The organism is Mycobacterium sp. NGS62, assembly GCF_059812285.1.
This window is the reverse complement of sequence record NZ_JCALCK010000005.1, coordinates 165214-221610: the sequence shown is the minus strand read 5'-3', so window position 1 is coordinate 221610 and position 56397 is coordinate 165214. Positions and strand designations below refer to the sequence as shown.

Below are 56397 nucleotides of genomic sequence, written 5' to 3'. Positions count from 1 at the left end.
GGCGGCGTAGCCGTCCCGAAAGCCCACGGCCAGCGCACGATTGGCCCGCGCTACCGGTGAATCGGTGATCGCAAGCAACCGGTCGTAGGCCGCGCAGATCGTCGCCCAATCGGTGTCCTGCCAACTCGGCGCCGTCGCGTGCACCGCGGCGATCACCGCCTGCGGCAGATACGACCCACTCGATCCCTGCGCCAGCCGCAGCCGATCTAGGCCGCGGGTGATACGGCCGCGGTCCCACCGACCACGGTCTTGTTCGTCCAGCGGCACCAGCGCCCCGGCGGTGTCCACCCGGGTCGCCCGACGCGAATCATGCAGCAGCACAAGGGCTGCCAATGCGTGAGCTTCCCGCTCATCGGGCATCAGGCTGCACAGCTCGCCGGCGAGCCGAACACCCTCGTCGCACAGCTCGTCGCGGATCGCCGACGGCCCTGCCGTCGACCAGTAACCTTCGGTGAACACCGAGTAGACGCAGCCCAGCACGTGTGGGGTGCGTTCGGGCAGCAGCTCGGCGGGCGGCACCCGTAGCGGGATGTTGGCGTGCCGGATTTTGTTCTTGGCTCGGGTGATTCGCTGACCGACCGCGGCCTCGGTCTGCAGCAGCGCACGGCCGATCTCCGCCACGGTCAGCCCGGAGACCAGCCGCAGTGTCAGCGCCAGCTGCGAGGTTCGGTCGAGGGCGGGATGGGCGCAGGTGAACATCATCCGCAACTCGTCGTCGCGTACCGGGTGGACGTCCACCCGGTCGGTGCGCGCCCTGATCTCCTCGACCACCGCTGCCAATTCCTTTCCGGGACGCGAAGATTCGCGCCGCAGCCGATCGCGGGCGCGGTTGCGCGCCACCGTCAGCACCCATGCGCCGGGGTTATCTGGCAGGCCGTCGCGTCGCCACGCCCGCAGCGCCTCGGCGAACGCTTCCTGGACGGCGTCTTCGGCGACGGTCAGGTCACCCGACCAGCGGGCCAGCGCGGCCACCGCCGGGCCCCATTCCTGCCGGAAGACGCCGTCCAGGTCGGTCATGCGTTACAGGTGGGAGAGGCCGGCCAACTGACGCAACTGCACGGCCGAGGCGGGAATCATCTCGGCCAGTTTGACGGCCTCGTCACGGTCGGCGGCCGACAGCAGGTAGAACCCGGTGGCGATTTCCGCACCCTCGACGTACGGGCCATCCGTCAGTAACACCTGCCCGTCGCGCACCCGCACGGTCGTCGCCGTCGCAGGATCATGCAGCGCGGCGCCGCCGACGATGTGATCCCCCGCAGTAGCGGCGAATTCGCCGTGTCGCGCTGCCTCCTGCTGCCACTCCGGTGTGCCCGGCGCCGACACAGATGCCGCCGGTTCCAGCAGTAGCGCCAGCCACTGGGCGTCCGTGCGCGACCACTCGGGATCGAACGCGTGATAGAGGGGCCGGACCTCTATCGTCCCCACCTTGGCGACCGGGATGGCGCGGGCCAATGTCAATGCCTCGTCGAGGTTCTCCGCTTCAAACACGTAGTAGCCGCAGGCCACTTCGGCGGATTCGGCGAACGGGCCGTCGGTGACAACCGGAGCGTCCGGGCCGCCGGTAATCCGCACCGCGGCCGCAGCCGGCGTCAGCGCATCGCCACCGCGGAGTGCCGAGGCGGCGCCGGCTTGGAAGCTTTCGAATTCCGCCATCAACGCGGCACGCTCGTCGGGCGTACGGTCCCGCTCCTGGCTGGTCAACAGAGCCAAGTACTGCATTGTGATCACCTCCGGTAGTGAGCGAAACCCCGTGTTTCACTCTCTACCTGTTCGACGAACGAGGCGAGGCGAATCCGACAGCTAGGCCGCCGCCGGCTTGAGGTAGGTGACCAGGCTGACGTCCAGCGACTCGTCGGTGAAGTAGTACTCACAACCGCGGAGGTACTTCATGTAGCGCTGGTAGACCTCTTCGGACTGGATCTCGACGGCCTTGTCGTGGTGGGCCTCCAGCGCGTCGCCCCAGATCCGCAACGTCTTGATGTAAGACGGCCGCAGCGAAAGCGGCTCGGGCACAACGAAACCGGCCTTCTCGCCATGTTCCACCATCATGTTGGTGGTCGGCAGGCGGCCGCCCGGGAAGATCTCGGTGAGGATGAACTTGATGAACCGCGCGGTCTCGAAGGTCAGCTTCTTGCCGCGGGCATGCAAGTCGTACGGGTGGTAGCTGACGCTGCTCTGCACGGTCATCCGACCGTCGTCGGGCATGATGTTGAAACAGTTCTTGAAGAACCGGTCGTAATTCTCGTGGCCGAAGTGCTCGAACGCCTCGATGGACACGATCCGGTCGACGGGGTCGCTGAAGTCCTCCCAGCCGCGCAGCAGCACCTGGCGTGTGCGATTGGTGTCGATGCTGTCCAGCACCTGCTGAGCGCGGGCACGTTGGTTCTTGGACAGCGTCAGGCCGATGACGTTGACGTCGTAGCGCTCCACGGCGCGCTTCATCGTGGTGCCCCAACCACAGCCGATGTCGAGCAGCGTCATGCCCGGCTTGAGATCCAGTTGATCGAGGTTCAGGTCGACCTTCGCGATCTGGGCTTCCTCGAGCGTCATATCGTCACGCTCGAAGTAGGCGCTGCTGTACGTCCGAGTCGGGTCCTGGAACAGGCCGAAGAAGTCGTCGGACAAGTCGTAATGCGCCTGGATGTCTTCGGGACGCGTCCGGATGTCTGTCGAAGCGGCTGGCTTGTCAGGCATTGATGCTTGTCGCCTTTCTGGTGAACTAATTCCCGCGCAACTCATCGACTGGTGAGAGCACCATACCTGTCCTTTACCAGTGCGGGGTGCCGACTGGCTTACTTCTCCAGCGTGAACTGATTGACGTCGATGTAGCCGGTGCGGAATCCCTTCGCGCAGCCGGTCAAGTAGTGCATGTAGCGGTCGTAGACCTCTTCGGACTGGATCTCGATGGCCTTGTCCTTGTTGCCCTCCAGCGCCGCGGCCCAATGGTCGAGCGTCTTGGCGTAATGCGGCTGCAGCGACTGGCGACGGGTCAGCGTGAAGCCACCCTTCGACGACCGGTCCTCGACCATCTCGATCGACGGCAGCCGACCGCCCGGGAAGATCTCGGTCATGATGAATTTCAGGAAGCGGGCCAGCTCGAAGGTCAGCGGGATCCCGCGCTCCACCATCTGTGGCCCGGTCAGGCCGGTGATCGTGTGCAGCAGCATCACCCCATCGTCGGGCAGCGCGCCGTAGGCGATCTTGAAGAAGTCGTCATAGCGGTCGTGGCCGAAGTGCTCGAACGCGCCGATCGAGACGATCCGGTCGACCGGCTCCTCCCACTGCTCCCAGCCCTCTAACAGAATCCGCTTGGTGCGCGGGCTGTCCATCTCGTCCAGCGTCTTCTGCACGTGAGCGGCCTGGTTTTTCGACAACGTCAGGCCGACGACGTTCACGTCGTACTTCTCAATCGCGCGCCGCATGGTGGCGCCCCAGCCGCAGCCGACGTCGAGCAGCGTCATCCCGGGCTGCAAACCCAGCTTGCCCAGCGCCAGGTCGATCTTGGCGATCTGCGCTTCTTCCAGCGTCATATCGTCACGCTCGAAGTAGGCGCAGCTGTAGGTCTGGGTCGGGTCGAGGAAGAGCCGGAAGAAGTCGTCGGACAGATCGTAATGAGCTTGTACATCCTCAAAATGAGGCTTCAGCTTTTGCGCCATGGTGTGCGCCTTCCTGGTTTTACGACGTCTCCGCCTCGACTGAGCGGGACTCCCCACCCGCACCCCCATACCCCCCGGACATGCTAGTCGATCAGGGGTGGGGAACCGAATTGCGAAACCAGCCGATCGGGTATCAGGCTTCGGCGAATGTGGCCGTCAGCTCGGCGATTACCCGATCCCACAGCTGCTCGGGCAACTCGTGGCCCATGCCGTCGAACGTCACCCAGCGTGCGCCGCGGATTGCCCGCGCCACCGCACGCCCGCCAGAGGGCCGCATCAGCTTGTCGGCCCGACCATGCAATACCACGGTTGGCGCGGTGATCTGCCGGTCGTAGCCGACCAGACTGCCGCTGGCCAGCACTGCGCTGAAATGACGGGGAATACCCCACGGGTAAAAGCTGCGCTCGTAGCCCTCGATGGCCTCTTCGCGGATCCGCTGCTCGGGTGCCGGGTAGGCGGGGCTGCCGATGATCCGGGTGACCCGCACCGCGTTGTCGATGATGACGTCGCGCGGCGACCCTGGTGGCGGTCCGTTGAGCAGCGCCAGCAGCTGCCGCGGTCCGGGCGGCGGCAGGAATCGGCGGTTGTTGCTGGAAAAGATCACCGCCAGCGACCGCGTCCGCTCGGCAAACCGCGCCGCCACGATCTGGGCGATCATGCCGCCCATCGAGGCGCCGACGACATGCGCTTGCCGGATCCCCAGATGGTCGAGCACCGCCGCGGCGTCGTCGGCCATCTGTTCCAGCGCATAGGCCGATTTGCCGGGTAGCCCCAGCCAGAACCGAAGCATCCGCAAAACCAGCGGCCCACCGGAGCTTTGGCCCCGCTCGGTCTTGCTGGACAGGCCGACGTCGCGGTTGTCGTAGCGGATGACGCGCAGGCCCTCGGCGACCAGCTTTTCGCAGAACGCGGTGCGCCACAGCAGCAGCTGCGCGCCCAGACCCATGATCAGCAGCACCGGCGGGTCGCCGGGGTCGCCCATGTCCTCGTAGTAAAGATCGACATCACCCGATCGGGCAGTCCCGGAGCGGACCTGCACTACACCTCCACGTCGCTTTGATGCTCGCGGCTGACCTCCACCATGAAGTTGGCGAAGTAGCCGGTGAGCTGCGGATCAGACATCATCTGCCAACGCGGTGCCAGCAGCTTCATATACCGCTCCACGTAGAGGAACTGCTTGCCGATCAGCACCAGCTCGCGGGGCAGCTTGACGTCATAGGCATCGGCCAGCGTGGAGAGTTGCCGGCCGATGTCCGCGTAGGACATGTCGCCCAGCGACTGCATCGTCAGCGGGGTGGCGAACTTCTCCAAGTCCTTGGCCGCCTGAGCCTCGGGTTTCATGGTGCCGACCGCGCCCATCAACACCACGATCTTGCCCGCGGCGGCGTGGTCCTTTTTGACCAGCAGCGCATAAACCAGCTCGCGCAGCAGCCAGCGGGTGCGCGGGTCGATGCGGCCCATGATCCCGAAGTCGAAGAACACGATGCGGCCCTGATCATCGACATAGAGGTTGCCGGCGTGCAGGTCGCCGTGGAACAGGCCGTGCCGCAGACCGCCCTCGAACAGGCTGAACAGCAGCGCCTTGACCAGTTCGGTGCCGTCGAACCCGGCTTTACGGATCTCGGCGGCGTTGTCGATGCGGATGCCGTGCACCCGTTCCATCGTCAGCACCCGGTCGCTGGTGTAGTCCCAATACACCTGCGGCACTCGGATGTTGCGGCCCAGCGGCGAGGCATGCAGATGCGAGACCCACGCCTCCATCGACTGGGCCTCGAGGCGGAAGTTCAGCTCCTCGGCCAAGTTGTCGCTGAAATCGGCGACGACGTCCTGGGCGGAGAGCCGGCGGCCCAGCTTGGCCAGTTCGACAGCCTGGGCAAAACGCTTGAGGATCTGCAGGTCGGCAGCGACGCGGCGACGGATCCCCGGCCGTTGGATCTTGACGACGACCTCTTCGCCGCTTTTCAGCGTCGCGTAGTGCACCTGAGCGATGGAGGCCGATGCGAACGGCTGCTCGTCGAAACTGGCGAACAGCTGCGATGGATCGGCGCCAAGCTCGTCGATGAAGAGTTTCTGCACGTCGCCCTGATCGGCGGGCGGCACCTTGTCGAGTAGACCCCGAAATTCCCGGGAAAGCTGTTCGCCGAAGGCGCCCGGGCTGGACGCGATGATCTGCCCGAACTTGACGTAGGTGGGACCCAGGTCAGCGAAGGTCTGGGGCAGCTGCTTGATCACCTTCTGTTGCCAGGGGCCGCGGCCGGGCAGCTTGGTGACGATGCGGGCAGCAGTACGGGTGAGCTGCCAACCGGTCACGCCGACGCGGGCCGCTTCGACCGGCAACGGCACCCGGTCAAGCTTCGCTAGCTCGCGATGATTGCTGGAACTCATCCGTGCAGTCTATGGGCGGGCGAGCGCGAAGTTCTCCGTCAGCGTCTCGACGATCGGGCGCCACACCGGTTCGGGCAGGTCGTGGCCCATGCCGTCGACCACGACAAACCGCGCGCCGGGGATGGCCGCGGCGACCGCCTGCCCGTTACGCGGCCGCAGCATCGGATCCGCCGACCCGTGCACCACCACCGTCGGCGCGGTGATCGCCCTGCTGTAGGCCAGCAGGCTGCCGGTGCCCAGCACCGCGTCGACATGGCGCCGCATGCCGGCCGGATAGCTGCCCCGCTCGGCCAGCTGCTGGACCCGCTTGCGCAGGTCTGCATTCGACGGCAGGAAGTTCGGGCCGTTGAGCGCCGCGATGTTGCGCACCTCGAATGCCAGCCGCTGCTCCTCGGATGCGTTTTTACCCGGGGCGTCGAAGACCAGCTTGATCACCGCCCAGGCCGGCGGCGCCGAGAAGAACCGCTTGCCGGTGGTCGACATGATGATGCCCAGCGACGCCACCCGGTCCGGCTCGGTGGCCGCCAGAATCTGGGCGATCATGCCGCCCATTGACGCGCCGACGACGTGCGTGCGGCTGATTCCGAGATGGTCGAGCAGCGCGACGGCGTCGTCGGACATGTCGCGCAGCGTGTAGGGCACCGTGCTGGTCTTGCCGATCAAGTACCGCCAAGCACGCCGGTAGGCCGTGCCGTCGGCCCGATGCCCGTCCATCTTGGCCGACAACCCGGTATCGCGGTTGTCGAACCGCACGACGCGGTAGCCGACGTCGAGCAACTGCTCGCAAAAACCGTCGGGCCACATCGGCAGCTGGGCACCCAGACCCATGATCAGCAGCACCGGCGGATCGGCCGGGTCGCCCAGGTCCTCGTAGTAGATCTCGACGACGCCGTCCGGGGTTTCGCGGCGCGCGACGCCGCTACGGGTCAGCATGCGTGCGCCACGGCGTCACCCACGGACGTGGTTCCCACTTCTCCAGGCCGGCGATCAGCTCGTACATGGTGGCGCCGTCGATGCTTTCGCGGATGATGTCGGCGTGCCCGGCGTGCCGGGCCAGCTCGTTGATCACGTGCAGGATCACCCAGCGCACCGACCAGGCCTCGAGATCGTCGGGGAACCACGGAATATCCTCGGGAACCGGCACCGGGGCGTCGAGGTCGGCGTTGTCGACGAGCCGCAGTGATTCCGCGTTCTGCGCCTTGAAACCGCCCAGCAGCCCGGCCAGTGTCTCGTCGGGCCGCATCACGTGCTGATCGCCGAACTCCTTGGCGATCTCCTCGAACGGCCGAGGGTCTTTGGGCGGGGCGCCCGGCGCGGCAGCCACTCGTGCCATCCAGGTCCGCTGCAGACCGGTTGCGTGCTTGACCAGCCCACCGATCGACAGCGCGCTCACCGACGGGGTGGCGCGGGCCTGCTCGTCGGTGAGTCCATAGGACACCGCGAAGTAGGCGCTTTGGTGATAGGCCAGATACTCGCGCAGCGCGCTGCGCTCGTCAGCGACCGGTGCGGCCAGAGCGGGCATGGGTAGTCCCTATCACGTCGTGATGCCCAGGCGATCCGCGAGGACCAGAAACGCGACCGCGAAGTCGTTGCCGACGGTGTCTGTGCGCAACCGGTCCCAGTCCAGCTGCTCGCGAACGGCGCGGACAGCCGGCAGCAGCGACGCGAAATCGCAATGGTGTTCGGTCAGCGCGCACAGCTTCTGGGTCATGACCTGCGTCGGTGACAACACCGGCATCCGGAGTGCCAACACGTCGCGGCTGGCCGCCGAATCGAGCAGGTCCGCGTCGACCGGCACGCCGTTGATCCGGTGCAGCACATCGACCACCGCGCCGTCGAGGCAAGCCTTGAACAGCCAGTCTTCGGGGGTGCGGTCGATGGCGAACCCCGCTGTGGCCAGTGTCTGCGCGGCGGCGTCGGCATCGGCCTCGGCGACGGCGAAGTCGACGTCGTGCACGGGTTCCGGTGCGCCGTAGACCCACAGCGCGTAGCTGCCGGCGAGCGCGAACCGAGGCCCGTGCGCCTTGAGCGCCGACGCCGCGCGGCGCAGTGCCTCGCGCAACTGTTCATTGGATGCGAATGCGGTCATGTTGGGTAGGTACTACCCATGCGGATGGCCACCTTCAACATCCTGCACGGTCGCAGCGTCCACGACGGCGAAGTCGACGTGGACCGGCTCGCCGACTGTGTGCGACGACTCGACGCCGACATCCTGGCCCTGCAAGAAGTCGATTGCGACCAGCCCCGCTCGGCGATGGCCGATCTGACCGCGGTGGCCGCCGAGGCCATGGGTGCGGTCAGTCATCGGTTCGTCGCGGCGATCTCCGGCACGCCCGGCGCGACGTGGATGGCCGCCACCGGCGACGAACAGCCGGGCACCGCGGCCTACGGCATCGCGCTGCTGTCCCGGTTTCCGGCGCTGAGCTGGCAGGTGCTGCGGCTGCCGCGGATCCCGGTGAGGTTTCCGATGTATCTGCCGGCGCCGCGGCGGGTGCAGGTCGTCGACGAAGAACCCCGGGCCGCGGTGATCGCCCGGCTCGACACCGACCTGGGCGAGCTGACCGTGGCCAATACACACTTGTCGTTCGTGCCGGGCTGGAACCGGCTGCAGTTGCGGCGACTGATCCGCGATCTACGCGGCTTCGAGGGCCCGCGGGTGCTGATGGGTGACCTGAACATGAGCCCGGCCACGCCGCGTCGGACCCGGTTGCGTCCGCTCGCGTCGGTGCTGACGTTTCCCGTCGATGCCCCCGATCGCCAGCTCGACCACATCCTGACCGACGACAGCCAACTGGTTGCCGAGGCGTGCTCGACGCCCGCGTTGCCGATTTCGGATCATCGGCCGCTTGTTGTCGACGTCTCGCGCCACAACCGGCAATGATCGCGTCATGCTCACACTGTCCCTCGACATCGGGGGTACGAAGATCGCCGCCGGCCTCGTCGACGCCGATGGCGTGCTGGTCCACGCCGACAGCCGACCTACTCCGAATAGCCAACGCGCAGAAGATGTTTGGGCTCTAGCTCAAACGCTGATCCGCGAGGCGCTGGATGTCGCCGGCGGCACCGTCGGGGCGGTCGGCATCGGGTCGGCCGGTCCGATCGACCTGGCCGGCGGCACCGTGAGCCCGGTCAACATCGGCTGCTGGCGTGATTTTCCGCTGCGCGACCGGGTCGCCGCCGCGGTGCCGGGCGTCCCGGTGCACCTGGCCGGCGACGGGCTATGCATGGCAGTCGGCGAGCACTGGCGAGGTGCCGGACGCGGCGCACGCTTCCTGCTCGGCATGGTGGTCTCCACCGGGGTGGGTGGGGGGCTGGTACTCGACGGCGTCCCGTATCAGGGCCGCAGCGGCAACGCCGGACACGTCGGGCATGTGGTCGTCGACATCGGCGGTATGCCGTGCTCGTGCGGGGGCCGGGGCTGCGCCGAGACGATCGCGGCCGGTCCGTCGATGACGCGGTGGGCCCGCGCCAATGGCTGGGACGGGAGCGATGCGATGGCACTGGCCGAGGCGGCCGCCGCCGGTGAGCCGGTGGCGCAGCAGGCGTTCGGCCGCGCCGCGGGCGCGCTGGCCGCGATGATTGCCTCGGTGGCGGCGGTGTGCGACCTCGACCTCGTCGTGATCGGCGGGGGCGTCGCGAAGGCCGGGGAAGTGCTGTTCGCCCCGTTGGGCGCGGCGCTGGCTGACTACGCCGGCTTGGACTTCCTCGCTGGGCTGCGGGTGGTTCCCGCGGCGCTGGGTGGCGACGCCGGGCTGGTCGGGGCGGCCCGGCTCGTCACACCTGTCACTTGAGTCACTGGCCATCGGCTGTTTTGGCTGATAGCAGATGGCCACGCTATTGTGGTGGCCGATCCACCCAAGACCGTTGGTCACCGAGCAATCGGTTGAAGGTCCGGGAACTCCCGGCGGCCCACGCAGGAGGACGAGGCAACCGTACGTCGGCACGCGCCGGCGCCATGTTCACGCCCCGACCGCATCCTGCGTCGGGGCGTTCGTGATTTCCGGGTCGAGACGATCGCAAGCGCGGCGAAGCCGGGCGCAGCGGGTCGTCGCGCGACAGGTAAGACCACCCCAAGGAGGCATGCATGGCCCGGGCTGACAAGGCCGCCGCCGTCACCGATATCGCCGAGCGTTTCAAGGCATCTACGGCCACCGTGATCACTGAGTATCGCGGTTTGACAGTGGCCCACCTGGCCGAGCTGCGGCGATCGCTGGGCGACTCCGCCAGTTATCGGGTGGCCAAGAACACGCTGGTCAAGCAGGCCGCGTCGGAGGCCGGTGTCGAAGGACTCGACGAGTTGTTCGTCGGGCCGACGGCAATCGCGTTCGTCACCGGCGAGGCGGTCGACGCCGCCAAGGCCATCAAGACCTTCGCCAAAGACCACAAGGCGCTGGTCATCAAGGGCGGTTACATGGACGGTCACCCGCTGACCGTCGCCGAAGTCGAGCGGATCGCCGACCTCGAATCCCGCGAGGTGCTGCTGGCCAAACTGGCCGGCGCGATGAAGGCCAACATGGCCAAGGCCGCCGGGCTGTTCAACGCGCCGGCGTCGCAGGTGGCCCGGCTCGCTGCCGCCCTGCAGGAGAAGAAAGCCGCGGAGGCTCCCGCCGCCCAGGCGCCCGCCGCCGAAACCACTGAAACCACCGAATAAGCCCCGTACCCACACCAAGGAAGGACACCACTATGGCCAAGCTCTCAACCGATGAACTGCTCGACGCGTTCAAAGACCTGACGCTGCTGGAGCTCTCGGAGTTCGTGAAGAAGTTCGAGGAGACCTTCGAGGTCACCGCCGCTGCTCCGGTCGCCGTGGCGGCCGCGCCCGGCGGCGCGGCCCCGGCTGGTGGCGCCGAAGCCGCCGAGGAGCAGTCGGAGTTCGACGTCATCCTCGAGGCGGCCGGCGACAAGAAGATCGGCGTCATCAAGGTCGTGCGCGAGATCGTCTCGGGTCTAGGCCTCAAGGAGGCCAAGGACCTGGTCGACGGCGCGCCCAAGCCGCTGCTGGAGAAGGTCGCCAAGGAAGCCGCCGACGAGGCCAAGACCAAGCTCGAAGCTGCCGGCGCCACCGTCACCGTCAAGTAATTCGATTCGCAACAGCCCCCGGAGCGCCTACGCTCCGGGGGCTTCGCGTACTGCCGAGCGCTGCGACTGCTCGACCCGTTCGGGTAAATCACCCAGCGCGACAAGAAGATTTTTCGTCATCGCGGCCAGCACCGGCCCGACGGCCGCGCCGTCGCCGCCGTAGTAGCCGGCCAGCTCGAGCATCACGAACCCGTGGATGACCGCCCAGAACTGGGCGGCCACCGCCACCACGGCGGCGTCGTCGTCGGCCGAGCCGGCTGAACCCCCGGCGATCCGGCCGGCCTGCATCGAGCGGTGCACCGGTCCCACCACCCGCGCGAAGCTGGGATAGCGGTCGCTGATCTCGGCCACCGACAAGGCGACCACGTTGTGTGCCGGTGCATTGATCCCGTGCGCGCTGGTGCTACCGAACATCAGCCGATACATATGCGGGCGTTGGATCGCGTAATGCCGGTAGGCGATGCCGGTGGCCATCAGGTCAGCGACCGGATCGTCGGTCGACGGCACTGCCAGGGCATCGGCGAATTGCCGCAGACCCTCCTCGGCCACCGCGGCGATCAACGCCTGCATCCCGCCGAAATGGGTGTACACCGCCATGGTCGAAGTGCCTGCCCCGCCGGCGACCTTGCGCGTCTGCAACGCGTCGGGCCCGTGCTCGTCGAGCAGGCTGACCGCCGCATGCACCAACCCCGCACGCGCAGTCGGCTCGGTCTGGGAAGTCATCATTGCCATTTTGGCACAGCAGGCGTACGGTCCATAACACCGAAATAACATCGTTATAGGAGTTGGAGATGACCGCGACTGCCAGCACCCAGACTCGCAACCCGTACCTCGAGGGCTCCCTCGCGCCGGTGGCCAGCGAGGTCACCGCGACGGACCTGCCGGTGACCGGTCGCATTCCGGAACACCTCGACGGTCGCTATCTGCGCAATGGACCCAACCCGGTCGCCGACGTCGACCCCGCCACCTATCACTGGTTCAGCGGCGACGCGATGGTGCACGGCGTTGCGCTGCGCGATGGGCAGGCCTGCTGGTACCGCAACCGCTGGGTCCGCAACTCGCCGGTGTGCGCGGCTTTGGGCGAGCCCGAGCCCGCCGGGCTCAATCCGCGCGCCGGCATGCTGTCGGTCGGTCCCAACACCAACGTGCTGAGCCATGCCGGACAAACCCTGGCGCTTGTCGAGGGCGGCGGCGCCAACTACCGGCTCACCGATGACCTCGACACCGTGGGAACCTGTGACTTCGACGGCACCCTTTCCGGCGGCTACACCGCCCACCCGCACCGGGACCCGGCCACCGGCGAATTGCACGCGGTGTCCTACTCCTTTGCGCGCGGACACAGCGTGCAGTACTCGGTGATCGACACCCAGGGGCGGGCCCGCCGGACCGTGGACATCGCGGTGACCGGATCGCCGATGATGCACGACTTCTCGCTGACCGACAAATATGTGGTGATCTACGACCTGCCGGTGACCTTCGACCCGGTGCAGGTGCTGCCGACGACAGTCCCGCGCTGGCTGAATGCGCCGGCCCGGCTGGTGGCGCAAGCGGTGCTCGGACGTGTCCGGATGCCCAGCCCGATCACCGCGATGACCAACCGCAACCGCCAACCCATCCACCAGATGCCCTACAAGTGGAATGACCACTACCCTGCGCGCATCGGCGTCATGCCCCGCGACGGCGACAACAGTGACGTCAAGTGGTTCGACATCGAACCGTGCTACGTCTACCACCCGCTCAACGCCTATACGGAAACCCGCGAGGGCGCCGAGGTGCTGGTGCTCGATGTGGTGCGCTACGCGCGGATGTTCGACCGCGACCTGCGCGGCCCCGGCGACAGCCGGCCCACCCTGGACCGCTGGACCATCAACCTGACGACCGGTTCGGTAAGCACCGAACGCCGTGACGACCGGCCGCAGGAATTTCCTCGCATCAACGAGAGCCTGTTGGGTGGCAAGCACCGGTTTGGCTACACCGTCGGGCTCGAGGGCGGCTTCCTGGACGACGGGAAGACCGATATGTCCAGCGCGCTGTACAAGCACGACTACCTGACCGGGTCGGCGACCGTGGCCGCGCTCGACCCCGAGCTGCTGCTCGGCGAGATGTCGTTCGTGCCCAATCCAGTGGCCGCTGCCGCCGAGGACGACGGCATCCTGCTCGGGTATGGCTACCACCGCGGCCGCGACGAAGGCCAACTGGTCTTGGTCGATGCGCAAACCCTCGAGTCGGTGGCAACGGTTCATCTGCCGCAACGGGTGCCGATGGGTTTTCACGGCAACTGGGCGCCGCGGTATTAGACGTACGTGTCATTGCTGGCAGGCCGCCGCGACCGCGGACGATAGTCGTGTCGCTGGTCGCGTGCATGCGCTAAAGTGACTGAAACCACAGGCCACACCAGCAACGTCATCGAGAGGATTTCGCATGGGAATCGGCATCCAGGTCGAAGGACTGACCAAGTCCTTCGGATCCCAGCGAATCTGGGAAGACGTCACCATGGACATCCCGGAGGGCGAGGTCAGTGTGCTGCTGGGCCCCTCAGGTACCGGCAAATCAGTGTTCTTGAAGTCGTTGATCGGCCTGCTGCGCCCGGAGCGCGGTTCGATCATCGTCGACGGCACCGACGTCACCGAGTGCTCGGCCAAAGAGCTTTACGACATCCGCACCCTGTTCGGTGTGATGTTCCAGGACGGCGCACTGTTCGGCTCGATGAACCTCTACGACAACACCGCGTTCCCGCTGCGCGAGCACACCAAGAAGAAGGAAAGCGAGATCCGTGACATCGTCATGGAGAAGCTGACCCTGGTCGGTCTGGGCGGCGACGAGAAGAAGTTCCCCGGCGAGATTTCCGGCGGTATGCGCAAGCGCGCCGGCTTGGCCCGCTCGCTGGTGCTCGACCCGAAGATCATCCTGTGCGACGAGCCCGACTCGGGTCTGGACCCGGTCCGCACCGCCTACCTGAGCCAGCTGCTCATCGACATCAACGCCCAGATCGACGCCACGATTCTGATCGTCACGCACAACATCAACATCGCCCGCACGGTGCCCGACAACATGGGCATGCTGTTCCGTCGCAAGCTGGTGATGTTCGGTCCGCGCGAGGTGTTGCTGACCAGCGACGAGCCGGTCGTCCGCCAGTTCCTCAACGGCCGCCGGATCGGGCCGATCGGGATGTCGGAGGAAAAAGACGAGGCCACCATGGCCGAAGAGCAGGCGCACCTGGACGCCGGCCACCACGACGGCGGCGTCGAGGAGATCGAGGGCGTGCCGCCGCAGATCACCGTTACCCCGGGAATGCCCGAACGCAAAGCGGTCGCCCGGCGCCAGGCCCGGGTCCGGGAGAACCTGCACACTTTGCCCAAGGGCGCCCAGCAGGCGATCCTCGACTCCCTCGAGGGCACCAATGAGTACTCAGCCAGCGAGTTCGGCGACGCGGGTGACCGTGGCCGCCATCGCGACTACGACGCACCCACCGAGACGATCCGCACTCAGTAAGCGACAACGGCGCGCAATATGTGGAAGGAGTTCTGCTGACAACTTGGCGCGTCAACCCTTGACGGGAGGGCCTGAAGGGGCCAATCTGTTGGGCAGCATGTGTGCACGGGAAGGCGAAGACGGCGGCCAGCGCCAGATCGCCGGTACCCCCGGAGCGCGGTAGTTGAGGAATGCGCCGTCCTGCGCTATTGTTGGACGTTGCGCTGGCTGCCTCCTGCCCACCTCACCCGCCACTTGACACCGTGGTCCTAGCCTGAGCCCGTTCCGGCTCAGCGATCTAGCTGCGTGCGTGAGTTTCGGACAGTTCGTTCGCCAGCCGAACCGACACAGTTATCGCGGCGAACAGGTCCGGTGCCCGCCGGCTTTCGTTAGTCGCACGAGGTGCTGGAAGGATGCATCTTGGCAGTCTCGCGCCAGAGCAAGAAGAACCCCTCAGGTACTCAGATTTCATCAAATGGCTCCGTTCCCGGAGCGCCTAACCGAATTTCTTTCGCCAAGCTGCGTGAACCGCTCGAGGTTCCCGGTCTTCTCGACGTGCAGACCGATTCCTTCGAGTGGCTGATCGGCGCGCCCCACTGGCGCGAAGCGGCCGCTGCCCGCCCTGATGGCAGGACCACCGGTGGTCTGGAAGAGGTGCTCGAAGAGCTGTCGCCGATCGAGGACTTCTCCGGCTCGATGTCACTGTCCTTCTCCGACCCGCGGTTCGACGAGGTCAAGGCACCCGTCGACGAGTGCAAAGACAAGGACATGACGTACGCGGCCCCGCTGTTCGTCACGGCCGAGTTCATCAACAACAACACCGGCGAAATCAAGAGCCAGACGGTGTTCATGGGCGACTTCCCGATGATGACCGAGAAGGGCACGTTCATCATCAACGGCACCGAGCGGGTGGTGGTCAGCCAGCTGGTCCGCTCGCCCGGCGTGTACTTCGACGAGACCATCGACAAGTCGACCGAGAAGACGCTGCATTCGGTCAAGGTGATCCCGAGCCGCGGCGCGTGGCTGGAGTTCGACGTCGACAAGCGCGACACCGTCGGGGTGCGCATCGACCGCAAACGTCGTCAGCCGGTGACCGTGCTGCTCAAGGCGCTGGGCTGGACCAGCGAGCAGATCACCGAGCGGTTCGGCTTCTCCGAGATCATGATGTCGACGCTGGAGAAGGACAACACCGCGGGCACCGACGAGGCGCTGCTGGACATCTACCGCAAGCTGCGCCCGGGCGAGCCGCCGACCAAGGAATCGGCGCAGACCCTGCTGGAGAACCTGTTCTTCAAGGAGAAGCGCTACGACCTGGCCCGCGTCGGCCGCTACAAGGTCAACAAGAAGCTCGGCGTCAGCGGCGCATCGACGACCACCCTGACCGAAGAGGACGTCGTCGCCACCATCGAGTACCTGGTGCGCTTGCACGAGGGGCAGCCCACGATGACCGCGCCGGGCGGCGTCGAGGTGCCGGTGGAAACCGACGACATCGACCACTTCGGCAACCGGCGGCTGCGCACGGTCGGTGAGCTGATCCAGAACCAGATCCGGGTCGGCATGTCCCGGATGGAGCGGGTGGTCCGCGAACGGATGACCACTCAGGACGTCGAGGCGATCACGCCGCAAACCCTGATCAACATCCGCCCGGTGGTTGCTGCGATCAAGGAGTTCTTCGGCACCAGCCAGCTCTCCCAGTTCATGGACCAGAACAACCCGCTGTCGGGTCTGACCCACAAGCGTCGCCTCTCGGCGCTGGGCCCCGGCGGTCTGTCCCGTGAGCGTGCCGGCCTGGAGGTCCGCGACGTGCACTCCAGCCACTACGGCCGGATGTGCCCGATCGAGACGCCGGAGGGTCCGAACATCGGTCTGATCGGATCGTTGGCGACCTACGCGCGGGTGAACCCCTTCGGCTTCATCGAAACGCCGTACCGCAAGGTGGTCGACGGTGTAATTACCGACGAGATCCACTACCTGACCGCCGACGAGGAAGACCGCCACGTGGTGGCGCAGGCCAACTCGCCGATCGACGACGACGGCCGGTTCACCGAGGCCCGGGTCCTGGTGCGCCGCAAGGGCGGCGAGGTCGAGTACGTGTCCTCGGCCGAAGTGGACTACATGGACGTCTCGCCGCGCCAGATGGTGTCGGTCGCGACCGCGATGATCCCGTTCCTCGAGCACGACGACGCCAACCGCGCCCTGATGGGTGCCAACATGCAGCGCCAGGCGGTTCCGCTGGTGCGCAGCGAGGCGCCGCTGGTGGGCACCGGGATGGAGCTGCGCGCCGCGATCGACGCCGGCGACGTCGTCGTCGCCGACAAGAGCGGCGTCATCGAGGAGGTTTCGGCCGACTACATCACCGTGATGGCCGACGACGGCACCCGGCAGACCTACCGGATGCGCAAGTTCGCCCGGTCCAACCACGGCACCTGCGCCAACCAGCGTCCGATGGTCGACGCCGGCCAGCGGGTAGAGGCCGGCCAGGTGGTCGCCGACGGTCCGTGTACCGACAACGGCGAGATGGCGCTGGGCAAGAACCTGCTGGTGGCGATCATGCCGTGGGAGGGTCACAACTACGAGGACGCCATCATCCTGTCCAACCGCCTCGTCGAGGAGGATGTGCTGACCTCGATCCACATCGAGGAGCACGAAATCGACGCCCGCGACACCAAGCTGGGCGCCGAGGAGATCACCCGGGACATCCCGAACGTCTCCGATGAGGTGCTGGCCGACCTCGACGAGCGCGGCATCGTGCGCATCGGCGCCGAGGTTCGCGACGGCGACATCCTGGTCGGCAAGGTCACCCCGAAGGGGGAGACCGAGCTGACCCCGGAGGAGCGGCTGCTGCGGGCGATCTTCGGTGAGAAGGCCCGCGAAGTCCGCGACACCTCGCTGAAGGTGCCGCACGGCGAGTCCGGCAAGGTGATCGGCATCCGGGTGTTCTCCCGCGAGGACGACGACGAGCTGCCGGCCGGGGTCAACGAACTGGTCCGCGTCTACGTCGCCCAGAAGCGCAAGATCTCCGACGGTGACAAGCTGGCCGGCCGGCACGGCAACAAGGGCGTGATCGGCAAGATCCTGCCCGTCGAGGACATGCCGTTCCTGCCGGACGGCACCCCGGTGGACATCATCTTGAACACCCACGGTGTGCCGCGACGGATGAACATCGGCCAGATCTTGGAAACCCACCTGGGCTGGTGCGCGCACAGCGGCTGGAAGGTCGACGGCGCGCCGGACTGGGCGGAAAAGCTGCCTGAGGAACTGCTGGAGGCCGAGCCGAACAACATCGTGGCCACGCCGGTGTTCGACGGCGCCCAGGAAGCCGAGCTGCAAGGCCTGCTGTCCTCGACGCTGCCCAACCGGGACGGCGAGGTGCTGGTCAACGGCGACGGCAAGGCGGTGCTGTTCGACGGCCGCTCCGGTGAGCCCTTCCCGTACCCGGTGACCGTTGGCTTCATGTACATCATGAAGCTGCACCACCTGGTGGACGACAAGATCCACGCCCGCTCCACCGGCCCGTACTCGATGATCACTCAGCAGCCGCTGGGCGGTAAGGCGCAGTTCGGTGGCCAGCGGTTCGGTGAGATGGAGTGCTGGGCCATGCAGGCCTACGGCGCCGCGTACACGCTGCAGGAGCTGTTGACCATCAAGTCCGACGACACCGTCGGCCGGGTCAAGGTATACGAGGCGATCGTCAAGGGCGAGAACATCCCCGAGCCGGGCATCCCCGAGTCGTTCAAGGTGCTGCTCAAAGAGCTGCAGTCGTTGTGCCTCAACGTCGAGGTGCTCTCCAGCGACGGTGCCGCCATCGAGATGCGCGACGGTGACGACGAGGACCTGGAGCGCGCTGCGGCCAACCTGGGAATCAACCTGTCCCGCAACGAATCCGCCTCTGTTGAGGACCTTGCCTAATTTGTTTTCTAGTCCCGAAAGGGGAAAGGGAGTTACGTGTTAGACGTCAACTTCTTCGATGAACTCCGTATCGGCCTGGCCACCGCGGAGGACATCCGCAACTGGTCTTTCGGCGAGGTCAAAAAGCCGGAGACGATCAACTACCGCACGCTCAAGCCAGAGAAGGATGGCTTGTTCTGCGAGAAGATCTTCGGACCGACTCGCGACTGGGAGTGCTACTGCGGCAAGTACAAGCGCGTGCGCTTCAAGGGCATCATCTGTGAGCGCTGTGGCGTTGAGGTGACCCGGGCCAAGGTGCGTCGCGAGCGGATGGGCCACATCGAGCTGGCCGCGCCGGTGACCCACATCTGGTACTTCAAGGGTGTGCCGAGCCGGTTGGGCTACCTGCTGGACCTGGCGCCCAAAGATCTCGAGAAGATCATCTACTTCGCCGCCTACGTCATCACCGGCGTCGACGACGAGTTGCGGCACAACGAGTTGTCCACTCTCGAGGCCGAGATGGTTGTCGAGAAGAAGGCCATCGAGGACCAGCGCGACGCGGACCTGGAGGCCCGCGCCCAGAAGCTGGAAGCCGACCTGGCCGAGTTGGAGGCCGAAGGCGCGAAAGCCGATGCGCGGCGCAAGGTTCGCGACGGCGGTGAGCGCGAGATGCGTCAGCTGCGCGACCGCGCGCAGCGCGAGTTGGACCGGCTGGACGAGATCTGGACGACGTTCACCAAGCTGGCCACCAAGCAGCTGATCGTCGATGAGAACCTCTACCGCGAGCTGGTCGACCGCTACGGCGAGTACTTCACCGGCGCGATGGGCGCGGAGTCGATCCAGAAACTGATCGAGAACTTCGACATCGACGCCGAGGCCGAGTCGCTGCGCGACACCATCAAGAACGGCAAGGGGCAGAAGAAGCTTCGCGCCCTCAAGCGGCTCAAGGTGGTCGCGGCGTTCCAGCAGTCGGGCAACTCGCCGATGGGCATGGTGCTCGACGCGGTGCCGGTGATCCCGCCGGAGCTGCGCCCGATGGTGCAGCTCGACGGTGGGCGGTTCGCCACGTCCGACCTCAACGACCTCTACCGCCGGGTGATCAACCGCAACAACCGACTCAAGAGGCTGATCGATCTGGGTGCGCCCGAGATCATCGTCAACAACGAGAAGCGGATGCTGCAGGAGTCGGTGGACGCGCTGTTCGACAACGGCCGTCGCGGCCGGCCGGTCACCGGGCCGGGTAACCGCCCGCTGAAGTCGCTGTCGGATCTGCTCAAGGGTAAGCAGGGCCGGTTCCGGCAGAACCTGCTCGGTAAGCGGGTGGACTACTCGGGCCGTTCGGTCATCGTGGTCGGCCCGCAGCTCAAGCTGCACCAGTGCGGTCTGCCCAAGCTGATGGCGCTGGAGCTGTTCAAGCCGTTCGTGATGAAGCGGCTGGTCGACCTCAACCACGCGCAGAACATCAAGAGCGCCAAGCGGATGGTGGAGCGTCAGCGTCCGCAGGTGTGGGATGTGCTCGAAGAGGTCATCGCCGAGCACCCGGTACTGCTGAACCGCGCACCGACTCTGCACCGGTTGGGTATTCAGGCCTTCGAGCCGATGCTGGTGGAGGGCAAGGCCATTCAGCTGCACCCGCTGGTGTGTGAGGCCTTCAACGCCGACTTCGACGGCGACCAGATGGCGGTGCACCTGCCGTTGAGCGCCGAGGCGCAGGCCGAGGCCCGCATCCTGATGCTGTCGTCGAACAACATCCTGTCGCCGGCGTCGGGTCGTCCGCTGGCCATGCCGCGACTGGACATGGTGACCGGGCTGTACTACCTGACGACCGAAGTCGACGGCGACACCGGCGAATACGTGGCCGCTGCCAAAGACCGCGCAGAGACGGGCGTGTACGCATCGCCTGCTGAGGCGATCATGGCCGCCGACCGCGGCGTGTTGAGCGTGCGGGCCAAGATCAAGGTGCGGCTGGAGCAGCTGCGTCCGCCCGCCGAGGTCGAGGCCGAGTTGTTCGGCGCACATGGTTGGCAGCCGGGGGATTCCTGGATCGCCGAGACCACGCTGGGCCGGGTGATGTTCAACGAGCTGCTGCCCACGGGCTACCCGTTCGTGAACAAGCAGATGCACAAGAAGGTGCAGGCCGCGATCATCAACGATCTGGCCGAGCGTTACCCGATGATCGTCGTCGCCCAAACCGTCGACAAGCTCAAGGACGCCGGTTTCCACTGGGCCACCCGCTCCGGGGTGACGGTGTCGATGGCCGACGTGCTGGTACCACCGCGCAAGCAGGAGATCCTCGATTCCTACGAGGAACGGGCCGACAAGGTCGAAAAGCAGTATCAGCGTGGCGCTTTGAACCACGACGAGCGCAACGAGAACTTGGTCGAGATCTGGAAGGAAGCCACCGACGAGGTCGGTAACGCGCTGCGCGAGCACTACCCGGCCGACAACCCGATCATCACGATCGTCGACTCCGGTGCCACGGGTAACTTCACCCAGACCCGGACGCTGGCCGGCATGAAGGGTCTGGTGACCAACCCGAAGGGTGAGTTCATCCCGCGGCCGATCAAGTCGTCGTTCCGTGAGGGCCTGACGGTGTTGGAGTACTTCATCAACACCCACGGCGCGCGGAAGGGCTTGGCCGACACCGCGTTGCGTACCGCCGACTCGGGCTATCTGACTCGTCGTCTGGTCGACGTGAGCCAGGACGTCATCGTGCGCGAGGCGGACTGCGGCACCGAGCGCGGTATCACGGTCGAGATCGCCGAGCGTCAGCCCGACGGCGCGTTGATCCGCGACCCGTTCATCGAAACGTCGGCCTATGCCCGCACTTTGGGCACCGACGCGGTTGATGAGAAGGGCAAGGTCGTGGTTGCTCGCGGTCACGATCTGGGCGACCCCGAGATCGACGCGCTGCTGGCGGCCGGCATCACGCACGTGAAGGTGCGGTCGGTGCTGACCTGCGCGACCGGCACCGGCGTGTGCGCGACGTGTTACGGGCGCTCGATGGCGACCGGCAAGCTGGTCGACATCGGTGAGGCCGTCGGTATCGTCGCGGCCCAGTCCATCGGCGAGCCCGGCACCCAGCTGACTATGCGCACCTTCCACCAGGGTGGTGTCGGCGAGGACATCACCGGTGGTCTGCCCCGGGTCCAGGAGCTCTTCGAGGCCCGCATCCCGCGCGGTAAAGCGCCGATCGCCGACGTCACGGGGCGGGTCCGCCTCGAGGAGGGTGAGCGCTTCTACAAGATCACCATCGTCCCGGACGACGGTGGCGAGGAAGTGGTCTACGACAAGCTCTCCAAGCGTCAGCGGCTGCGGGTGTTCAAGCACGAGGACGGCACCGAGCGGCTGCTCGCCGACGGCGACCACGTCGAGGTCGGCCAGCAGTTGATGGAAGGCTCCGCCGACCCGCACGAGGTGCTGCGCGTGCAGGGCCCGCGCGAGGTGCAGATCCACCTGACCAAGGAGGTCCAGGAGGTCTACCGGGCACAGGGTGTGTCGATCCACGACAAGCACATCGAGGTGATCGTGCGGCAGATGCTGCGCCGGGTGACGATCATCGACTCGGGCTCAACGGAATTCCTGCCCGGCTCGCTGATCGACCGCGCGGAGTTCGAGGCCGAGAACCGTCGGGTGGTGGCCGAGGGCGGCGAGCCCGCCGCCGGTCGCCCGGTGCTGATGGGTATCACGAAGGCGTCGCTGGCCACCGATTCGTGGCTGTCCGCGGCGTCGTTCCAGGAGACCACTCGAGTGCTGACCGATGCGGCGATCAACTGCCGCAGCGACCGGCTCAACGGTCTGAAGGAGAACGTGATCATCGGCAAGCTGATCCCGGCCGGTACCGGGATCAACCGCTACCGCAACATCCAGGTGCAGCCGACCGAGGAGGCCCGGGCCGCCGCGTACACGATCCCGTCCTACGAGGATCAGTACTACAGCCCGGATTTCGGTGCCGCCACTGGGGCTGCGGTCCCGCTGGACGACTACGGCTACAGCGACTACCGGTAACTAGCACGAGAAAGCCCCGGGTCCCATGCCCCGGGGCTTTCTCTTTGCCCCTCGCCGCGTCGAGCGTCACGCCAGCGTGGCCGTCGCGTCCCAGTGCCGCGCTGGCGTGACGTTCGCGTCATGCCTTCGCACTAGACTGGCCGCGTGCTCATCGGTTCGCATGTCCACCAAGACGATCCCCTGGCCACGGCCCAGGCCGACGGCGCCGACGTGGTGCAGTTCTTCCTGGGCAACCCGCAGAGCTGGAAGAAGCCCAAGCCGCGCGACGACGCTGAGACGCTGAAGGCGTCGACGATGCCGCTGTACGTCCACGCGCCGTACCTCATCAATGTGGCCTCGGCCAACAACCGCATCCGCATCCCGTCGCGCAAGATTCTGCAGGACACCTGCGACGCGGCCGCGGCCATCGATGCGACGGCGGTGATCGTGCACGGCGGCCACGCCGATGACAACGATATGGACGCCGGCTTCGGGCGGTGGGTCAAAGCGCTGGACTACCTCGAGACCGACGTGCAGGTATATCTGGAGAACACCGCTGGCGGCGACCATGCGATGGCCCGTCATTTCGACACCATCGGCAGGTTGTGGGATCACATCGGCGACAAGGGAATTGGGTTCTGCCTGGACACCTGCCACGCCTGGGCCGCCGGCGAGGAGCTGATTGACGCGGTCGACCGGATAAAGGCGCTGACCGGCCGCATCGACCTGGTGCACTGCAACGACTCGAGGGACGCCGCGGGCTCCGGTGCCGACCGGCACGCCAACTTCGGCACCGGCCAGATCGATCCGGAGCTGCTGGTGGCCGTCGTCAAGGCCGCCAGCGCGCCGGTCATCTGCGAAACCGCCGACCAGGGCCGCAAGGACGACATCGCTTTTCTGCGCGACCACCTCAGCTAGCGGTGGCCGTCTCAGTCGAGGGTCATTACACCTCTTGAACAGTTGTCGACAAAATGTAACACTGGACTCATGCCCGATACCCATGTCGTCACCAACCAGGTCCCGCCGCTGGAGGACTACAACCCCGCGTCGTCACCCGTTCTGACCGAGGCGCTGATCCGCGAGGGCGGGCAGTGGGGCCTCGACGAGGTCACCGAAGTCGGCGCGATTTCCGGCAGCGCCGAAACCCAACGGTGGGGCGAGCTGGCCGACCGCAACCGGCCGATCCTGCATGCCCACGACCGCTACGGCCACCGCCTCGACGAGGTGGAGTACGACCCGGCCTACCACCAGCTGATGCGCACCGCTATTGCCCACGGCCTGCACGCCGCCCCGTGGGCGGATTCGCGGCCGGGCGCACACGTTGTGCGCGCCGCCAAGACCGGCGTGTGGACCGCCGAGCCCGGCCACATGTGCCCGATCTCCATGACCTATGCCGTCGTGCCGGCGCTGCGATGCAACCCTGAGCTCGCCGACATCTACGAACCGCTGCTGACCAGCCGCGAGTACGACCCGGACCTGACAGTGCCGACAACCAAAGCCGGTATCACCGCCGGCATGTCGATGACCGAAAAGCAGGGCGGCTCTGATGTGCGTGCCGGCACCACCCAGGCCACCCGCAATGCCGACGGCAGCTACAGTCTGACGGGTCACAAGTGGTTCACCTCGGCGCCGATGTGCGACATCTTCCTGGTGCTCGCACAGGCACCTGATGGCTTGTCGTGCTTCCTGCTGCCCCGGGTGCTGCCCGACGGCACCCGCAACCGCATGTTCCTGCAGCGTCTCAAGGACAAACTCGGCAACCATGCCAACGCCTCCAGCGAGGTCGAGTACGACGGCGCCACCGCCTGGTTGGTCGGGGAGGAAGGCCGCGGAGTGTCGACCATCATCGAGATGGTCAACCTGACTCGGCTGGACTGCGCGCTGGGCAGCGCCACCAGTATGCGCAGCGGACTGACCCGTGCTGTCCATCATGCCCAGCACCGCAAGGCGTTCGGCGCCTACCTGATCGATCAGCCGCTGATGCGTAATGTGCTGGCGGACTTGGCTGTCGAGGCTGAGGCGGCCACCATGGTGGCGATGCGGATGGCCGGCGCCACCGACAACGCGGTACGCGGTGACGAGACCGAGACGCTGCTGCGCCGCATCGGATTGGCCGCGACCAAGTATTGGGTGTGCAAGCGCGCCACCCCGCACGCCGCCGAGGCGATGGAGTGCCTGGGCGGCAACGGCTACATCGAGGACTTCGGTATGCCGCGGCTGTACCGCGAAGCGCCGCTGATGGGAATTTGGGAGGGCTCTGGCAACGTCAGCGCCCTGGACACGTTGCGCGCCATGGGAACCCGCTCGGAATGCGTCGACGTGCTCTTCGCCGAGTTGGCCAACACCGCCGGCCACGATCCACGGCTGGACGCCCACGTCGACCGGCTCAAGCCACAGTTGGCGGATCTCGAGACCATCCAATACCGGGCCCGTAAGGTCGCCGAGGACATCTGCCTGGCGCTGCAGGGCTCGCTGTTGGTGCGGCACGGTCATCCCGCTGTCGCTGAGGCATTTCTGGCCACCCGGCTCGGAGGACAGTGGGGCGGCGCCTACGGAACCATGCCCACTGGCCTGGATCTCGCGCCGATTCTCGAGCGTGCAATGGTCAAGGGATGACGCACGCGATCAGACCGGTCGACTTCGACAACTTGAAAACGATGACCTATGAGGTCACCGACCGGGTTGCCCGAATCACTTTCAACCGGCCCGAAAAGGGCAACGCGATCATCGCCGACACCCCGTTAGAGCTGTCAGCGCTGGTCGAGCGGGCGGACCTCGATCCCAACGTGCACGTGATCTTGGTGTCGGGTCGGGGCGAAGGGTTCTGCGCCGGCTTCGATCTGAGCGCCTACGCCGAAGGCTCGTCCTCAGCCGGTGGCGGCAGCACCTACAAGGGCACCGTGCTCGACGGCAAAACCCAGGCCGTCAACCACCTGCCGAACCAGCCCTGGGACCCGATGGTCGACTACCAGATGATGAGCCGGTTCGTGCGCGGGTTCTCCAGCCTGATGCACGCCGACAAGCCCACGGTGGTCAAGATCCACGGTTACTGCGTGGCCGGCGGCACCGACATCGCGCTGCACGCCGACCAGGTGATCGCCGCCTCCGACGCCAAAATCGGCTATCCGCCCACGCGGGTGTGGGGCGTGCCGGCCGCCGGACTGTGGGCGCACCGGCTCGGTGACCAGCGCGCCAAACGCCTTCTGCTGACCGGCGATTGCATCACCGGCGCCCAAGCCGCCGAATGGGGACTGGCGGTTGAGGCACCCGACCCGAAAGATCTCGACGAACGCACCGAACGACTCGTCGAACGCATCGCCGCAGTGCCGGTCAACCAGCTCATCATGGTCAAGCTCGCACTCAACACCGCGCTGTTGCAACAAGGTGTGGCGACCAGCCGGATGGTCAGCACGGTGTTCGACGGCGTGGCCCGGCACACGCCCGAAGGCCACGCGTTCGTCGCCGATGCGGTCGAGCACGGCTTCCGCGACGCGGTCCGGCACCGTGACGAGTCCTTCGGGGACTACGGCCGCAGAGCATCTGAGGTGTAGGCGATGCCCAGGACGCTGGCACGCATGACAGCTCGGTCGGTGGTGTTGTCCGTGCTGCTCGGCGCTCACCCGGCCTGGGCCAGCGCAGCCGAATTGATCAGGCTCACCAGCGATTTCGGTATCAAGGAAACCACGTTACGAGTGGCGCTGACCCGGATGGTCAGCGCCGGAGACCTGATCCGGTCGGCCGACGGCTACCGGCTCTCCGACCGGCTGTTGGCCCGCCAGCGCCGTCAGGACGAGGCGATCAGCCTGCGCGTGCGGCGCTGGCATGGCGACTGGACCATGGTGATCGTCACCAGCGTCGGCACCGACGCCCGCAGCCGCGCTGATCTACGAAACACTTTGCACGGCAAAAGATTCGGTGAGCTACGCGAAGGGGTATGGATGCGCCCCGATAACCTCGACTTCGAACTGAAGCCAGACATCCGGGACCGGGTACGGATCGTGAAGGCTCGCGACGACGCGCCCGGCGAGCTGGCCGGCCAGCTGTGGGACTTGCCGACGTGGGCACGGGCCGGCTATCGCATGCTCGACGAGATGTCATCTGCCACCGACGTTCCCGCCCGGTTCACGGTGGCCGCCGCGATCGTGCGCCATCTGCTGAGTGACCCTATGCTGCCGACTGAACTGTTACCCGCGGATTGGCCGGGCGAGGGGCTGCGGGCAGCCTACAACGACTTTGCCGCCGAACTGACCGCGCGGCGCGACGGTATCCGATTAGTGGAGGCGACATGAGTGATCCGGTGCGTGTCGAGCGCAGTGGGCCGGTTACCACGGTGATTTTGAATCGGCCGGAGGCCCGCAACGCCGTCAATGGCCCGACAGCCGCGGCCCTGTTCTCCGCATTCGAAGAGTTCGACCGGGATGACGCCGCATCGGTGGCGGTGCTGTGGGGCGACCACGGAACATTCTGCGCGGGAGCAGACTTGAAGGCGTTTGGCACTACTGACGCCAACGCCGTGCACCGGACCGGGCCGGGCCCGATGGGGCCCACCCGGATGGTGTTGTCCAAACCGGTGATCGCCGCGGTCAGCGGCTATGCGGTAGCAGGTGGGCTGGAGTTGGCGTTGTGGTGCGATCTGCGGGTCGCCGAGGAGGACGCCGTGTTCGGCGTGTTCTGCCGTCGTTGGGGAGTGCCGCTAATCGACGGCGGCACCATCCGACTGCCGCGTCTGATCGGGCACAGCCGGGCGATGGACATGATCCTGACCGGTCGCGGCGTCGACGCCGCGGAAGCCCAGGCGATCGGCCTGGCCAACCGCGTCGTGCCCAAGGGGCAGGCCCGCAGCGCCGCCGAGGAGTTGGCAGCGCAGCTGGCCGCACTGCCGCAGCAGTGCATGCGATCAGATCGGTTGTCGGCGCTGCACCAGTGGGGGATGGTCGAATCAGACGCGTTGGACTATGAATTCGCCAGCATCTCCCGCGTCAAGACTGAGGCGACGGCAGGAGCGGGCCGCTTCGCAGCCGGCGCCGGCCGGCATGGCGCGAGCAGCTAACCCTCGTTGACCTTGTTGCCCGAGCCGAGGTTCTCGACCGTCGGCTTGCCGTTTTTGTAGCTGATGGTGTTGTTGAAGCCGACGATGTTGAGTTGCTTGTCGATCTTGTCGAAGGTGATTTTGTTGTCCGCGCCGCCGATGCTGACCGTCGAGCACGTGCCTTTGACGGTCAACTTGTTGTTGGAGCCGCCAACGTTGAGCGATTTCCCGTCACCGCAATCGAGATCCGTTGTGGTGCCGAACGATCCGTAGTTGATAACGTTCCCGAGCTCGAACTGTGCACCGGTGCTTTCGGTCGTGCTCGTCGTCGACGGTGTCGCGTTCTTGTCATTCGACCCGCAGCCGGCCAGCCCGAATACTGCCAGTGCGGTGACGGCGAGCGCCCCGGCTACCGATGCCCGAGAGCGGCCGCCGCTGTACGCGTGCATTTCTCCTCGATTCGTCCGGGTAGTGGGTGAACGTCAATCAGCGTCCGCGGACTTTCACACTGCGGCGCGATTGATGCGGTTGGTCATGCCCAGTTCACGGCCGCGGTCCCAGATGACCGGGTCACCGTTGTGGAAGTACACCGTTTCGTCAGTGCCGTAGACGGTGATGTCGTTGAGAACCGTGTCGGCGACGATGGTGTTGCTCGTACCCATCACCGTCACCGCCCAGCAGGTACCCAGCGCGTTGACCGTGTTGAAGGTCCCGTTGACGATCAGCGTGGCATTGTTGCAGTCCACCGTCGTCTCGACGCCTTCTCCGGTGATGTGGGTGTCGCCGTTTTTGGCGTGTGCGGCCGGCGCTCCGACCGCCAGTATGAGCGGGATGGTGATCGCGCAGGCGACCAATGTTCGGCCCAGGCTTGTCGATTTCACCGCGGGGTCCTCTCGCCATGGCGCGTGATTGCTCGACTGAGCCTACGTGCATTGTCTTAGGTGGTGGCCGGCTTCCTCCATTTGCGGATGGGTTTGATGGTCCGGAGTTGTTCTCGGGCCTACCTCCGACGGCCCGCGTCGTCGCCGGACTAGAGTTCTTCGCTGACCCTGGTGCATTGCAAAGACGGGTCGACGTGAACCGAAGGGCGATCGCCGTGGCAGCTGAACCGGAACCACAGGTTGGTCGGTCGCGTGCCGCCGGCAAGGCTGCGGCCCGACCAACCAAACTCAGCCGCGAGATCATCATCAATGCCGCACTGACCTTCCTCGACCGGGAAGGCTGGGACGCATTGACCATCAACGCGCTGGCCACCCAGTTGGGCACCAAGGGCCCGTCGCTGTACAACCATGTGCACAGCCTGGAAGATCTGCGCCGCACAGTGCGGACGCGGGTGATCGACGACATCATCACCATGCTGAATCGAGTCGGTGAGGGCCGCGCCCCCGACGACGCGGTCCTGGTCATGGCGGGCGCTTACCGCAGCTATGCCCATCACCACCCCGGTCGGTATTCGGCGTTCACCCGGATGCCACTCGGTGGCGATGACCCCGAGTACGCCGCCGCCACCCGGAGCGCCGCCGCCCCGGTGATCGCGGTGTTGTCCTCGTACGGTCTCGACGGCGAACAGGCCTTCTATGCGGCATTGGAGTTCTGGTCGGCGTTGCACGGTTTCGTGTTGCTGGAAATGACCGGTGTCATGGACGACATCGACACCGACGTGGTGTTTTCCGACATGGTGCTGCGGTTGGCGTCCGGAATGGAGCGCCGCAGCAGGTAAGCGCCGCGGTAGGTAGGCCGGGCCAGGCGGGCCCCTAGACTCGTGGAGAATTTGCACCCGATCCACGGAGCTGTTGTCACCATGCCCGAGGAGTTCCAGCTTGAGTCCGCTACCCATCTCGCCGTCGTCCTGGCCTGGCTGGCGGGCGCCACCGCCGGCGCCTACCTGCTGGGCTGGGGGGTGTCTTGGCTGTTGCGCCGCATCGGCCGGCGCAGCGAGTTGATCCAGGACGTCGACACCCTGACCCGCCGATCGTTTCGCGCCCTACTCATGGTGATCGCCGCACACATCGCCGTGGATGCGACCATCGATGCGTCGGTGTCCTGGCGGGACAACGTCGATCACCTGCTGCGCATCGTGACGATCGCGACCACCACCTGGCTGTTCGCCAGCCTGGTTCAGGTCGCGGAGCGGCGCACCATCGCCCGCTTCGCCGGCGGTGACGCCGGTATCGCCGACGCGGACCGGCAGCGCCGACGAATCCGGACCCAGGCCATGACGCTGCGGCGACTGGCGATTGCCATCCTGATCGTGCTCGGGGCCGCCGCGGCGCTGATGACCTTCCCGTCGTTCACCCAGGTCGGCAAGACGCTGTTCGCCTCGGCCGGGGTGTTGTCGGTGGTGGCCGGTCTTGCCGCGCAGACCTCGCTGGGCGCGGTGTTCGCCGGGATGCAGATCTCGTTCTCGGACGCGATCCGGGTCGGCGACGTGGTGGTGCTGGAAGGCGAGTGGGGCCGCATCGAGGAGATCACCCTGACCTACGTGGTGGTCCAGATCTGGGATCAGCGCCGACTGGTGCTGCCCACCACGTACTTCACCACCAAACCCTTCGAGAACTGGACGCGTTACTCCACCGACCTGCTCGGCACGGTGGTCTTCGATGTGGACTTCACCGTCCCGGTGGACGAGATGCGTGCCGAGTTGCAACGCCTGCTCGCCGAGAACGAGCTGTGGGACGGCCGCTCGGGCTCGCTGGTGGTGCTCGACGCGGTCGGCGGCTTTCTGCGGGTGCGGGTCACGCTCAGCGCGTCGAACTCCGGTGACCTGTTCACCCTGCGATGCGCGGTGCGCGAAGGCCTGGTCGACTGGCTGCAACGCACCCACCCGGGCGCGCTGCCGCGCTGGCGGTTCGAAGGGTCGCCCTCGCGCAGCGACGCCGAACTGGTGGGGGCCGGCAACGCCCGCGGCGGGGCGTAATAGCGTCGCGGCGGAGCACAAAGGCGTGGGCCTGGGCGGGCCGCAGCCGGGGCTGCCGTCGCCGCTTTGACCTGCTCGACTAGCGGCGGGTATTGTGGATACTCGCGCCTGGCGGCGTAGGGCGCCTTGGGGACGTAAGGTGCGCACGCCGGGCCAATTCGCATGTCCATGACGCTACGGATTGAATCCGGGGCAGGCGCGTGCGACACACCCGGCCGCGGGGTACTGCGGCAGGGCATAACAGCAGGACAGAGACGGAAAAACAGAAAGCCGGTAGATGCCAACCATTCAGCAGCTGGTCCGCAAAGGACGCCGCGACAAGATCGGCAAGGTCAAGACCGCGGCCCTCAAGGGCAGCCCGCAGCGCCGTGGCGTGTGCACGCGCGTGTACACCACGACCCCGAAGAAGCCGAACTCGGCGCTTCGGAAGGTGGCGCGTGTCAAGCTGACCAGTCAGGTTGAGGTCACGGCCTACATCCCCGGCGAAGGCCACAATCTGCAGGAGCACTCGATGGTCCTGGTGCGCGGCGGCCGGGTGAAGGACCTGCCGGGCGTGCGCTACAAGATCATCCGCGGCTCGCTGGACACCCAGGGCGTCAAGAACCGCAAGCAGGCTCGCAGCCGTTACGGCGCCAAGAAGGAGAAGAGCTGATGCCGCGCAAGGGTCCCGCGCCGAAGCGTCCGCTGGTCAACGACCCGGTCTACGGGTCGCAGCTGGTTACCCAGCTGGTGAATAAAGTTCTCCTGCAAGGGAAGAAATCGCTGGCCGAACGCATTGTTTATGGTGCGCTCGAACAAGCCCGGGACAAGACTGGCACCGATCCGGTGATCACTCTCAAGCGGGCTCTGGACAACGTCAAACCGGCCCTGGAGGTCCGCAGCCGCCGAGTCGGTGGCGCCACCTATCAGGTGCCGGTCGAGGTGCGGCCGGAGCGGTCGACCACGCTGGCGCTGCGCTGGCTGGTCAGTTTTTCCCGGCAACGCCGGGAAAAGACCATGGTCGAGCGGTTGGCAAACGAGATCCTGGATGCCAGCAATGGCCTTGGGGCCTCCGTCAAGCGGCGTGAGGACACTCACAAGATGGCCGAGGCCAACCGCGCCTTCGCGCATTATCGCTGGTAGGGAGCCGCATCGGCGACCATCTGGCAGCGTCGCCGGAGGCGAGAACGACAGCTAACCAAGCAATCGAAAGAGTGGGAAGACTTCTGTGGCACAGAAGGACGTGCTGACTGACCTGAGCAAGGTCCGCAACATCGGCATCATGGCGCACATCGACGCCGGCAAGACGACGACCACCGAGCGGATCCTGTACTACACCGGCGTCAACTACAAGATCGGTGAAACGCACGACGGCGCCTCCACCACCGACTGGATGGAGCAGGAGCAGGAACGCGGCATCACCATCACCTCGGCGGCGGTGACCTGCTTCTGGAACGACAACCAGATCAACATCATCGACACCCCGGGCCACGTCGACTTCACCGTCGAGGTGGAGCGCAGCTTGCGGGTGCTCGACGGTGCGGTCGCGGTGTTCGACGGCAAAGAGGGCGTGGAGCCGCAGTCCGAGCAAGTGTGGCGCCAGGCCGACAAGTACGACGTGCCGCGGATCTGCTTCGTCAACAAGATGGACAAGATCGGCGCCGACTTTTACTTCACGGTGCGCACCATCGAGGAGCGTCTGGGCGCCAAGCCGCTGGTCATCCAGCTGCCGATCGGCGCCGAGCACGAGTTCGAAGGCATCGTCGACTTGGTCGAGATGAAGGCCAAGGTGTGGCGCGGCGAGACCAAGCTCGGCGAGACCTACGAGACCGTCGAGATCCCCGCCGAGCTGGCCGACAAGGTCGAGGAGTACCGCACTGCGCTGCTGGAGATCGTCGCCGAGACCGACGAAGAGCTGCTGGAAAAGTACCTGGGCGGCGAGGAACTGTCCGTGGCCGAGATCAAAGCAGCGATTCGCAAGCTGACGGTGGCCTCCGAGCTCTACCCCGTGCTGTGCGGCAGCGCGTTCAAGAACAAGGGCGTGCAGCCGATGCTCGACGCGGTCATCGACTACCTGCCGTCGCCGCTGGACGTCGAGTCGGTGCAAGGCCATGTGCCTGGCGATGAGAGCGAGATCATCACCCGCAAGCCCAGCACTGACGAGCCGTTCTCCGCGCTGGCATTCAAGATCGCGGTGCACCCGTTCTTCGGCAAGTTGACCTACGTGCGGGTGTACTCCGGGAAGGTGGAGTCGGGCTCACAGGTCATCAACGCCACCAAAGGCAAGAAGGAGCGGCTGGGCAAGCTGTTCCAGATGCACGCCAACAAGGAGAACCCGGTCGACACCGCGTCGGCCGGCCACATCTACGCGGTGATCGGGCTCAAGGACACCACCACCGGTGACACGTTGAGCGACGCCAACCAGCAGATCGTGCTGGAGTCGATGACGTTCCCCGACCCGGTCATCGAGGTGGCCATCGAGCCCAAGACCAAAAGCGACCAGGAAAAGCTGAGCCTCTCGATCCAGAAGCTGGCCGAAGAGGACCCGACGTTCAAGGTGCACCTGGACCAGGAGACCGGCCAGACCGTGATCGGCGGCATGGGCGAGCTGCACCTGGACATCCTGGTCGACCGGATGCGTCGCGAGTTCAAGGTCGAGGCCAACGTCGGCAAGCCGCAGGTGGCCTACAAAGAGACCATCCGCCGCAAAGTGGAGAGCGTCGAGTTCACCCACAAGAAGCAGACCGGCGGCTCGGGTCAGTTCGCGAAGGTCATCATCACGCTGGAGCCGCTCGTCGACGGCGAAGAGGGCGCGACCTACGAGTTCGAAAACAAGGTCACCGGTGGTCGCATCCCGCGGGAGTACATCCCGTCGGTGGACGCCGGCGCGCAGGACGCCATGCAGTACGGTGTGCTGGCCGGCTACCCGCTGGTCAACCTCAAGGTGACCCTGCTCGACGGCCAGTACCACGACGTGGACTCGTCGGAGATGGCGTTCAAGATCGCCGGCTCCCAGGCGCTGAAAAAGGCGGCCGGACAGGCGCAGCCGGTGATCCTGGAACCGATCATGGCCGTCGAGGTCACCACCCCTGAGGACTACATGGGCGACGTGATCGGCGACCTGAACTCCCGCCGTGGTCAGATCCAGGCCATGGACGAACGCAGCGGTGCCCGCGTGGTCAAGGCGCATGTGCCGCTGTCGGAGATGTTCGGCTACGTCGGCGACCTGCGGTCGAAGACACAGGGTCGGGCAAACTACTCGATGGTGTTCGACTCGTACGCCGAAGTACCGGCGAACGTGTCGAAGGAGATCATTGCGAAGGCGACGGGCGAGTAAACAACCAGCATTGGCGCGGAGTAACCTTGCCCGGTCACTACCGCGGCACAAGTGAAGAAACCAACACTGCTTTAACGAGCACCAACAAGTCCAGGAGGACACAGAAGTGGCGAAGGCGAAGTTCGAGCGGACGAAGCCGCACGTCAACATCGGGACCATCGGTCACGTTGACCACGGCAAGACCACGCTGACCGCGGCTATCACCAAGGTCCTGCATGACAAGTACCCGGAGTTGAACGAGTCGCGGGCATTCGACCAGATCGACAACGCGCCCGAGGAACGTCAGCGCGGTATCACGATCAACATCTCCCACGTGGAGTACCAGACCGAGAAGCGTCACTACGCGCACGTCGACGCCCCGGGTCACGCCGACTACATCAAGAACATGATCACCGGCGCCGCCCAGATGGACGGCGCGATCCTGGTGGTCGCCGCCACCGACGGTCCGATGCCGCAGACCCGCGAGCACGTGCTGCTTGCGCGTCAGGTCGGGGTGCCCTACATCCTGGTCGCGTTGAACAAGGCCGACATGGTCGACGACGAGGAGCTGCTCGAGCTCGTCGAGCTGGAGGTCCGCGAGCTGCTGGCCGCCCAGGAGTTCGACGAGGACGCCCCGGTGGTCAAGGTATCGGCGCTGAAGGCGCTCGAGGGCGACGAGAAGTGGGTCGAAGGCATCGTCGAGTTGATGAACGCGGTCGACGAGTCGATTCCGGATCCGGTCCGCGACACCGACAAGCCGTTCCTGATGCCCGTCGAGGACGTCTTCACGATCACCGGCCGGGGCACCGTCGTCACCGGCCGTGTCGAGCGCGGCGTGATCAACGTCAACGAAGAGGTCGAGATCGTCGGCATCAAGCCGACCAGCACCAAGACCACGGTCACCGGTGTCGAGATGTTCCGCAAGCTGCTCGACCAGGGCCAGGCCGGCGACAACGTCGGTCTGCTGCTGCGCGGTATCAAGCGCGAGGATGTCGAGCGTGGCCAGGTTGTCACCAAGCCCGGCACCACCACGCCGCACACCGACTTCGAGGGCCAGGTCTACATCCTGTCCAAGGACGAGGGCGGCCGGCACACGCCGTTCTTCAACAACTACCGTCCGCAGTTCTACTTTCGCACCACCGACGTGACCGGTGTGGTGACGCTGCCGGAGGGCACCGAGATGGTGATGCCCGGTGACAACACCGACATCTCGGTGAAGCTGATCCAGCCCGTCGCCATGGACGAGGGTCTGCGCTTCGCGATCCGCGAGGGTGGCCGTACCGTCGGCGCCGGCCGGGTCACCAAGATCGTCAAGTAGTTTCGACCAAAAGCACAAGCGGCGCTCATCCGAAAGGGTGGGCGCCGCTTTGCGCTGCGCGTTATTCTCACGAACGTGTTGTGGCGCTACCTGAAATCGCAGGTGTTCGTGCTGCTGTGCGGCGGCTTGGTCGGACCGATCTTTCTGGCCGTCTATTTCGCCACCGGGCAAGACAATTTATTGAAATGGATGTTCTACGTTGGCCTGTTCGTAACGGCTGGCGACGTGCTGGTTGCGCTGGCACTGACAAACTACGGGGCGAAATCGGCGGCCATGACCGCCGCGCTCGAGCAAAGCGGAGTCCTGGCGCTGGCGCAGATCACCGGGATCACCGAGACTGGTACCCGGATCAACGACCAACCACTGGTCAAGTTGCAGTTGCGCATCGCCGGTTCGGGTTTCACGCCATTCGACAGTGCCGACCGGGTCATCGCGAGCGTGACCCGGCTGGGCAACATCACCGCACGCAAGCTCGTCGCCTTAGTCGACCCCGCGACCCAGAGATACCAAATCGACTGGGAGCGCAGCGCTTTGGTCAATGGCCTGGTGCCAGCGCAATTCACTGTGGCAGAAGACAACAAGACATATGATTTGAGCGGGCAGGCCGGGCCGCTGATGGAGATCCTGCAGATCCTCAAAGCCAATAACATCCCGGTGAATCGGATGGTCGACGTGCGGTCCAATCCTGTGCTGCGGCAGCAGATTCAGGCGGTGGTGCGGCGGGCGGCAAGCCGGACCGCAGAAGACGCAGCCGTTGACGGCCCGTCGGCCGCGGGATCGCCGGCTGCGGTGATCGCACCGGTGCAGTCCATCGGGGAGCGGTTGCAGGAACTCGAGACGCTGCATGCTTCCGGCGCGCTAACCGATGCGGAGTACGCCAGCAAGCGCGCCGAGATCATCGCCGAGATCTGACCCTCGGCTGTTCCGGCTGGGCCTGTCTAGAACACGTTTCAGTTCCGCTGCTAGCCTGTCCGGCAGTTGGTGAAAGGGGTGTCCGTGACTACAGCAGCGGGGTCTTTGCAGGGACGCGTCGCGTTCGTTACCGGCGCTGCCCGGGGACAGGGCCGCGCCCACGCGGTCCGATTGGCGCGCGAGGGCGCCGACGTCATCGCCCTGGACATCTGTGCGCCGGTATCCGAGAGCATCACCTACCCCGCAGCCACCCCTGAGGATCTCGCCGAGACAGTCCGTGCGGTGGAGGCCGAGGGGCGGAAGGTGCTGGCGCGTGAGGTGGACATCCGTGACAGCGCGGCGCTGCAGCAGTTGGTGGCCGACGGCGTCGAGCAGTTCGGCCGGCTCGACATTGTGGTGGCCAACGCGGGTGTGCTGAGCTGGGGCCGGGTTTGGGAAATCACCGAGGAGGAATGGGACACCATCATTGGTGTCAACCTCTCTGGTACCTGGCGTACCGTCCGCGCGGTGGTGCCGGCAATGATCGAGGCCGGTAATGGCGGGTCCATCGTGGTGGTCAGCTCGTCAGCAGGGCTGAAGGCCACCCCCGGCAATGCCCACTATTCGGCGTCCAAGCATGGCCTGGTCGGGCTGGCCAACGCCCTGGCGATCGAACTGGGCGAGTTCGGCATCCGCGTCAACACCATCCATCCGTATTCGGTCGACACCCCGATGATCGAGCCGGACATGATGATGAAAATCTTCGCCGAGCACGGGCACTATGTGCACAGCTTCCCCCCGATGCCGGTGCAGCCCAAGGGGTTTATGACCGCAGACGAGGTCTCCGACGTCGTGGCCTGGCTGGCGGGCGACGGCTCCGGGACATTGTCGGGAGCGCAAATTCCGGTCGACAAGGGCGCCTTGAAGTACTAACGCAGGGTGGCCCACCATTCGGCGCCGCGATCGTGTATGAACTCCACGTGACTAGTAGCGAGGGGGGCAAGGGCCCCGCAAACGGAATCGTGGTCGTCGGCGGGGGGCTCGCTGCGGCTCGGCTGGCTGAACAGCTTCGCCGGGCGGAGTACACCGGCCCGCTCACCATCGTCAGTGACGAAGCGCATCTGCCCTATGACCGGCCGCCGCTGTCAAAGGAGGTATTGCGCAGCGAGGTCGACGACGTGACGCTCAAACCGCGGGAGTTCTACGACGAACGCGATATCACCCTGCGTCTCGGGTCGGGGGCCACCAGTCTGGACACCGCGGCACAAACCGTGACGCTGGACGACGGAACGGTGCTGGGCTACGACGAGCTCGTGATCGCGACCGGTCTGGTGCCGCGGCGCATTCCGGCGTTTCCCGATCTGGAAGGCATCCGGGTGTTGCGTTCATTCGACGAGTGCCTGGCGTTGCGCAGCCACGCGTCTGCCGCACACCGTGCCGTCGTCGTCGGTGCCGGATTCATCGGCTGTGAGGTCGCGGCAAGCCTGCGCGGTCTGGGGGTCGAGGTGGTGCTGGTGGAGCCGCAGCCGGCGCCGCTGGCGTCGGTGCTAGGCCAGCAGATCGGTGAGTTGGTGGCACGGCTGCACCGTGCGGAGGGTGTCGACGTGCGTACGGGCGTCGGGGTCGCCGAGGTTCGCGGTAGTGGCCACGTCGAAACGGTCGAGCTGACCGACGGCGCTGAGGTGGCGGCCGACCTGGTGGTGGTCGGCATCGGCTCCCGGCCGGCCACCGAGTGGCTGGAGGGCAGCGGCATCGAGGTCGACAACGGCGTGCTCTGCGACATGGCCGGGCGCACCAGCGTGCCCAACGTGTGGGCGCTCGGCGACGTCGCCTCGTGGCGCAGCCCTGCGGGACACCAAGTGCGAGTGGAACATTGGAGCAATGTCGCTGAGCAGGCGAGAGTCGTGGTGCCCTCGATGCTTGGCCGAGATGTCCCGTCGAACGTCGTGGTCCCCTACTTCTGGAGCGATCAATACGACGTCAAGATCCAGTGCCTGGGCGAGCCGCACGCCACCGACACCGTGCACCTCGTCGAGGACGACGGCCGCAAGTTCCTGGCCTATTACGAGCGCGACGGTGCGGTGGTCGGCGTCGTCGGTGGTGGCATGCCCGGCAAGGTGATGAAGACCAGAGCCAAAGTCGCTGCGAGTGCGCCGATCTCGGAAGTCCTGGGCTGATCACCCCTTGCGCGAGCGTGCGTGTCCCCGGCCGACACGCCGAACTAATCTCCGGGTTTACGCACTCTCGCGGCAGGGCCTGGAAGGTCTATTGCCAGGTGACCGGCGGACCGTGCGGCGAGCAGTCGGCCAGTATCCGATCTTCGCCACTGGGCCAGCTGCGGGCGCGCAACAGAAACTCCACCGAGCTGTCCGGTGTTCGCCGCTGTGGCTCCAGCGTGAGGTGGACAAACGGCGACTCGGCTCCGGCCTGGGCGGCCACCGCATCGATGCCGGCGTCGACGGATGCTTGCTCGTCGCGGGAGAGATACTGCCTCGTGATGGAGTGCCACAGCACCGTCGTCGTGCCCGGCGTCACGGTGAGACCGGCGACGGCCTCGCCGGCCCGGCAGCTCGTCAACGGAGCGGCGACGCGCCGAGCGACGCTGATCGCTCCGCGCAGCCGCTGCAGCCGGATGGGCATATCGGGCCACACGTAGCTCAGCAACGTCAACTCGCCGTCGCGGCCGGTGGCGTCGACCGGCGCCAGGTCATAGCCGCGGCGTTCGACGATCTGCAACCTGCCCGGCGGAGGAGGTTGACCTCGCCACGCGTCGTCGATGGTCACCGGCGAGTCGCCCGGTCCCCATTGCCCGCCCGGGTAGCGATACCGGTAGTAGTCGGCCCGCAGGTTCAGCCCGGCGCTGCAGCCGATCTCGAAAAGCCGTACTGGCAAACCGAATTGGCGAGTCAGGATCAGCAGCGCCCCGATCAGCGCGGCCGAGCGGCCCACCTCGTTGGTCTGCGGCGGCTGATCGAGCGCGGCGCGCAGCACGTCGGCATGGTCGGCGGCGACCCGCACGATATCGGGCCAGGCCGCGTCGGCATCCCAGTGGCCGCCGGTGCTCGGATACCAGCGCCGCAGCACCCGTGCGCGACCGTCGAGCACCAATCGATGCAGGCCGCCGAGCAGTCGTAACGGCAGGGCCAGCCGTCCGGGATCGTGTTCGTGGCCGGAAAGGATGTCGGCAAAAATTCCCGCGGCGTTGACGTCGCCACCCACCCGACTGAGCAGTTCGCCGTACATCGGCGAGCCCAGTTCGGCACAGGCGTGGCCCTGCACCCGTAGCGACCGCAACAGCGGGGTGTCGCTGTTCACGGCTTCAGCCGGTCCAGTCCGGCGCGGACGACGTCGAATGCGCCGGCCAGCGCCTGGGGTAACGACACTGACTCGTCATCCAGCCATTGCTCATAGGCGCTCAGCGCCACCCCGAGCATCATCCATGCAATGGTCTGCGGCAACAGGTCAGACGGCTTGGCGCCGGACCTGCGCGCCACGAAGTCTGCAATGACTTCTCGCCAGCCGGCATACATCGTCATCGAATACGCTTGCAGCTCAGCAGTTTGCAGGATCACCCGCATACGCTGACGGTGCCGGACGGTCTCCGAGTCGTCGAAAGTGTTGAACGCCAACAAGGCTGTGCGCAGCGCTTCGCCCAGCGGCACCTCAGCATCGACGTGGTCGAGCAGTTCGCGCAGGTGCTGAAGGTGGGCATCGAAATCACCCCAGGGGATGGCGTTCTTCGAGGCGTAGTAGCGGAACAGTGTGCGCCGGGCGATGCCCGCCGCCTGCGCGACATCGTCGACGCTCACCTCGTCGAACCCGCGGGCCGCGAACAACCCGAGGGCCACGTCGGTGATGTGGTGCGGGGTCGTCGAGCGGCGCCGGCCCACCCGCGATTGAGGCACCATGACATCACCTTCCTGGGGGCCCTCTTCCGTTCTGGCACTCGATGCCATATTCTGGCCAAGATTGTGACCGGGCTGACACCCACTTGTCGAGCCCCTGACAACGAAAGGCCACACCATGGAGCCGAACCAGACCGACGTCGACACCGAGCTCGTTACCGAGACCCTGGTGGAAGAGGTGTCCATCGACGGGATGTGCGGGGTCTACTGAGCGTGCCCGCGGGCGAATTCAGCCCGGACACCGGCTGGCGGTTGCACCCACAAGTCGCCGTGCGGCCCGAGCCGTTCGGTGCGCTGTTGTATCACTTCGGCACTCGCAAACTGTCGTTTTTGAAAAACCGCACAATCCTGGACGTCGTGCAGTCGCTGGACGACCATGCCGACGTGCGAACCGCTTGCCGTGCCGCAGGGATCGACGACGCGCAGCAGCGTCCCTATGTGAACGCACTGAGTGTGTTGGCGGCCTCGAACATGCTGGTGCCCAGGGATTCAAAGGAAGTGAGTCAATGACAGCGGTCGTACCCCGGCTCGTGGAGCAGTTCGAGCGCGGCCTGGACGCTCCGGTCTGCCTGACCTGGGAGCTGACCTACGCCTGCAATCTGGCGTGCGTGCACTGCCTGTCCTCGTCGGGTAAGCGCGATCCCCGTGAATTGTCCACGCGGGATTGCCAAAACATCATCGACGAGCTGGAACGCATGCAGGTGTTCTACGTCAACATCGGCGGCGGTGAGCCGACGGTGCGACCGGACTTCTGGGACCTGGTCGACTACGCCACCGAACACCACGTGGGTGTGAAGTTCTCGACCAATGGGGTGCGGATCACCCCCGAGGTCGCGGCGCGACTGGCGGCCAGCGACTACGTCGATGTGCAGATCTCCCTGGACGGCGCGACCGCGGAGGTCAATGACGCCGTCCGCGGTGCCGGGTCCTACGCCATGGCGGTACGGGCTCTGGAGAATCTAGCCGCTGCGGGCTTCTCCGACGCCAAGATCTCAGTGGTCGTGACTCGCCACAACGTCGGTCAGCTCGACGAATTCGCAGCGCTGGCAAGCCGTTACGGCGCCACCCTGCGGATCACCCGGTTGCGGCCGTCTGGCCGGGGCGCCGACGTCTGGGACGACCTACACCCAACGGCCGACCAACAGGTCCAGCTCTACGACTGGCTAGTCGCCAACGGCGACCGGGTGCTCACCGGCGACTCGTTCTTCCACCTGTCGGCGCTGGGCGAACCCGGGGCGCTGGCCGGGCTGAACATGTGCGGGGCCGGTCGGGTGGTCTGCCTGATCGATCCGGTGGGCGACGTGTACGCCTGCCCATTCGCCATCCACGATCGCTTCCTGGCCGGAAATGTGTTGTCCGACGGTGGTTTCGACAACGTCTGGAAGAACGCTCCGCTGTTTCGCGAATTGCGCGAACCGCAGTCGGCCGGGGCCTGCGGCAGCTGTGGCCATTACGACAGCTGCCGGGGCGGTTGCATGGCAGCCAAGTTCTTCACCGGTCTGCCGCTGGACGGGCCGGACCCAGAATGTGTGCAGGGCTACGGCGCGCCGGCGCTGGCCCGCGAGCGCGACAAGCCGCGTCCGGCCGGTGACCACTCCCGCCGCAGTCGGCCGGTGCCGTTGACGCTGTCGACGCGCCCACCGCAGCGACTCTGCAACGAAAGCCCGGTCTAGCCGTGGCCCGCGATGCCTGGTTCGAGACCGTTGCGATCGCTCAGCAGCGGGCCAAGCGGCGGCTGCCCAAGTCGGTGTACGCCGCGCTGATCGCCGCCAGCGAGAAGGGCATCACGGTATCGGACAATGTCGAGGCGTTCGGCGAACTGGGCTTCGCGCCGCACGTCGTCGGTGCGATCGCCAACCGAGACTTGTCGACTACCGTTATGGGACAAGATATCTCGCTACCGGTGATCATCTCGCCCACGGGTGTGCAGGCAGTGCACCCCGACGGTGAGGTGGCCGTCGCACGAGCGGCCGCGGCGCGGGGCACCGCGATGGGACTCTCCTCCTTCGCCAGTAAGCCCATCGAGGAAGTCATCGCGGCCAACGACAAGCTGTTCTTCCAGCTCTATTGGCTCGGCGACCGCACCGCGATCGCCGAGCGGGTCGAACGGGCCCGCGAGGCCGGCGCCGCCGGGCTGATCGTCACCACCGACTGGACCTTCTCGCACGGCCGGGACTGGGGCAGCCCCAAGATCCCCGAGCAGATGAACTTTCGCACCGCGGCCCGCATGATGCCGGAAGGCCTGACGCGGCCGGGCTGGCTGCTGCAATGGGCGAAAACGATGCGGCCGCCGAGCTTGCAGGTACCCAACCAGGCCCGGCGGGGCGAACCTGGGCCGCCGTTCTTCGCCGCCTACGGCGAATGGATGGCCACCCCGCCGCCGACCTGGGACGACATCGCCTGGCTGCGCGAGCTCTGGGGCGGGCCGTTCATGCTCAAGGGCGTGATCCGGGTGGACGACGCCAAAAGAGCTGTGGATGCTGGAGTTTCAGCGATTTCGGTGTCCAACCATGGTGGCAATAACTTGGACGGCACACCGGCGGCAATTCGCGCGCTACCCGCTGTCGTCGACGCGGTCGGGGACCAGATCGAGGTATTGCTGGACGGTGGTATCCGCCGCGGCAGCGACGTCGTGAAGGCGGTGGCGTTGGGGGCGCGTGCGGTGATGATCGGGCGCGCATATCTGTGGGGCCTGGCGGCCGGCGGACAAGGCGGAGTCGAGAATGTGCTCGACATCCTCCGTAGTGGCATCGACTGTGCGCTGACCGGGCTGGGCCAGGCTTCGGTGCATGACCTCAGCCCCGACGACGTCGTGGTGCCTCCCGGGTTTGCTCGCGCACTCGGCGTGCCCACCGGCGACCGCGGCTAGCCGGCCCGCGGCGAAACCAGCGGGAGTTCTGATACTCGCGTGGCAGGCGTGGCAGAGGTGGACGAGGGTGACAAAACCACCAGGATGGTGGAAAAAATTTCATCTGGACAACCAACAACCAATGCACGGCAGGTGAATTCGTCCTACCATCGGCGGGTGGCCGTCCTCGGCGAACTCAGCAGCTCGACGTCGGGCCAGCTACGCGGCGTGTCGTCGGCGGTACTGATCCCGGTGGGATCCACCGAGCAGCATGGCCCGCACCTCCCGCTGGACACCGACACGCGGATCGCGACTGCGGTCGCCACTGCGGTCGCCGCACGTCTGGCCGAACTGCCGGAGCACGACGACCTGGCCCAGCAGTGGCTGGTCGCGCCGGCCATCGGCTACGGCGACAGCGGCGAGCACCAAAGCTTTCCGGGAACCATTTCCATCGGCACCGACGCCCTGGCGGTGCTGCTGGTTGAGTTCGGCAGGTCGGCGACCTGCTGGGCCCAGCGCCTGCTGTTCGTCAACGGTCACGGCGGCAATGTCGTCGCCCTGGACCGCGCGGTCCGCCTGCTGCGATCCGAAGGACGCGACGCGGCGTGGACTGCGTGCACGGCGCGGGATGCTGACGCCCACGCCGGCCACACCGAAACTTCCGTGTTGCTGCACATTTCACCCGCTGATGTGTTGACCGACCAGTGGTGTTCGGGTAATGGTGCCCCGCTGTCCGACCTGCTGCCAACGATGCGCCGCGGGGGAGTCGCGGCAGTCAGCGAGGTGGGCGTGCTGGGGGACCCGACGACGGCGACCGCGACCGAGGGGCAGCGAATCTTCACCGAGATGGTCGACGGCTGCGCGCGCGCAGTGCTGCGCTGGGCGCCGCGCGCCGACGGGATGCTGACATGACCCAGACCCGGCTGCCGGACGGGTTTGCTGTCCAGGTCGACCGACGCGTGCGGGTGCTCGGTCGCGGGTCGGCTCTGCTGGGCGGCTCACCCACCCGTTTGCTGCGGCTGGCGCCGGCCGCGCAGGACATGCTGGCCGACGGCCGACTGAAGGTGCACGACGCACTCAGCGCCGAGTTGGCACGCACCCTGCTGGACGCGACGGTGGCGCATCCCCGGCCGGCTGGCGGCCCGTCACACCGGGACGTCACGGTGGTAATTCCGGTGCACGACAACGCATGTGGGCTACGCCGGTTGCTGGCCTCGTTGCGCGGACTTCGAGTGATCATCGTCGACGACGGTTCGTCGGAGCCGATCGAGCGCGACGACTTCGCGGGTGCGCACTGTGACGTCGAGGTGCTGCACCACCACCGTAACAAGGGGCCCGCGGCAGCCCGCAACACCGGACTGGGCGCGTGCAAAACCGACTACGTCGCGTTTCTGGACTCCGACGTGGTTCCGCGCCGCGGCTGGCTGGAAGCTCTGCTCGGTCATTTCTGCGACCCCACCGTCGCCTTGGTGGCGCCCCGCATCATCGGTCTGACACAAAGCGACCACCTGGTGGCCCGCTACGAGGCGGTGCGTTCGTCGCTGGACCTCGGGCAGCACGAGGCCCCCGTCATTCCCTACACGAACGTTGCCTACGTCCCGAGCGCGGCCATCATCTGCCGCACTGCCATGCTGCGCGACGTCGGCGGGTTCGACGACACGCTGCAGGCCGGTGAAGATGTCGACCTGTGCTGGCGGCTCGTCGAAGCCGGTGCCCGGTTGCGCTACGAGCCCATCGCTTTGGTAGCGCACGATCACCGCACCGAACTGCGAGATTGGATTGCGCGCAAAGCGTTTTACGGTGGGTCGGCGGCGCCGCTGTCGGCGCGCCACCCTGACAAGACGGCGCCGCTGGTGATCTCCGGCTGGGCGCTGGCAGCCTGGATTCTGATGGCGGTCGGCTCCGGGTTGGGATATCTGGCGTCGCTGCTGCTGGCCGCAGCGACGGGTCGTCGTATCGCCAAGTCCATGGAGGGGCCCGACACCCAGGTCTTGGATGTCGTGGCGGTGGCAGCCCGGGGCCTCTGGTCGGCGGCGCTGCAATTGGCGTCGGCGATCTGCCGGCACTATTGGCCGGTGGCGCTGCTGGCGGCGATGCTGTCCCGACACTGTCGGCGCGCCGTGGTGATCGCCGCTGTCGTCGACGGGGTAGTGGACTGGCTGCGTCGCCGGGGAGCCACCGACGACGAAGCCAGACCCATCGGGCTGGTGACATACCTGCTGCTGAAGCGCCTCGACGATCTGGCATACGGACTCGGATTGTGGTGCGGCGTGGTACGGGAACGCAATATCCGACCACTCAAGCCGCAGATCCGGATCTGACCACCAGTTGAGCGCAGCCGCCCTGCACAGTGATGTGCTGATCATCGGCGCGGGAAGCGCTGGATCAGTTGTGGCTGAGCGGCTTTCCGCCGACCCGCAGTGTGCGGTGACGGTGCTGGAAGCCGGCCTCGGTCTCACCGATCCGCAGCTGCTGGCACAGACCGCCAACGGCCTGCAGCTGCCGATCGGGGCGGCCAGCCCGTTGGTTTTGCGTTATCAGACCCAACTGACCGAGCAGCCGCCCCGGCACATGCTGATCATGCGCGGCGCGACCATTGGTGGTTCGGGCGCGGTCAACGGCGGCTATTTCTGCCGCGGACTGGCCCGTGACTTCGACGGCTACCAGCTGCCCGGGTGGGCGTGGTCAGACGTGCTCGACCATTTTCGGGCCATCGAAACGGACCTGGATTTCGGTGGACCCGTACACGGCGACCATGGGCCGATCCCAGTGCGCCGAACGACCGAAAACATCGGCAGCACTGCGGCTTTCATGTCTGCAGCGCAGCAGGCCGGCTTTGACTGGATTCCCGACTTGAACGACGCCGGTCACGAGATGCCGACCGGCGTGGGTGCTGTCCCTCTCAACATCGTCGACGGCATTCGCAACGGTTCGGGCAGAACGTATTTGGCGCCCGCACTGCAGCGGCCCAACCTGACCCTGCTGGCGCAGACCCGCGTGATGCGATTGCGCTTCGCAGGTGTGCGCGCAGTGGGCGTCGACGCGAGTGGCCCAGGTGGGGCGATGACGTTGACCGCCGATCGAATTGTGCTGTGCGCCGGTGCGATCGAGTCCGCGCATCTGCTCATGCTGTCCGGTGTCGGCGACGAAGACATGTTGCGTGGTGCCGGTATCGACATAGTGGCACCGCTACCTGTCGGAATGGCCTGCAGCGACCACCCGGAATGGGTACTGCCGACGAACTGGCCGATCGCCACCCGTCGGCCGGTAGTAGAAGTTGTGCTGAGCACGTCGGACAACCTCGAAATACGCCCGTACACAGGCGGGTTCGTCGCGATGGTCGGTGACGGCACCGCGGGCCATCCGGACTGGCCGCACATCGGCATCGCTCTCATGCAGCCGCGCTCCCGCGGGCGGATCACGCTGGTGTCCGGTGATCCCGCGGTGCCGCCGCGAATCGAGCACCGCTACGACACGGAGCCCGATGACATCGCCACCCTACAGCGAGGCGCCGAGCTGGCTCGCGAATTGGCCAGGGCGGCAACGTCGGTCGGGCCGCCCGCCTGGTCGACGTCGCAACACCTGTGCGGCAGCGCCCCGATGGGCGCCGACGCTGATTCGCGCGCGGTCGTCGACCCCCAGTGCCGGGTACGCGGTATCGAGGGATTATGGGTGATCGACGGGTCGGTACTACCGACGGTCACCAGCCGCGGCCCGCATGCCAGCATCGTCATGCTCGGTCACCGGGCCGCAGAGTTCGTCAGGTGAGTCGGACCGGCGGGACACGATTCGCCGGACCCAACGCAACTGTTGTCCGTCCCGACCCGGCGCCCACGCGGCAATGAGCAGCGCTGCTACGGCGATGATCACCCCGAGCACCAGAAACGAGGACTGCGTGGCCTCCAGGAAGGCGGTGCGGCTCAGGTCAGCGAGCGCAATGCCTTGCGGCCCAAGCCTGTCGGAGATCTCCAACGCCTGGGCCAGTGAATGAGAAGCCGGTGCGCGCAACGGCTCGGGAAACGCTGCCAGGTGCGGTGTGATGACGTTGCCATACCGAGCCGCCAGGATGGATCCGGCCAGCGCGATCCCGAGGGCGGCACCAACCTCGCGAGTGGTGTCGTTGACCGCCGAGGCAACGCCCTGCTTCTCATCGGGCACTGCCGCCATGATCGCCGAAGTTGTTGGGGCCGTGCATAGTCCGATCCCCGTGCTGACCACCAGCAGCGGCCACATCATGTCCCAGTACGGCGAATTCACCTCGAGTGCGCGCATCCACAAAAAGCCGGCCGAGATCAGCAGCAAGCCGACGAAAATCACCAACCGCAGTCCCAATCGGGGCAGATACCACTGAGACAGGACCGAAAACGTCAGCATCGGCAGCATCAGCGGACTGAAGGCGATGGCCGTGCCAATCGGGCTGTAGCCCATCACCAATTGGACGAACTGCATCATGACGAAGAAGAACCCGAACATCGCCACGAAGAAGACCGTGATGGTGGCCGCGCCGGTGGCAAAATCCGGGCGGCGGAACAACCGGACATCCAGCAGCGGATGGCGGCGTCGCAGCTCGACGAATCCGAACAGCGCGGCCAGCAGCACGCCCACCCCCAGCGGCCCATAGACCAGCGGGTTGCTCCACCCTCGCGCGGGCGCCTCAACCACGCCGAAGACGAAAACCGCTACGGCGCCACCGATCAGCACCGCCCCCACCCAGTCCAGCGGGGTCGCCTCATCGTCGCGCGAAGACGACACCGTGCAGGCCAGCACGAAGATCAGTGCGGCGCCACCGGCGAAGGCCCAGAAAATCGACTCCCACGGCCAGAAGTACAGCAGCGCCCCCGACCCGAGCATCCCGATCACCCCGCCACAGCCGGCAACGCCCGCCCAGATGCCGACCGCCTTCATGCGTTCGTCCTGCCGATACGCGGCGGTCAACAGCGACAGCGTGGCAGGCATGATGAATGCGGCGCCGGCGCCGGCCACGCCCCTGGCCACAATGATCTGCAGGGGATCGCTGAACACCGCCGCCGCCACCGAGGCGATGGCGAAAATCGCCAGGCCGATCAGCAGCGCGCCGCGCCGGCCATAGCGGTCGCCGATAGCCCCGGCGGGCAGCAGCAGGCAGGCCAGCACGACGGTGTAACCGTCGACCACCCAGGTCAATTGGGACTGGGTGGCCGAGGTTGCCACCGCAATGTCGCCCAGCGCGGTGTTCAACGCGACCATCGAGGCAATCACGAGCGACACGCCCATGCAGGCCACCACGACCGTCCAGATTCGTGCGCGATTGGACCCGAGCGCGGTGCCGACATCAGTACGCTGGTCAGGCCGGACGAGGGTTTCGGCCACAGCGGGTGCCCCCTTTCGGTGGCAAAGGTAGTTTTGAGACTAACAGTCTCGTAGGTAGACCGATAGTCTCGGTTTTAAACGGAGGTGGTACTCATCACCGGCAGCAGTACCGATCCCCGGCCGGCGCGATCCCGGGCCCGGTTGCTCGAGGCCGCTACCGCGCTACTGCGCTCGGGAGGGCCCAGCGCGGTGACCGTCGACGCGGTCACTCGTGGCGCCAACGTAGCCCGGGCCACGCTGTACCGCCACTTCCCCAGCGGAAATGATTTGCTGGCAGCGGCTTTCAATAGTTTGATCCCGCCGGCGGCCATGCCTTCTGAAGACGGCAGCCTGCGTGATCGGCTCATTGCAGTGGTGCTGGGCTTCGGTCAATCGATCGCCGAGGCGCCCGGCATGCTGACCGCGATGTCGTGGCTGGCGCTGGGGCGCGACTTGGAACAGATGCCAGAGGCCCGGGGCGTTCATGCCGCCGACAGCGCTGCAATCAACACGCTGCGCGAACACATCGCTGCGCAGTACGCGGCCCCGTTTGACGCGATTTTCGATAGCCCGGAGGCTGCGGAGTTGGGCGACATCGACCGGTCCCGTGCGATTGCCCTGTTGATCGGCCCGCTGGCATTGGGCCGACTGTCGACCTTGCCGGATTTCGACTACCGGGAATGCGCCCGAGCCGCTGTCGACGGTTTCCTGTATGTGCAGCGCGCGCAGCAAACGCCGCTCAGCGCAGCGAGTACCGAATCGGCAGGTGCTTGAGCCCGCCGACGAACACCGTCGCGATCAGCTCCGGGTTCCCGTTCAGCTCAATGGATTTCAGCCGGGGCAGTAATTCAGTGAAGAAGCTGTTCACCTCCATGCGCGCCAGCGCGGCCCCCAGGCAGAAGTGCACGCCGTAACCGAACGCCAGGTGCTTGTTCGGGTCGCGGCCGACGTCGAAGCGGAACGGATCGTCGAACACCTCCTCGTCCCGGTTGGCGGAGACATAGGACAGATACACCGATTCGCCTTCAGCGATCGGGATCCCGCGCACGTTGGTGTGCGCGGTGGCGGTGCGCATGAATTCCTTGACCGGAGTCACCCAGCGGATCATTTCCTCGGTGGCCAACGGCATCAGATCCAGGTTGTCGGTTAGCCGCCGGCGTTGATCGGGGTTCTCGATCAGCGCCTGCAGGCCGCCGGCGATCGTTGCGCTGGTGGTGTCGTGGCCCGCGGTCGCGATGATCACGTAGTAGGACGCGGTGTCGAGATCGGAGAGCGGTTGCCCGTCGACGCGGGCGTTGGCGATCGCCGAGGCCAGGTCCTCGGTCGGTTGCTCGCGGCGTGACGTGGTGATGGCGTTGAAGTAACCGAAGAAGTCCAGCAGGATTTGGAGCTGTTCTTCGGGGGTGTTGCCGCGCTTGAATTCCTCGTCGTCGCCGCCGAAGAGTTCCTGGGTGAGTCTGAGCATGCGGGGAAAGTCCGATTCCGGCAGGCCCAGCAGCGACATGATCACGTACAGCGGGTAATTCACGGCGACTTCTTGCACGAAGTCACATTCGGTTCCGGCGGCCATCATCTTGTCGACGTAGATCTTGGCCAGCTCGTCGACGCGGACCTTGAGCGCGCGCATCGCCTTGGGCCGGAACCAGTCGGCGCCGATCGCCCGCACCACCCGATGTTGCGGGTCGTCCATGTGGATCAGCGTGCGCAGCCCCATCCCGGAGTTCAGTTGTGCGCGCGCAAAGTCGTCCTGCTCGGCAGTCGCCAGCAGCGGGCGTGGCTCGTTGACCCACAGGTTGTTGTCCCGCTCGATGTCCATGATGTCGGCGTGTTTTGTGATCGCCCAGAACGGCCGGTACGGCGGGCAGTCGACGAGCGACACCGGCGCATGGGCGCGCAAATGGGTCAGTGCCGCATGCAGCCGCGGCTCGTCGGCGTAGGAGGTCGGGTCGGCGAAGACCTTGGCGGCCTCGTCAATGATCGGTGCGCTCATCGGCTTCCTCACCTGCTGGCGTGATTTCTCGACGGGTGCGCCCAGGCGGCCATGCAGGCCGCAAGCGGCCCGAAAAGCAGTCAGGCAACAAGATCCAGAATTTTTTCAGTGTCCGTCATCCCAAAATCCGCGGGAGCGGTTTCGAGAGATCCGTAGGCTGAACCCTTGTGTCGATCCGATTGCTTCGCCGTGGCCGCGCCTGCGCCGCGCTGCTGGCGGCGGCGACGGTGGTGGCCGGCTGCGGCCACGGCGGTAGCGCGGTGCCGCACCGGCCGGCGCCCGCTTATGCCGGACCGTTGGATGCCGCTATCGTGCGCACCTCGGTGGGATCGATGCGTGGCCTCGTCGCCGCGGATTACCGCCTATTCCAAGGCATTCCATATGCGGCACCGCCGGTCGGTGCGCTGCGGTGGCAGCCGCCACGGCCGGCGGCGCGCTGGGCGGGGACACTGAACGCCACTAAACCGGGGCCCCAATGCACCCAGGAGACCCGCCCGGGGAAGACCAGCGAGAACTGCCTGTCCCTCAACGTGTGGACGCCCAGCCCGGGTCGAGCCGACAAGCGCCCGGTGATGGTGTGGATTCACGGGGGCGGCTTCGTCAACGGTAGTGGCGACATCTACAACGCGCGGTGGTTGGCCGCCAAGGGCCACATCGTCGTCGTCACGCTCAACTACCGGCTGGGGGCACTCGGATTCCTGGCGCACCCGTCGCTCGGCGCGCCCGCTGACTTGGGCAACTACGGTCTGGCCGATCAGCAGGCCGCACTGCGTTGGGTCCGAGACAACATCGCAGCCTTTGGCGGCGATCCGGCCAAAGTCACCATCGCCGGCGAGTCCGCGGGCGGCATGTCGGTGTGCGACCATCTGGCCGCACCCGCGTCGGCGGGGCTGTTCCGCGCGGCAATCATCCAGAGCGCGCCGTGTCAGGCACAGGCCGACCTGGCGACCGCCCAACGCATCAGCCTGGATTACGCGGCATCGGTGGGCTGCCCCGATCCCGCCGCCGCCGCGCAGTGCCTGGGAGCGTTGCCGGCGACGGCGCTGACCCAACCGCCCTGGTACACCCACATCGGCGACGCCAATGCGTTGACCGGGCCGGTTGTCGGCACCGGGGTGCTGCCGGTTGGTCCGATCGCGGCGTTCGGCGGCGGTCGGGCCGCCCGGGTCCCAGTGCTGATCGGCGCCAATCACGACGAATTTACGATGTTCGCCGCGCTGCGGTACGCGCGCAGGAATCACGGTGTCACCAGCGCCGAGTATCCCAATGTGTTGACCGACATCTTCGGCGCCGACGGTCGGAGCGTGCTGGCGCACTATCCACCGGAGCGCTATGGCGGGGACGTGTCGCTTGCCTACTCCGCAGCGGTGACCGACGGAGTCTTCTCGTGTGTCGCCGACCGGATGGCGGTCGCGTTGAGCCGTAACGCACCGGTGTATGCCTACGAGTTCGACGATCCGCACGCGCCGGCACCGGATTCGTTGCGGCACGCGCCTTTTCCGGTCGGCGCCAGCCACTCGTTAGAGCTGCGGTACCTGTTCAACGTCGGCGGCGCCCCGCCGTTGAATCCCGCCCAGCGCGCGCTGTCGGACCAGATGATCGCCTACTGGAGCCGATTCGTGAGCACTGGCACGCCCGAGGCCGCCGGTCAACCCGAGTGGCCCAAGCTGAGTGGTGATCACGCCCCGTGGATGTCGTTGCGTCCCGACGGCAGCAGGGTCACCACCACCTTCGAAGCCGACCATCAATGCGCGTTCTGGGCGACGCTGAAGGGCAGGTCGTGAGCCCGCCCCACTGGCCGTCGGCCCGGTCGAGATCGACGTTAGCGCCCAAAAGTGCGAGTGGGATCGGCCCTAACGTCGATCTCGGCGTGGGTAGCGTCAGCGCGCCGGTGTCACCCAGGTGGTGATGTCGGCGTGCACGACCTCGACGCCGCTACGGTCGGTGATGCTGACGGGCACCACCAACTCGACGCCGTCGGTGATCTGTTCGAAGTCCGGCGGGTCCAGCCGGGCCACCGCCCGCAGCGACGTAGTGGCCTTCTCCAGGTACTGCACACTCATCGACTTGGGGATCCAGCGATGGCTGCGCGGCACGGTGGCTTCCATCAGCATCCCCATCGCGACCTCGGCCGCGTTGCAGCACGCAATCGCGTGCACGGTGTGCAGGTGGTTGTAGACGAAGAACCACTTGGGCACCCGCACCTCGGCCAGCCCCGGCTCCATCCGCACCACGTGCGGCAGCACCGAGACGAAGTAGGGGACTCGCGCCATAGCGGCCGCCGAGAACAACCGGGTGCCGCCCGGACGCCCGGACAGTCGTTTCCAAGCAGTATAAGTGCTGGTCGTGCCGGTCATGCCGACAAACCTTACTCCGGAGTAAGGAGCTGGCGCCGCGGCCCATGGCGTCGCTGACTACCCTGGGCGGTCACCGGGCCGCCGCAATTTGGCCGCTGCCACGATCTGGGGCATACTGTTCAGGTTGCCTTGGGCCGGGTTCGCGCCTGGCCGGGCATACGACCGGCGCCCAGACGGGCGCGTCCGGTCCCATCCTCGGAACGCGACCAATTTCGGCCGCGGACCAGGCTGCGTGCGGGCGACACACCCGACCGCGGGGGCCGGTGGACCACGACAGGTAAACAGCGGCGCAACATCCGGCGCGACGCCAGATCGATCCAGATCGATCGACGCGCTGCGGGACACCGGGTCCGGACATTGGAGAGTGAGGTAGGAGAAGCGTGGCGGGACAGAAGATCCGCATCAGGCTCAAGGCCTACGACCACGAGGCCATTGACGCCTCGGCGCGCAAAATCGTCGAGACGGTCGTCCGGACCGGCGCCAGCGTGGTAGGTCCGGTGCCGCTGCCGACCGAAAAGAACGTGTATTGCGTCATTCGCTCTCCGCACAAATACAAGGACTCGCGGGAGCACTTCGAAATGCGCACGCACAAGCGGTTGATCGACATCCTCGATCCGACGCCGAAGACCGTTGACGCGTTGATGCGTATCGATCTGCCGGCCAGCGTCGACGTCAACATCCAGTAGGAGATCCAGAACAATGGCGAGAAGAGGCATTCTGGGCACCAAGCTGGGCATGACGCAGGTGTTCGACGACAACAACCGAGTTGTCCCGGTGACGGTGGTCAAGGCCGGACCCAACGTGGTGACTCGAATCCGCACACCGGAGCGTGACGGCTACAGCGCAGTGCAGTTGGCCTACGGCGAAATCAGTCCTCGGAAGATCAACAAGCCGCTAACCGGTCAGTACGCTGCTGCCGGGGTCAACCCGCGTCGGCACCTGGCCGAGTTGCGGCTCGACGACGCCGGCGCGACAGCGGAATACGAGGTCGGCCAGGAGTTGACCGCTGAAATCTTTTCCGCCGGCAGCTACGTCGACGTGACCGGCACCTCCAAGGGCAAGGGCTTTGCCGGGACCATGAAGCGGCACGGTTTCCGCGGGCAGGGCGCCAGCCACGGTGCTCAGGCGGTGCACCGCCGGCCGGGTTCCATCGGCGGCTGCGCTACGCCGGCGCGGGTGTTCAAGGGCACCCGGATGGCCGGCCGGATGGGTAACGATCGGGTGACCACGCAGAACCTGTTGGTGCACAAGGTCGATGCCGAGAACGGCGTGCTGCTGATCAAAGGTGCGGTCCCTGGCCGCAACGGTGGACTCGTCGTGGTCCGCAGCGCGATCAAACGAGGTGAGAAGTAATGGCTGGCATCAAGATTGACGTCAAGACCCCGGACGGCAAGAACAGCGGCTCCGTCGAGTTGCCCGCTGAGCTGTTCGATGCGCCGGCGAATATCGCGTTGATGCACCAGGTGGTCACCGCACAGCGGGCAGCGGCGCGACAGGGCACGCATTCGACCAAGACGCGCGGCGAAGTACGCGGTGGTGGTCGTAAGCCGTACCGGCAGAAGGGCACCGGGCGGGCCCGCCAGGGCTCGACACGGGCTCCGCAGTTCACCGGCGGTGGTGTCGTGCACGGCCCCAAGCCGCGCGACTACAGCCAGCGCACCCCGAAGAAGATGATCGTGGCCGCGCTGCGCGGCGCGTTGTCCGACCGGGCGCGCAACGACCGTATCCACGCGATCAGTGAGCTGGTGTCGGGGCAGACGCCGTCGACCAAGAGCGCCAAAGCTTTTCTGGCCACGCTGACCGATCGCAAGCAGGTGCTGCTGGTGATCGGACGCGCCGACGAGACCGGTGCGAAGAGCGTGCGCAACCTGCCGGGTGTGCACGTGCTGGCGCCCGACCAGCTCAACACCTACGACGTGTTACGCGCCGACGACGTGGTGTTTTCCGTGGAGGCACTCAACGCCTACATCGCGGCCAACACTCCCGAGGAGGTTTCGGCCTGATGGCGACTGTCACTGATCCCCGCGACATCATCTTGGCGCCGGTCATCTCGGAGAAGTCCTACGGGCTGATCGACGACAACGTCTACACGTTTTTGGTGCACCCCGATTCGAACAAGACGCAAATCAAGATCGCGATCGAGAAGATCTTCTCGGTCAAGGTCGCTGCGGTGAACACCGCGAACCGGCAGGGTAAGCGCAAGCGCACCCGGACCGGATACGGCAAACGTAAGGACACCAAGCGCGCCATCGTCACGCTGGTGCCGGGCAGCAAGCCGATCGACCTATTCGGGGCACCGGCGTAGTCGAGGATAGAGAGACTTAAACAGACATGGGAATTCGCAAGTACAAGCCGACGACTCCGGGTCGTCGCGGTGCCAGCGTGTCCGATTTCTCCGAGATCACTCGTTCGACTCCGGAGAAGTCGTTGGTGCGTCCGCTGCACGGTCGCGGCGGACGCAACGCACACGGCCGGATCACCACCCGCCACAAGGGCGGCGGGCACAAACGTGCCTACCGGGTGATCGACTTTCGCCGCAACGACAAGGACGGCGTCAACGCGAAGGTCGCGCACATCGAGTACGACCCCAACCGCACCGCCCGGATTGCCTTGCTGCATTACCTTGACGGTGAGAAGCGTTACATCATTGCACCGCAGGGACTCTCGCAGGGTGATGTGGTGGAGTCCGGTGCCAATGCCGACATCAAGCCGGGCAATAACCTTCCGCTGCGCAACATTCCGGCCGGTACGCTGATCCACGCCGTGGAGCTGCGCCCGGGCGGGGGCGCCAAACTGGCCCGCTCGGCGGGATCGAGCATCCAGTTACTCGGTAAAGAGGGCACCTACGCGTCGCTGCGGATGCCCAGCGGTGAGATCCGCCGCGTCGACGTGCGCTGCCGCGCCACCGTCGGCGAAGTGGGCAACGCCGAGCAGGCAAACATCAACTGGGGTAAGGCCGGCCGGATGCGCTGGAAGGGCAAGCGCCCGTCGGTCCGCGGTGTGGTGATGAACCCCGTCGACCACCCGCACGGCGGTGGTGAGGGTAAGACGTCCGGTGGGCGTCACCCCGTCAGCCCGTGGGGCAAACCCGAGGGACGTACCCGCAAGCCGCACAAGCCCAGTGACAAGCTCATCGTCCGACGCCGGCGCACCGGCAAGAAGCACCGCTAGGAGTAGCCGATGCCACGCAGCCTGAAGAAGGGTCCGTTCGTCGACGACCACCTGCTCAAGAAAGTCGACACGCAGAACGAGAAGAACACCAAGCAGGTCATCAAGACCTGGTCGCGGCGGTCGACCATCATCCCGGACTTCATCGGCCACACGTTCGCCGTGCACGACGGACGTAAGCACGTGCCGGTGTTCGTCACCGAAGCGATGGTGGGTCACAAACTCGGCGAGTTCGCACCGACGCGCACGTTCAAGGGACACATCAAAGACGACCGGAAAGCCAAGCGGCGATGACCAGCACCACAACCGAATTTCCTTCTGCGGTCGCCAAGGCGCGCTTCGTGCGTGTCTCACCGACCAAAGCACGCCGGGTGATCAACCTGGTACGTGGCAAGTCCGTGTCCGAGGCGCTCGACATCCTGCGGTGGGCGCCGCAGGCGGCCAGCGCGCCGGTGGCCAAGGTCATCGCCAGCGCGGCGGCCAACGCCCAGAACAACAACGGGCTCGACCCGTCAACTCTGGTGGTGGCCAGCGTCTTCGCCGACGACGGCCCCACCGCCAAGCGGATCCGTCCGCGCGCTCAGGGCCGTGCCTTCCGGATCCGTCGTCGTACCAGCCACATCACCGTGGTGGTGGAGAGCCGGCCGGTGAAGGACGAGCGATCGCAGTCAGCGCGGGCGCGCCGCGCCCAGGCCAGCAAGGCAGCCGCCAAGAAGGCGCCGGCCAAGAAAGCACCCGCCGACAAGGCGCCCGCAAAGAAGGCATCCGCCAAGAAGGCGCCGGCCAAGAAGTCCACGGAAACCTCCAAGAAGACTTCTGAGACTTCCGAAGCGAAGGGAGGCTCGCAGTAGTGGGCCAGAAGATCAATCCGCACGGCTTCCGGCT

General features: G+C 66.2%; 56 protein-coding genes (2 of these 56 cut by a window edge). 39 read left to right on the top strand and 17 right to left on the bottom strand.

Going from position 1 to position 56397, the window contains the following annotated elements:
- The 9 genes from AC5Y49_RS15450 to AC5Y49_RS15410 form a co-directional block, all read right to left on the bottom strand.
- Positions 1–1017, bottom strand: partial view of an RNA polymerase sigma factor gene (locus AC5Y49_RS15450; RefSeq protein WP_499888432.1) — the 5' portion only. 195 nt of this gene lie to the left of the window's left edge; only the first 1017 of its 1212 coding nucleotides appear in the window; the start codon lies at positions 1015–1017; its stop codon lies beyond the left edge, outside the window.
- 3 nt (positions 1018–1020) lie between these two features.
- Positions 1021–1719: a YciI family protein gene (locus AC5Y49_RS15445; protein ID WP_499888429.1), complete on the bottom strand. Its 699-nt coding sequence runs from the start codon at positions 1717–1719 to the stop codon at positions 1021–1023.
- An 81-nt stretch (positions 1720–1800) separates the two neighbouring features.
- Entirely contained in the window at positions 1801–2694 is an 894-nt protein-coding gene (gene mmaA4, locus AC5Y49_RS15440; RefSeq protein WP_499888426.1) for a hydroxymycolate synthase MmaA4, read from the bottom strand.
- 98 nt (positions 2695–2792) lie between these two features.
- Positions 2793–3656 carry a cyclopropane mycolic acid synthase MmaA2 gene (mmaA2, locus tag AC5Y49_RS15435; protein ID WP_499888821.1) on the bottom strand — a complete coding sequence of 288 codons (864 nt, stop codon included), beginning with the start codon at positions 3654–3656 and terminating at the stop codon, positions 2793–2795.
- A gap of 133 nt (positions 3657–3789) precedes the next feature.
- Complete coding sequence (locus AC5Y49_RS15430) at positions 3790–4638, bottom strand: alpha/beta fold hydrolase (RefSeq protein WP_499888819.1); 849 nt, start codon at positions 4636–4638, stop codon at positions 3790–3792.
- 56 nt (positions 4639–4694) lie between these two features.
- Complete coding sequence (locus tag AC5Y49_RS15425; RefSeq protein WP_499888424.1) at positions 4695–6041, bottom strand: ABC1 kinase family protein; 1347 nt, start codon at positions 6039–6041, stop codon at positions 4695–4697.
- A gap of 9 nt (positions 6042–6050) precedes the next feature.
- Positions 6051–6974 (bottom strand): alpha/beta fold hydrolase, encoded by a 924-nt coding sequence (locus AC5Y49_RS15420; protein WP_499888422.1) that lies wholly within the window; start codon positions 6972–6974, stop codon positions 6051–6053.
- Entirely contained in the window at positions 6961–7563 is a 603-nt protein-coding gene (locus tag AC5Y49_RS15415; protein ID WP_499888420.1) for a DinB family protein, read from the bottom strand. The genes AC5Y49_RS15420 and AC5Y49_RS15415 overlap by 14 nt, the downstream gene beginning before the upstream one ends.
- Before the next feature lie 12 nt (positions 7564–7575).
- Entirely contained in the window at positions 7576–8130 is a 555-nt protein-coding gene (locus tag AC5Y49_RS15410; protein WP_499888418.1) for a nucleotidyltransferase, read from the bottom strand.
- 18 nt (positions 8131–8148) lie between these two features.
- Here AC5Y49_RS15410 and AC5Y49_RS15405 point away from each other — a divergent pair, with 18 nt between their 5' ends.
- The 4 genes from AC5Y49_RS15405 (at position 8149) to rplL (ending at position 11120) form a co-directional block, all read left to right on the top strand.
- On the top strand, positions 8149–8922 hold the full coding sequence (locus AC5Y49_RS15405; RefSeq protein ID WP_499888416.1) for an endonuclease/exonuclease/phosphatase family protein: 774 nt from the start codon (positions 8149–8151) through the stop codon (positions 8920–8922).
- A gap of 7 nt (positions 8923–8929) precedes the next feature.
- On the top strand, positions 8930–9832 hold the full coding sequence (locus AC5Y49_RS15400) for an ROK family protein (protein WP_499888414.1): 903 nt from the start codon (positions 8930–8932) through the stop codon (positions 9830–9832).
- A 293-nt stretch (positions 9833–10125) separates the two neighbouring features.
- On the top strand, positions 10126–10692 hold the full coding sequence (gene rplJ / locus AC5Y49_RS15395) for a 50S ribosomal protein L10 (protein ID WP_499888413.1): 567 nt from the start codon (positions 10126–10128) through the stop codon (positions 10690–10692).
- Between the two features lie 32 nt (positions 10693–10724).
- Entirely contained in the window at positions 10725–11120 is a 396-nt protein-coding gene (gene rplL, locus AC5Y49_RS15390; protein WP_499888411.1) for a 50S ribosomal protein L7/L12, read from the top strand.
- A 27-nt stretch (positions 11121–11147) separates the two neighbouring features.
- Here rplL and AC5Y49_RS15385 read toward each other — a convergent pair whose 3' ends face one another.
- Positions 11148–11843 (bottom strand): TetR/AcrR family transcriptional regulator, encoded by a 696-nt coding sequence (locus AC5Y49_RS15385; protein WP_499888409.1) that lies wholly within the window; start codon positions 11841–11843, stop codon positions 11148–11150.
- Positions 11844–11911: 68 nt separating this feature from the next.
- Here AC5Y49_RS15385 and AC5Y49_RS15380 point away from each other — a divergent pair, with 68 nt between their 5' ends.
- The 9 genes from AC5Y49_RS15380 (at position 11912) to AC5Y49_RS15340 (ending at position 27516) form a co-directional block, all read left to right on the top strand.
- On the top strand, positions 11912–13417 hold the full coding sequence (locus AC5Y49_RS15380; protein ID WP_499888407.1) for a carotenoid oxygenase family protein: 1506 nt from the start codon (positions 11912–11914) through the stop codon (positions 13415–13417).
- Positions 13418–13541: 124 nt separating this feature from the next.
- On the top strand, positions 13542–14612 hold the full coding sequence (locus tag AC5Y49_RS15375; RefSeq protein ID WP_499888404.1) for an ABC transporter ATP-binding protein: 1071 nt from the start codon (positions 13542–13544) through the stop codon (positions 14610–14612).
- Positions 14613–15011: 399 nt separating this feature from the next.
- The gene (gene rpoB, locus AC5Y49_RS15370; RefSeq protein ID WP_499888400.1) at positions 15012–18500 is read left to right on the top strand and encodes a DNA-directed RNA polymerase subunit beta; all 3489 of its coding nucleotides are present in this window, start codon (positions 15012–15014) and stop codon (positions 18498–18500) included.
- Between the two features lie 36 nt (positions 18501–18536).
- On the top strand, positions 18537–22487 hold the full coding sequence (locus AC5Y49_RS15365) for a DNA-directed RNA polymerase subunit beta' (RefSeq protein ID WP_499888398.1): 3951 nt from the start codon (positions 18537–18539) through the stop codon (positions 22485–22487).
- A gap of 144 nt (positions 22488–22631) precedes the next feature.
- Positions 22632–23384, top strand: a complete 753-nt coding sequence (locus AC5Y49_RS15360) for a deoxyribonuclease IV (protein WP_499888396.1) — start codon at positions 22632–22634, stop codon at positions 23382–23384.
- A 69-nt stretch (positions 23385–23453) separates the two neighbouring features.
- Positions 23454–25082 (top strand): acyl-CoA dehydrogenase family protein, encoded by a 1629-nt coding sequence (locus tag AC5Y49_RS15355; protein WP_499888394.1) that lies wholly within the window; start codon positions 23454–23456, stop codon positions 25080–25082.
- Complete coding sequence (locus tag AC5Y49_RS15350) at positions 25079–26017, top strand: crotonase/enoyl-CoA hydratase family protein (protein WP_499888392.1); 939 nt, start codon at positions 25079–25081, stop codon at positions 26015–26017. Before AC5Y49_RS15355 ends, AC5Y49_RS15350 begins: the two co-directional genes overlap by 4 nt.
- Positions 26018–26032: 15 nt before the next feature.
- A complete protein-coding gene (locus tag AC5Y49_RS15345; protein WP_499888817.1) occupies positions 26033–26755 on the top strand; it encodes a PaaX family transcriptional regulator C-terminal domain-containing protein in 723 nt (240 codons plus the stop codon).
- Entirely contained in the window at positions 26752–27516 is a 765-nt protein-coding gene (locus tag AC5Y49_RS15340; protein ID WP_499888390.1) for a crotonase/enoyl-CoA hydratase family protein, read from the top strand. Before AC5Y49_RS15345 ends, AC5Y49_RS15340 begins: the two co-directional genes overlap by 4 nt.
- Here AC5Y49_RS15340 and AC5Y49_RS15335 read toward each other — a convergent pair.
- The gene (locus tag AC5Y49_RS15335) at positions 27513–27944 is read right to left on the bottom strand and encodes a DUF3060 domain-containing protein (RefSeq protein ID WP_499888389.1); all 432 of its coding nucleotides are present in this window, start codon (positions 27942–27944) and stop codon (positions 27513–27515) included. The genes AC5Y49_RS15340 and AC5Y49_RS15335 overlap by 4 nt on opposite strands.
- Positions 27945–27998: 54 nt before the next feature.
- Positions 27999–28376 (bottom strand): DUF3060 domain-containing protein, encoded by a 378-nt coding sequence (locus AC5Y49_RS15330; protein WP_499888387.1) that lies wholly within the window; start codon positions 28374–28376, stop codon positions 27999–28001.
- 215 nt (positions 28377–28591) lie between these two features.
- On the opposite strand from AC5Y49_RS15330, the gene AC5Y49_RS15325 reads away from it, so the two are divergent.
- The 9 genes from AC5Y49_RS15325 (at position 28592) to AC5Y49_RS15285 (ending at position 38093) form a co-directional block, all read left to right on the top strand.
- On the top strand, positions 28592–29215 hold the full coding sequence (locus tag AC5Y49_RS15325) for a TetR/AcrR family transcriptional regulator (RefSeq protein ID WP_499888385.1): 624 nt from the start codon (positions 28592–28594) through the stop codon (positions 29213–29215).
- Positions 29216–29296: 81 nt separating this feature from the next.
- The gene (locus AC5Y49_RS15320) at positions 29297–30412 is read left to right on the top strand and encodes a mechanosensitive ion channel family protein (RefSeq protein ID WP_499888815.1); all 1116 of its coding nucleotides are present in this window, start codon (positions 29297–29299) and stop codon (positions 30410–30412) included.
- Positions 30413–30689: 277 nt separating this feature from the next.
- Entirely contained in the window at positions 30690–31064 is a 375-nt protein-coding gene (rpsL, locus tag AC5Y49_RS15315) for a 30S ribosomal protein S12 (RefSeq protein ID WP_003879423.1), read from the top strand.
- A complete protein-coding gene (gene rpsG, locus AC5Y49_RS15310; RefSeq protein WP_499888383.1) occupies positions 31064–31534 on the top strand; it encodes a 30S ribosomal protein S7 in 471 nt (156 codons plus the stop codon). The genes rpsL and rpsG overlap by 1 nt, the downstream gene beginning before the upstream one ends.
- 85 nt (positions 31535–31619) lie before the next feature.
- Positions 31620–33728 (top strand): elongation factor G, encoded by a 2109-nt coding sequence (gene fusA / locus AC5Y49_RS15305; RefSeq protein WP_499888382.1) that lies wholly within the window; start codon positions 31620–31622, stop codon positions 33726–33728.
- A 106-nt stretch (positions 33729–33834) separates the two neighbouring features.
- The gene (gene tuf / locus AC5Y49_RS15300; protein ID WP_499888381.1) at positions 33835–35025 is read left to right on the top strand and encodes an elongation factor Tu; all 1191 of its coding nucleotides are present in this window, start codon (positions 33835–33837) and stop codon (positions 35023–35025) included.
- A gap of 75 nt (positions 35026–35100) precedes the next feature.
- Positions 35101–35937, top strand: coding sequence for an SHOCT domain-containing protein (locus AC5Y49_RS15295; protein ID WP_499888380.1), 837 nt, complete (start codon positions 35101–35103; stop codon positions 35935–35937).
- An 84-nt stretch (positions 35938–36021) separates the two neighbouring features.
- Positions 36022–36849, top strand: a complete 828-nt coding sequence (locus AC5Y49_RS15290; RefSeq protein ID WP_499888379.1) for a mycofactocin-coupled SDR family oxidoreductase — start codon at positions 36022–36024, stop codon at positions 36847–36849.
- Between the two features lie 32 nt (positions 36850–36881).
- Positions 36882–38093: an NAD(P)/FAD-dependent oxidoreductase gene (locus AC5Y49_RS15285; RefSeq protein WP_499888377.1), complete on the top strand. Its 1212-nt coding sequence runs from the start codon at positions 36882–36884 to the stop codon at positions 38091–38093.
- An 88-nt stretch (positions 38094–38181) separates the two neighbouring features.
- Here AC5Y49_RS15285 and AC5Y49_RS15280 read toward each other — a convergent pair whose 3' ends face one another.
- Both AC5Y49_RS15280 and mftR read right to left on the bottom strand, forming a co-directional pair.
- Positions 38182–39231: a DUF2332 domain-containing protein gene (locus tag AC5Y49_RS15280; RefSeq protein WP_499888375.1), complete on the bottom strand. Its 1050-nt coding sequence runs from the start codon at positions 39229–39231 to the stop codon at positions 38182–38184.
- Positions 39228–39824, bottom strand: coding sequence for a mycofactocin system transcriptional regulator MftR (gene mftR / locus AC5Y49_RS15275; RefSeq protein WP_499888374.1), 597 nt, complete (start codon positions 39822–39824; stop codon positions 39228–39230). Before mftR ends, AC5Y49_RS15280 begins: the two co-directional genes overlap by 4 nt.
- Before the next feature lie 115 nt (positions 39825–39939).
- Between mftR and mftA the strand changes: the two genes are divergently transcribed.
- The 7 genes from mftA (at position 39940) to mftG (ending at position 46437) form a co-directional block, all read left to right on the top strand.
- Positions 39940–40032: a mycofactocin precursor MftA gene (gene mftA, locus AC5Y49_RS15270; RefSeq protein ID WP_499888372.1), complete on the top strand. Its 93-nt coding sequence runs from the start codon at positions 39940–39942 to the stop codon at positions 40030–40032.
- A complete protein-coding gene (gene mftB, locus AC5Y49_RS15265; protein WP_499888368.1) occupies positions 40017–40331 on the top strand; it encodes a mycofactocin biosynthesis chaperone MftB in 315 nt (104 codons plus the stop codon). Before mftA ends, mftB begins: the two co-directional genes overlap by 16 nt.
- Positions 40328–41494 carry a mycofactocin radical SAM maturase gene (gene mftC, locus AC5Y49_RS15260; RefSeq protein WP_499888365.1) on the top strand — a complete coding sequence of 389 codons (1167 nt, stop codon included), beginning with the start codon at positions 40328–40330 and terminating at the stop codon, positions 41492–41494. Before mftB ends, mftC begins: the two co-directional genes overlap by 4 nt.
- A gap of 2 nt (positions 41495–41496) precedes the next feature.
- Positions 41497–42690 (top strand): pre-mycofactocin synthase MftD, encoded by a 1194-nt coding sequence (gene mftD, locus AC5Y49_RS15255; protein ID WP_499888362.1) that lies wholly within the window; start codon positions 41497–41499, stop codon positions 42688–42690.
- A 132-nt stretch (positions 42691–42822) separates the two neighbouring features.
- On the top strand, positions 42823–43581 hold the full coding sequence (gene mftE, locus AC5Y49_RS15250; protein WP_499888360.1) for a mycofactocin biosynthesis peptidyl-dipeptidase MftE: 759 nt from the start codon (positions 42823–42825) through the stop codon (positions 43579–43581).
- A complete protein-coding gene (mftF, locus tag AC5Y49_RS15245; protein ID WP_499888358.1) occupies positions 43578–44990 on the top strand; it encodes a mycofactocin biosynthesis glycosyltransferase MftF in 1413 nt (470 codons plus the stop codon). Before mftE ends, mftF begins: the two co-directional genes overlap by 4 nt.
- A gap of 7 nt (positions 44991–44997) precedes the next feature.
- Positions 44998–46437, top strand: coding sequence for a mycofactocin dehydrogenase MftG (gene mftG, locus AC5Y49_RS15240; RefSeq protein WP_499888356.1), 1440 nt, complete (start codon positions 44998–45000; stop codon positions 46435–46437).
- Here the strand turns inward: mftG and AC5Y49_RS15235 are convergent.
- The gene (locus tag AC5Y49_RS15235; RefSeq protein ID WP_499888354.1) at positions 46360–48018 is read right to left on the bottom strand and encodes an MFS transporter; all 1659 of its coding nucleotides are present in this window, start codon (positions 48016–48018) and stop codon (positions 46360–46362) included. The two genes, mftG and AC5Y49_RS15235, sit on opposite strands and share 78 nt — an antisense overlap.
- A gap of 84 nt (positions 48019–48102) precedes the next feature.
- Here AC5Y49_RS15235 and AC5Y49_RS15230 point away from each other — a divergent pair, with 84 nt between their 5' ends.
- Positions 48103–48771: a TetR/AcrR family transcriptional regulator gene (locus tag AC5Y49_RS15230; RefSeq protein ID WP_499888352.1), complete on the top strand. Its 669-nt coding sequence runs from the start codon at positions 48103–48105 to the stop codon at positions 48769–48771.
- On the opposite strand, the gene AC5Y49_RS15225 is transcribed toward AC5Y49_RS15230, so the two are convergent.
- Positions 48737–49987 carry a cytochrome P450 gene (locus AC5Y49_RS15225; protein ID WP_499888350.1) on the bottom strand — a complete coding sequence of 417 codons (1251 nt, stop codon included), beginning with the start codon at positions 49985–49987 and terminating at the stop codon, positions 48737–48739. The two genes, AC5Y49_RS15230 and AC5Y49_RS15225, sit on opposite strands and share 35 nt — an antisense overlap.
- A 167-nt stretch (positions 49988–50154) precedes the next feature.
- On the opposite strand from AC5Y49_RS15225, the gene AC5Y49_RS15220 reads away from it, so the two are divergent.
- Entirely contained in the window at positions 50155–51771 is a 1617-nt protein-coding gene (locus tag AC5Y49_RS15220) for a carboxylesterase/lipase family protein (protein WP_499888347.1), read from the top strand.
- A 96-nt stretch (positions 51772–51867) separates the two neighbouring features.
- On the opposite strand, the gene AC5Y49_RS15215 is transcribed toward AC5Y49_RS15220, so the two are convergent.
- A complete protein-coding gene (locus tag AC5Y49_RS15215) occupies positions 51868–52344 on the bottom strand; it encodes a hotdog fold domain-containing protein (protein ID WP_499888346.1) in 477 nt (158 codons plus the stop codon).
- Positions 52345–52724: 380 nt separating this feature from the next.
- On the opposite strand from AC5Y49_RS15215, the gene rpsJ reads away from it, so the two are divergent.
- The 8 genes in view from rpsJ to rpsC are tightly spaced (at most 26 nt apart) and all read left to right on the top strand, a layout consistent with a single transcriptional unit that may run on beyond the window.
- The gene (gene rpsJ, locus AC5Y49_RS15210) at positions 52725–53030 is read left to right on the top strand and encodes a 30S ribosomal protein S10 (RefSeq protein WP_003873519.1); all 306 of its coding nucleotides are present in this window, start codon (positions 52725–52727) and stop codon (positions 53028–53030) included.
- 13 nt (positions 53031–53043) lie between these two features.
- The gene (gene rplC / locus AC5Y49_RS15205) at positions 53044–53697 is read left to right on the top strand and encodes a 50S ribosomal protein L3 (RefSeq protein ID WP_499888344.1); all 654 of its coding nucleotides are present in this window, start codon (positions 53044–53046) and stop codon (positions 53695–53697) included.
- Positions 53697–54347: a 50S ribosomal protein L4 gene (rplD, locus tag AC5Y49_RS15200; RefSeq protein WP_499888342.1), complete on the top strand. Its 651-nt coding sequence runs from the start codon at positions 53697–53699 to the stop codon at positions 54345–54347. The genes rplC and rplD overlap by 1 nt, the downstream gene beginning before the upstream one ends.
- A complete protein-coding gene (rplW, locus tag AC5Y49_RS15195) occupies positions 54347–54649 on the top strand; it encodes a 50S ribosomal protein L23 (RefSeq protein WP_499888340.1) in 303 nt (100 codons plus the stop codon). The genes rplD and rplW overlap by 1 nt, the downstream gene beginning before the upstream one ends.
- A 26-nt stretch (positions 54650–54675) precedes the next feature.
- Positions 54676–55515 (top strand): 50S ribosomal protein L2, encoded by an 840-nt coding sequence (rplB, locus tag AC5Y49_RS15190; RefSeq protein WP_499888337.1) that lies wholly within the window; start codon positions 54676–54678, stop codon positions 55513–55515.
- Between the two features lie 9 nt (positions 55516–55524).
- Positions 55525–55806, top strand: a complete 282-nt coding sequence (gene rpsS, locus AC5Y49_RS15185) for a 30S ribosomal protein S19 (protein ID WP_073880559.1) — start codon at positions 55525–55527, stop codon at positions 55804–55806.
- The gene (gene rplV, locus AC5Y49_RS15180) at positions 55803–56363 is read left to right on the top strand and encodes a 50S ribosomal protein L22 (RefSeq protein ID WP_499888333.1); all 561 of its coding nucleotides are present in this window, start codon (positions 55803–55805) and stop codon (positions 56361–56363) included. The genes rpsS and rplV overlap by 4 nt, the downstream gene beginning before the upstream one ends.
- A protein-coding gene (rpsC, locus tag AC5Y49_RS15175; protein ID WP_499888331.1) for a 30S ribosomal protein S3 crosses the window boundary here: on the top strand, positions 56363–56397 show its 5' end (the start). 802 nt of this gene lie beyond the right edge of the window; only the first 35 of its 837 coding nucleotides appear in the window; its start codon is at positions 56363–56365; the stop codon falls past the right edge of the window. The genes rplV and rpsC overlap by 1 nt, the downstream gene beginning before the upstream one ends.

What these genes read in the sequence shown, in the direction of transcription:
- AC5Y49_RS15445 (WP_499888429.1), bottom strand. Translation starts at nt 1,719, where the DNA reads ATGCAGTACTTGGCTCTGTTGACCAGCCAGGAGCGGGACCGTACGCCC.
- mmaA4 (WP_499888426.1), bottom strand. Translation starts at nt 2,694, where the DNA reads ATGCCTGACAAGCCAGCCGCTTCGACAGACATCCGGACGCGTCCCGAA.
- mmaA2 (WP_499888821.1), bottom strand. Translation starts at nt 3,656, where the DNA reads ATGGCGCAAAAGCTGAAGCCTCATTTTGAGGATGTACAAGCTCATTAC.
- AC5Y49_RS15430 (WP_499888819.1), bottom strand. Translation starts at nt 4,638, where the DNA reads ATGGGCGACCCCGGCGACCCGCCGGTGCTGCTGATCATGGGTCTGGGC.
- AC5Y49_RS15425 (WP_499888424.1), bottom strand. Translation starts at nt 6,041, where the DNA reads ATGAGTTCCAGCAATCATCGCGAGCTAGCGAAGCTTGACCGGGTGCCG.
- AC5Y49_RS15420 (WP_499888422.1), bottom strand. Translation starts at nt 6,974, where the DNA reads ATGCTGACCCGTAGCGGCGTCGCGCGCCGCGAAACCCCGGACGGCGTC.
- AC5Y49_RS15415 (WP_499888420.1), bottom strand. Translation starts at nt 7,563, where the DNA reads ATGCCCGCTCTGGCCGCACCGGTCGCTGACGAGCGCAGCGCGCTGCGC.
- AC5Y49_RS15410 (WP_499888418.1), bottom strand. Translation starts at nt 8,130, where the DNA reads ATGACCGCATTCGCATCCAATGAACAGTTGCGCGAGGCACTGCGCCGC.
- AC5Y49_RS15405 (WP_499888416.1), top strand. Translation starts at nt 8,149, where the DNA reads ATGCGGATGGCCACCTTCAACATCCTGCACGGTCGCAGCGTCCACGAC.
- AC5Y49_RS15400 (WP_499888414.1), top strand. Translation starts at nt 8,930, where the DNA reads ATGCTCACACTGTCCCTCGACATCGGGGGTACGAAGATCGCCGCCGGC.
- rplJ (WP_499888413.1), top strand. Translation starts at nt 10,126, where the DNA reads ATGGCCCGGGCTGACAAGGCCGCCGCCGTCACCGATATCGCCGAGCGT.
- rplL (WP_499888411.1), top strand. Translation starts at nt 10,725, where the DNA reads ATGGCCAAGCTCTCAACCGATGAACTGCTCGACGCGTTCAAAGACCTG.
- AC5Y49_RS15385 (WP_499888409.1), bottom strand. Translation starts at nt 11,843, where the DNA reads ATGACTTCCCAGACCGAGCCGACTGCGCGTGCGGGGTTGGTGCATGCG.
- AC5Y49_RS15380 (WP_499888407.1), top strand. Translation starts at nt 11,912, where the DNA reads ATGACCGCGACTGCCAGCACCCAGACTCGCAACCCGTACCTCGAGGGC.
- AC5Y49_RS15375 (WP_499888404.1), top strand. Translation starts at nt 13,542, where the DNA reads ATGGGAATCGGCATCCAGGTCGAAGGACTGACCAAGTCCTTCGGATCC.
- AC5Y49_RS15355 (WP_499888394.1), top strand. Translation starts at nt 23,454, where the DNA reads ATGCCCGATACCCATGTCGTCACCAACCAGGTCCCGCCGCTGGAGGAC.
- AC5Y49_RS15350 (WP_499888392.1), top strand. Translation starts at nt 25,079, where the DNA reads ATGACGCACGCGATCAGACCGGTCGACTTCGACAACTTGAAAACGATG.
- AC5Y49_RS15340 (WP_499888390.1), top strand. Translation starts at nt 26,752, where the DNA reads ATGAGTGATCCGGTGCGTGTCGAGCGCAGTGGGCCGGTTACCACGGTG.
- AC5Y49_RS15335 (WP_499888389.1), bottom strand. Translation starts at nt 27,944, where the DNA reads ATGCACGCGTACAGCGGCGGCCGCTCTCGGGCATCGGTAGCCGGGGCG.
- AC5Y49_RS15320 (WP_499888815.1), top strand. Translation starts at nt 29,297, where the DNA reads ATGCCCGAGGAGTTCCAGCTTGAGTCCGCTACCCATCTCGCCGTCGTC.
- rpsL (WP_003879423.1), top strand. Translation starts at nt 30,690, where the DNA reads ATGCCAACCATTCAGCAGCTGGTCCGCAAAGGACGCCGCGACAAGATC.
- rpsG (WP_499888383.1), top strand. Translation starts at nt 31,064, where the DNA reads ATGCCGCGCAAGGGTCCCGCGCCGAAGCGTCCGCTGGTCAACGACCCG.
- mftR (WP_499888374.1), bottom strand. Translation starts at nt 39,824, where the DNA reads ATGGTGCCTCAATCGCGGGTGGGCCGGCGCCGCTCGACGACCCCGCAC.
- mftA (WP_499888372.1), top strand. Translation starts at nt 39,940, where the DNA reads ATGGAGCCGAACCAGACCGACGTCGACACCGAGCTCGTTACCGAGACC.
- mftC (WP_499888365.1), top strand. Translation starts at nt 40,328, where the DNA reads ATGACAGCGGTCGTACCCCGGCTCGTGGAGCAGTTCGAGCGCGGCCTG.
- mftF (WP_499888358.1), top strand. Translation starts at nt 43,578, where the DNA reads ATGACCCAGACCCGGCTGCCGGACGGGTTTGCTGTCCAGGTCGACCGA.
- AC5Y49_RS15225 (WP_499888350.1), bottom strand. Translation starts at nt 49,987, where the DNA reads ATGAGCGCACCGATCATTGACGAGGCCGCCAAGGTCTTCGCCGACCCG.
- AC5Y49_RS15215 (WP_499888346.1), bottom strand. Translation starts at nt 52,344, where the DNA reads ATGACCGGCACGACCAGCACTTATACTGCTTGGAAACGACTGTCCGGG.
- rplC (WP_499888344.1), top strand. Translation starts at nt 53,044, where the DNA reads ATGGCGAGAAGAGGCATTCTGGGCACCAAGCTGGGCATGACGCAGGTG.
- rplD (WP_499888342.1), top strand. Translation starts at nt 53,697, where the DNA reads ATGGCTGGCATCAAGATTGACGTCAAGACCCCGGACGGCAAGAACAGC.
- rplW (WP_499888340.1), top strand. Translation starts at nt 54,347, where the DNA reads ATGGCGACTGTCACTGATCCCCGCGACATCATCTTGGCGCCGGTCATC.
- rplB (WP_499888337.1), top strand. Translation starts at nt 54,676, where the DNA reads ATGGGAATTCGCAAGTACAAGCCGACGACTCCGGGTCGTCGCGGTGCC.
- rpsS (WP_073880559.1), top strand. Translation starts at nt 55,525, where the DNA reads ATGCCACGCAGCCTGAAGAAGGGTCCGTTCGTCGACGACCACCTGCTC.
- rplV (WP_499888333.1), top strand. Translation starts at nt 55,803, where the DNA reads ATGACCAGCACCACAACCGAATTTCCTTCTGCGGTCGCCAAGGCGCGC.